This window comes from Pseudomonadota bacterium (assembly GCA_016195085.1).
Lineage (GTDB): Bacteria > Pseudomonadota > Alphaproteobacteria > SHVZ01 > SHVZ01 > JACQAG01.
In genome coordinates, this window is sequence record JACQAG010000010.1 from 1 (window position 1) to 45,926 (window position 45,926).

43 protein-coding genes and 1 pseudogene are annotated in these 45,926 nt (G+C 65.6%); 31 read left to right on the forward strand and 13 right to left on the reverse strand.

What is annotated here, in order from left to right; genetic code table 11:
• Positions 1–146: 146 nt before the first annotated feature.
• The 3 genes from HY058_02935 to HY058_02945 all read right to left on the reverse strand — a co-directional run bounded on the left by HY058_02935 (position 147) and on the right by HY058_02945 (position 2,612).
• Entirely contained in the window at positions 147–617 is a 471-nt protein-coding gene (locus tag HY058_02935) for a response regulator (GenBank protein ID MBI3496242.1), read from the reverse strand.
• A gap of 122 nt (positions 618–739) precedes the next feature.
• Positions 740–1,273 (reverse strand): MarR family transcriptional regulator, encoded by a 534-nt coding sequence (locus tag HY058_02940; protein MBI3496243.1) that lies wholly within the window; start codon positions 1,271–1,273, stop codon positions 740–742.
• Between the two features lie 112 nt (positions 1,274–1,385).
• Complete coding sequence (locus tag HY058_02945; protein ID MBI3496244.1) at positions 1,386–2,612, reverse strand: ABC transporter substrate-binding protein; 1,227 nt, start codon at positions 2,610–2,612, stop codon at positions 1,386–1,388.
• A 237-nt stretch (positions 2,613–2,849) separates the two neighbouring features.
• Between HY058_02945 and HY058_02950 the strand changes: the two genes are divergently transcribed.
• The 4 genes from HY058_02950 (at position 2,850) to HY058_02965 (ending at position 8,228) form a co-directional block, all read left to right on the forward strand.
• Entirely contained in the window at positions 2,850–3,746 is an 897-nt protein-coding gene (locus HY058_02950) for an amidohydrolase (GenBank protein MBI3496245.1), read from the forward strand.
• Positions 3,747–3,787: 41 nt separating this feature from the next.
• A complete protein-coding gene (locus tag HY058_02955) occupies positions 3,788–5,656 on the forward strand; it encodes a feruloyl-CoA synthase (GenBank protein ID MBI3496246.1) in 1,869 nt (622 codons plus the stop codon).
• A gap of 10 nt (positions 5,657–5,666) precedes the next feature.
• The gene (locus HY058_02960) at positions 5,667–7,778 is read left to right on the forward strand and encodes an enoyl-CoA hydratase/isomerase family protein (GenBank protein ID MBI3496247.1); all 2,112 of its coding nucleotides are present in this window, start codon (positions 5,667–5,669) and stop codon (positions 7,776–7,778) included.
• A gap of 207 nt (positions 7,779–7,985) precedes the next feature.
• The gene (locus tag HY058_02965) at positions 7,986–8,228 is read left to right on the forward strand and encodes a hypothetical protein (protein MBI3496248.1); all 243 of its coding nucleotides are present in this window, start codon (positions 7,986–7,988) and stop codon (positions 8,226–8,228) included.
• Between the two features lie 9 nt (positions 8,229–8,237).
• Here HY058_02965 and HY058_02970 read toward each other — a convergent pair whose 3' ends face one another.
• Complete coding sequence (locus HY058_02970) at positions 8,238–9,377, reverse strand: mandelate racemase/muconate lactonizing enzyme family protein (GenBank protein MBI3496249.1); 1,140 nt, start codon at positions 9,375–9,377, stop codon at positions 8,238–8,240.
• Between the two features lie 312 nt (positions 9,378–9,689).
• Here HY058_02970 and HY058_02975 point away from each other — a divergent pair.
• Positions 9,690–10,564 (forward strand): annotated as a pseudogene (locus tag HY058_02975) (amino acid ABC transporter substrate-binding protein).
• A 184-nt stretch (positions 10,565–10,748) separates the two neighbouring features.
• Here the strand turns inward: HY058_02975 and HY058_02980 are convergent.
• Positions 10,749–11,567 (reverse strand): glucose 1-dehydrogenase, encoded by an 819-nt coding sequence (locus HY058_02980; protein ID MBI3496250.1) that lies wholly within the window; start codon positions 11,565–11,567, stop codon positions 10,749–10,751.
• A gap of 151 nt (positions 11,568–11,718) precedes the next feature.
• On the opposite strand from HY058_02980, the gene HY058_02985 reads away from it, so the two are divergent.
• From HY058_02985 to HY058_03020, 8 genes are all read left to right on the forward strand, one after another.
• Positions 11,719–12,726, forward strand: coding sequence for a LacI family DNA-binding transcriptional regulator (locus tag HY058_02985; GenBank protein ID MBI3496251.1), 1,008 nt, complete (start codon positions 11,719–11,721; stop codon positions 12,724–12,726).
• Positions 12,727–12,800: 74 nt separating this feature from the next.
• A complete protein-coding gene (locus tag HY058_02990; protein MBI3496252.1) occupies positions 12,801–14,090 on the forward strand; it encodes an extracellular solute-binding protein in 1,290 nt (429 codons plus the stop codon).
• A gap of 168 nt (positions 14,091–14,258) precedes the next feature.
• A complete protein-coding gene (locus HY058_02995) occupies positions 14,259–15,107 on the forward strand; it encodes a sugar ABC transporter permease (protein ID MBI3496253.1) in 849 nt (282 codons plus the stop codon).
• Positions 15,104–15,910 carry a carbohydrate ABC transporter permease gene (locus HY058_03000; protein MBI3496254.1) on the forward strand — a complete coding sequence of 269 codons (807 nt, stop codon included), beginning with the start codon at positions 15,104–15,106 and terminating at the stop codon, positions 15,908–15,910. Before HY058_02995 ends, HY058_03000 begins: the two co-directional genes overlap by 4 nt.
• A 12-nt stretch (positions 15,911–15,922) precedes the next feature.
• Positions 15,923–16,972 (forward strand): ABC transporter ATP-binding protein, encoded by a 1,050-nt coding sequence (locus HY058_03005; GenBank protein MBI3496255.1) that lies wholly within the window; start codon positions 15,923–15,925, stop codon positions 16,970–16,972.
• Complete coding sequence (locus tag HY058_03010) at positions 16,969–18,279, forward strand: neutral trehalase (GenBank protein ID MBI3496256.1); 1,311 nt, start codon at positions 16,969–16,971, stop codon at positions 18,277–18,279. Before HY058_03005 ends, HY058_03010 begins: the two co-directional genes overlap by 4 nt.
• A gap of 81 nt (positions 18,280–18,360) precedes the next feature.
• On the forward strand, positions 18,361–19,362 hold the full coding sequence (locus tag HY058_03015; GenBank protein ID MBI3496257.1) for an Ldh family oxidoreductase: 1,002 nt from the start codon (positions 18,361–18,363) through the stop codon (positions 19,360–19,362).
• A gap of 47 nt (positions 19,363–19,409) precedes the next feature.
• Positions 19,410–19,826, forward strand: coding sequence for a GFA family protein (locus tag HY058_03020; protein MBI3496258.1), 417 nt, complete (start codon positions 19,410–19,412; stop codon positions 19,824–19,826).
• Positions 19,827–19,831: 5 nt separating this feature from the next.
• Here the strand turns inward: HY058_03020 and HY058_03025 are convergent, their stop codons facing one another.
• Together HY058_03025 and HY058_03030 are read right to left on the reverse strand one after the other, a co-directional pair.
• A complete protein-coding gene (locus HY058_03025) occupies positions 19,832–20,731 on the reverse strand; it encodes a response regulator (GenBank protein MBI3496259.1) in 900 nt (299 codons plus the stop codon).
• The gene (locus HY058_03030) at positions 20,728–21,507 is read right to left on the reverse strand and encodes a response regulator (protein ID MBI3496260.1); all 780 of its coding nucleotides are present in this window, start codon (positions 21,505–21,507) and stop codon (positions 20,728–20,730) included. Before HY058_03030 ends, HY058_03025 begins: the two co-directional genes overlap by 4 nt.
• 268 nt (positions 21,508–21,775) lie before the next feature.
• Here HY058_03030 and HY058_03035 point away from each other — a divergent pair, with 268 nt between their 5' ends.
• The 7 genes from HY058_03035 (at position 21,776) to HY058_03065 (ending at position 29,717) form a co-directional block, all read left to right on the forward strand.
• Positions 21,776–23,956: a ComEC/Rec2 family competence protein gene (locus HY058_03035; GenBank protein ID MBI3496261.1), complete on the forward strand. Its 2,181-nt coding sequence runs from the start codon at positions 21,776–21,778 to the stop codon at positions 23,954–23,956.
• Positions 23,953–25,086, forward strand: coding sequence for a VIT1/CCC1 transporter family protein (locus HY058_03040; protein MBI3496262.1), 1,134 nt, complete (start codon positions 23,953–23,955; stop codon positions 25,084–25,086). Before HY058_03035 ends, HY058_03040 begins: the two co-directional genes overlap by 4 nt.
• 127 nt (positions 25,087–25,213) lie before the next feature.
• Positions 25,214–25,477, forward strand: a complete 264-nt coding sequence (locus tag HY058_03045; protein ID MBI3496263.1) for a hypothetical protein — start codon at positions 25,214–25,216, stop codon at positions 25,475–25,477.
• Between the two features lie 267 nt (positions 25,478–25,744).
• On the forward strand, positions 25,745–26,101 hold the full coding sequence (locus tag HY058_03050; protein MBI3496264.1) for a hypothetical protein: 357 nt from the start codon (positions 25,745–25,747) through the stop codon (positions 26,099–26,101).
• Positions 26,102–26,421: 320 nt separating this feature from the next.
• Positions 26,422–27,276, forward strand: a complete 855-nt coding sequence (locus HY058_03055) for a hypothetical protein (GenBank protein MBI3496265.1) — start codon at positions 26,422–26,424, stop codon at positions 27,274–27,276.
• Positions 27,277–28,317: 1,041 nt separating this feature from the next.
• Positions 28,318–29,043 (forward strand): hypothetical protein, encoded by a 726-nt coding sequence (locus HY058_03060; protein ID MBI3496266.1) that lies wholly within the window; start codon positions 28,318–28,320, stop codon positions 29,041–29,043.
• The gene (locus HY058_03065) at positions 29,040–29,717 is read left to right on the forward strand and encodes a HAMP domain-containing histidine kinase (GenBank protein MBI3496267.1); all 678 of its coding nucleotides are present in this window, start codon (positions 29,040–29,042) and stop codon (positions 29,715–29,717) included. The genes HY058_03060 and HY058_03065 overlap by 4 nt, the downstream gene beginning before the upstream one ends.
• A gap of 84 nt (positions 29,718–29,801) precedes the next feature.
• On the opposite strand, the gene HY058_03070 is transcribed toward HY058_03065, so the two are convergent.
• Positions 29,802–31,094 (reverse strand): amidase, encoded by a 1,293-nt coding sequence (locus HY058_03070; protein MBI3496268.1) that lies wholly within the window; start codon positions 31,092–31,094, stop codon positions 29,802–29,804.
• 223 nt (positions 31,095–31,317) lie between these two features.
• On the opposite strand from HY058_03070, the gene HY058_03075 reads away from it, so the two are divergent.
• Positions 31,318–32,508: a hypothetical protein gene (locus tag HY058_03075; GenBank protein MBI3496269.1), complete on the forward strand. Its 1,191-nt coding sequence runs from the start codon at positions 31,318–31,320 to the stop codon at positions 32,506–32,508.
• A gap of 22 nt (positions 32,509–32,530) precedes the next feature.
• On the opposite strand, the gene HY058_03080 is transcribed toward HY058_03075, so the two are convergent.
• Positions 32,531–33,820: an extracellular solute-binding protein gene (locus tag HY058_03080; GenBank protein MBI3496270.1), complete on the reverse strand. Its 1,290-nt coding sequence runs from the start codon at positions 33,818–33,820 to the stop codon at positions 32,531–32,533.
• Between the two features lie 137 nt (positions 33,821–33,957).
• On the opposite strand from HY058_03080, the gene HY058_03085 reads away from it, so the two are divergent.
• On the forward strand, positions 33,958–34,713 hold the full coding sequence (locus HY058_03085; protein MBI3496271.1) for an MBL fold metallo-hydrolase: 756 nt from the start codon (positions 33,958–33,960) through the stop codon (positions 34,711–34,713).
• 208 nt (positions 34,714–34,921) lie between these two features.
• Here the strand turns inward: HY058_03085 and HY058_03090 are convergent, their stop codons facing one another.
• Positions 34,922–35,464 (reverse strand): macro domain-containing protein, encoded by a 543-nt coding sequence (locus tag HY058_03090; GenBank protein MBI3496272.1) that lies wholly within the window; start codon positions 35,462–35,464, stop codon positions 34,922–34,924.
• A 210-nt stretch (positions 35,465–35,674) separates the two neighbouring features.
• Here HY058_03090 and HY058_03095 point away from each other — a divergent pair, with 210 nt between their 5' ends.
• The gene (locus HY058_03095; GenBank protein MBI3496273.1) at positions 35,675–36,064 is read left to right on the forward strand and encodes a hypothetical protein; all 390 of its coding nucleotides are present in this window, start codon (positions 35,675–35,677) and stop codon (positions 36,062–36,064) included.
• A gap of 98 nt (positions 36,065–36,162) precedes the next feature.
• Here HY058_03095 and HY058_03100 read toward each other — a convergent pair whose 3' ends face one another.
• The 3 genes from HY058_03100 to HY058_03110 all read right to left on the reverse strand — a co-directional run bounded on the left by HY058_03100 (position 36,163) and on the right by HY058_03110 (position 37,868).
• Positions 36,163–36,546 carry a PilZ domain-containing protein gene (locus HY058_03100; protein MBI3496274.1) on the reverse strand — a complete coding sequence of 128 codons (384 nt, stop codon included), beginning with the start codon at positions 36,544–36,546 and terminating at the stop codon, positions 36,163–36,165.
• Entirely contained in the window at positions 36,543–36,914 is a 372-nt protein-coding gene (locus HY058_03105) for a DoxX family protein (GenBank protein MBI3496275.1), read from the reverse strand. The genes HY058_03100 and HY058_03105 overlap by 4 nt, the downstream gene beginning before the upstream one ends.
• A 93-nt stretch (positions 36,915–37,007) precedes the next feature.
• Positions 37,008–37,868: an amidohydrolase gene (locus HY058_03110; protein ID MBI3496276.1), complete on the reverse strand. Its 861-nt coding sequence runs from the start codon at positions 37,866–37,868 to the stop codon at positions 37,008–37,010.
• Here HY058_03110 and HY058_03115 point away from each other — a divergent pair.
• The 8 genes from HY058_03115 to HY058_03150 all read left to right on the forward strand — a co-directional run.
• On the forward strand, positions 37,867–38,409 hold the full coding sequence (locus tag HY058_03115) for a PAS domain-containing protein (GenBank protein MBI3496277.1): 543 nt from the start codon (positions 37,867–37,869) through the stop codon (positions 38,407–38,409). The genes HY058_03110 and HY058_03115 overlap by 2 nt on opposite strands.
• A 125-nt stretch (positions 38,410–38,534) precedes the next feature.
• Positions 38,535–40,745 (forward strand): penicillin acylase family protein, encoded by a 2,211-nt coding sequence (locus HY058_03120; protein MBI3496278.1) that lies wholly within the window; start codon positions 38,535–38,537, stop codon positions 40,743–40,745.
• A gap of 133 nt (positions 40,746–40,878) precedes the next feature.
• Positions 40,879–41,334 (forward strand): cupin domain-containing protein, encoded by a 456-nt coding sequence (locus HY058_03125; protein ID MBI3496279.1) that lies wholly within the window; start codon positions 40,879–40,881, stop codon positions 41,332–41,334.
• 272 nt (positions 41,335–41,606) lie between these two features.
• Complete coding sequence (locus tag HY058_03130) at positions 41,607–42,596, forward strand: ABC transporter ATP-binding protein (protein ID MBI3496280.1); 990 nt, start codon at positions 41,607–41,609, stop codon at positions 42,594–42,596.
• Positions 42,593–43,594, forward strand: coding sequence for an ATP-binding cassette domain-containing protein (locus HY058_03135; protein MBI3496281.1), 1,002 nt, complete (start codon positions 42,593–42,595; stop codon positions 43,592–43,594). Before HY058_03130 ends, HY058_03135 begins: the two co-directional genes overlap by 4 nt.
• Positions 43,595–43,596: 2 nt before the next feature.
• Positions 43,597–44,526, forward strand: coding sequence for an ABC transporter permease (locus tag HY058_03140; GenBank protein ID MBI3496282.1), 930 nt, complete (start codon positions 43,597–43,599; stop codon positions 44,524–44,526).
• Positions 44,526–45,425, forward strand: coding sequence for an ABC transporter permease (locus tag HY058_03145; GenBank protein MBI3496283.1), 900 nt, complete (start codon positions 44,526–44,528; stop codon positions 45,423–45,425). The genes HY058_03140 and HY058_03145 overlap by 1 nt, the downstream gene beginning before the upstream one ends.
• Positions 45,426–45,527: 102 nt before the next feature.
• On the forward strand, positions 45,528–45,926 hold a 399-nt coding region (locus HY058_03150; protein MBI3496284.1), incomplete at its 3' end, for an ABC transporter substrate-binding protein.

Here is a 45,926-nt window from a genome sequence, read left to right on the forward strand (position 1 = left end):
CTATCGCGGCCTTCGTCGCAAGGCTCCAGCCCGACGGGTTGCCCCGCCAAGCCGCTTGCCAGCTACCAGATCGAACCGACTACTGTCCGGGTGGTACCTTCCTCCACTGGTGATCCGCGCCCTCGGGGCGCACTGAGAAATGCGGGCTAGGTATCCTCGTCGTCCTTCGCCGCCTCCCCGCCTTCGGCCTCCGGCTTGCGCCGGTCGGGACCCTCGAAGGGCAGAGTCCGGCGCCGACGATCCGGGCCGAAATACTCCTTGGTCCTGACGAAGTGGCGCGGGCTCTCGATGAGCGCGGTGAGCCGGGAGAATAGCTGCTGGGCGGAGACCGGCTTCACCATGAAATCGTTGATGCCGGCATCCCTGGCGGCGATCACCCGCTCCTTGTCGGTGTGGCCGGTGATCATGATGATCGGCACATAGGGATCGTGGCTCGCCGGCGCCATGCGGATGTGCCGGGCGAGCTGTAGCCCATCCACCGGCTGCATGTTCCAGTCGGTGATCACCAAGTCGATGTCGTTGGCCTCGAGCTTCTCCAGCGCATGGCCGCCCTCGGTCGCTTCGATGACGGTGCCGACGCCGAGCGCCTTGAGGATGGTGCGGATGAGCGAGCGCATGTGCTGGTTGTCGTCGACGACCAGCACCGTCAGCTGCCCGAATCGATAGCCAGCCGCCCCTGTCACGCTGCCTCGGCCCCCCAAGCCGAGAGTCAGTCTAGCGGATTCGGCCCGACCAGTGACTACAGCGGCGTGGCGAGATTCTGCAGCATGCGCAACAGAATGTTCTTGTCGTCGCCGCGGAGCCGCTTGACCATGCGTCGATTCTGGAGAGCGACGCGCCTCGACATGACCGCAAGCAGCTTGCGGCCCTCCGGCGTGAGGAAGATGGCCCGAGAGCGGCGGTCGACCGTCGAGGCAAGACGGAGCACGAGCCGGCGGCGCTCCAGCTCATCGATGATGAGGACCATGCGCGGCGTGTCGGCGCCGAGCGCGCCGGCCAGCGCCGTTTGGCTGAGGCCCGGATTGGCGGCGGCCAACCGCATGACGGCGAACTGGGTCGCGGTCACGCCGAGATCCTGGGCCAGCTCGTTGTAGTCCTGGAACACGGCGATCTGCGCCCGCCTTATCACGTAGCCGATGATCCCTTCGAGGCCGCTCGTGTCGATCGGACGCGCGCCCTTGTCGGCGGGCGCGGTCAGCACCCGTGCGGCGCCGCGCCCGCGCTTGGGCACTTTCGTCGGTGGCGTCGGCGCTTTCGCGGTCTTGCGGGACATCCCGGCTCCGGTCACGCGCGGGCTGCATCGCCCGCGTGTCGTCGGCCAAGATCGTTGTCCGCAAATATGATTGTCAACGACAATCGCCGCGGGATCGGCGCACGACGCAGCCTCAGCGGACGAGCGGGCAACCGCCCTCCTTGAGCGGCCGGAAGGCCTTGTCGGCATCGATGGTGGCGACGGCCTTGAAGTAGTCCCACGTCGCCTTCGACTCCGCCGGGCTCTTTACCTGCATCAGATACATCGGATGCATCTTGCGGCCGTCCTCACGGATGCTGCCCTTGCCGAACAAGGGATCGTCGGTCGCCATCGCCTTCATCCGGGCGACGACCGCCCTGCCGTCCGCGGCGGCGCCCAGAGCGTCGACCGCCTTCAGGTAATGCAGCACGCCAGCGTATACGCCGGCATGCATGTCGTTCGGCATCCACTTCTTGGCGTGGCGCTCCTGGAAGCGCCGCGACCACGCCCGCGTGCCGTCGTTCATATCCCAATAGAACGGAAATACCGTCAACAGACCCTGCACCGGCTCCAGACCCAGGGCCGGCACATTGTGCAGGCCGAAAATCAGCGCCGCCAGCTTCTGCTTCTTGCCCATGCCGAACTCGGCCGCCTGCTTCAAGGAATTGGTTGTGTCGCCGCCGGCATTGGCGAAGCCGACGATATCGGCACCCGAGGCCTGAGCCTGCAGAAGGAACGAGCTGAAATCGCTGACGCCGATCGGATGGCGGACCGCACCCGCCACGCTGCCGCCGCTGCTGACCACCTCGTCGCTTGCCTGCTTCTCGAGATCATGCCCGAAAGCATAATCCGCGGTCAGGAAATACCAGCGCTTGCCGCCCTGGCCAATGATCGCGCGGGCGACCGAATGGCCGTAGGACCACGTGTCGTAGGTCCAATGCACGGTGTTGGGCGAACACTGCGCCCCGGTCAGAAGCGCCGTGCCCGCGCCGGAGCCGATCATGACCTTGTTCTTGTCCTTGACGATGTCGCCGACGGCAAGTGCGACGGCCGAATTCGGCAGATCGACGATCACGTCGACCCCTTCCTCATCGATCCAGCGCCGGGCGATGGCGGCACCCACATCGGTCTTGTTCTGGTGGTCGGCGAACACCACCTCGACCTTGCGGCCCGCCGCCTTGCCGCCGCGGTCCTCGACCGCCATCTGGGCCGCCTGCACCGATCCCGGGCCCTGAAAGTCCGCATAGGGACCGGACATGTCGTTGAGCACACCGATGCGGATCGGCCGCTCTTGCCCCCTCAAGGCGGACGGAAGGGCGAGCGTGCCTGCGGCCGCAAGCACCATCATCGGCAGAAAGACGGCGCGCAAGGACAAGGTCATGATGACGCCTCCTTAATTTGCCCGGTCGTTCGGCGGACCAACGTGAATGACTTCGATTGGCGCGCGTGCGCCGTCGCCGCTGCTGAGGGAGCGCGCAACATACGAGCGGAGGCCGGCGGAACCAGTCCGTGCAAGACCCCTCCCAGAGCTGCCGAATTTGCGTTCGGCTTAGCGATTGCTTGATGAAAATGTGTATCGAAGGAATTATTATTGTCAATAACTATCGAGGATGCCGCAATGGCGAAATACGTGCCTCGGCTCGATCTGGCGGCGCTCGTCGCCATCGACGTCCACACCCACGCCGAGACCTCCAGCCGTCAGCCGCGGGACCCCTGCTCGATCATCTTTGATGAGGCGATGGCGAAGTATTTCCGCGAGACGGCGCGGCCGACCATTCCTGAGGTCGCCCGGTACTATCGCCAGCGCAAGATGGCGGCGGTGATCTTCCCGGTCGATACGGAAGCCGAGATGGGCCATTGGCGCATCGCCAATGAGGAAGTGGCGGAGCTGGCTTCCGAGCACAGCGACGCCTTGATCCCGTTCGCCAGCATCGACCCTGCCAAGGGCAAGATGGGTGTCCGCGAAGCCCGGCGCCTCATCGAGGAGTATGGCGTTCGGGGATTCAAGTTCCATCCCTCGGCCCAGGGCTTCTACCCCAACGATCGCAAGGCCTATGGACTCTACGAGGTGATCGCCGGAGCGGGCCTGCCGGCGCTGTTCCACACCGGGCAGACCGGTGTCGGCGCCAACATGCCGGGCGGCGGCGGGATCCGGCTCAAATATTCCAACCCGATCTACCTCGATGATGTCGCCGTCGATTTTCCGAGCCTGACCATCATTCTGGCCCACCCTTCCTTTCCTTGGCAGGATGAGGCGTTGGCGGTCGCCACCCACAAACCGCAGGTCCACATCGACCTTTCCGGCTGGTCGCCCAAATACTTCCCGGCCAACCTCGTGCAGTACGCCAACACGCTCTTGAAGCACAAAGTGCTGTTCGGCTCGGACTTTCCCGTGTTCACGCCGGACCGCTGGCTCGCGGATTTCGCCACGGTCAATATCAAGCCCGAGGTCAGGCCGTTGATCCTCAAGGAGAATGCGATAAAGCTGCTGAAGCTCGGCGACACCGAAGTCTGAGAAACAAGGCAGGCAGAGAAGCCGGCCGGGAGGAAGCATCGATGACGACCATGGCCGAAAGCCGGCGGCGGCAGAGCCGGCTCCGCTTCGCCGAGCCCGCCGTCCACCGGGAGAGCCGAGGCGACGGCAGCGTGATCCTTCGCTCGCCCTACATGCTCAATCCGCCGCCCAGATGCCTCGGCACTCTCCTCGAAGGCTGGGCGAGCCGCATCCCCGAGCGGGTATTCCTCGCGGAGCGCGACGAGAACCGGCGGTGGCGCGAGCTCACCTACGCCGAAGCCTGGGCGGCGGCGCAGGCCATCGGCCAGGCGCTCCTCGATCGCGGCCTCGACGGCGCACGCCCGGTGATGATCCTCTCCGAAAACAGCATCGAGCACGCGTTGCTGGCTCTGGGTGCCATGCATGTCGGCATCCCCGTGGCGCCGGTCTCGACCGCCTATTCGCGACTCTCCCAGGATTTCGGCAAGCTTCGCACCATCCATGAGATCGTCGCCCCCGGGCTCATCTACGCCGAAGACGGCGAGCGCCATGGAAATGCGCTGAAGGCGCTTGCCATGCACGGCGCCGAGCTCGTGCTCGGGTGCAATGCCGTGCCGGGACTGCCGGCAACGGAGTTCGGTTCGCTGCTCGCGACCAAGCCGGGTCCGGCGGCGGATGCGGCGCATCGGGCGCTCGGCCCCGACACGATCGCGAAGATCCTCTTCACCTCCGGTTCGACCGGCGATCCGAAAGGCGTCATCAACACGCAGCGCATGCTGTGCGCCAACCAGGAGAGCTATGTCCAACTGTGGCCGTTCCTCGAAGAGCGGCCGCCGGTGCTGTTGGACTGGATGCCGTGGAACCACACCTTCGGCGGCAACTCCGATTTCAACATGGTGCTCCGGAACGGCGGCACGCTCTACATCGACGACGGCAAGCCGACGCCGACGCTGATCGAGCGTTCCCTTGCCAATCTCAGGGAGGTGTCGCCGACGATCTATCTGAATGTGCCCCGCGGCTTCGCCATGGTGATCGACCATCTCGAGCGCGAGCCCGAGCTGGCGGAACGGCTCTTTCAGGAGCTCGACCTCATCTTCTATGCCGGCGCCGCGCTCCCCCAGAGCCTCTGGCAGCGGTTGGAGGCGCTTTCCCTCAAGACAGTCGGGCATCTGGTACCCATGGTCTCGGCCTGGGGCACGACGGAGACCGCGCCGATGGCGACCTGCGTCCACTATCCGATGCGCCGCGCCGGCAATATCGGGCTGCCGGCGCCAGGCACCGAAGTCAAGCTGGCACCGGAGGGCGACAAGCTCGAGATCAGGGTGCGCGGTCCCAACATCACACCGGGCTATTGGAAGCGGCCCGACTTGACCAGGGCGGCCTTCGACGAAGAGGGCTTCTATCGCCCGGGCGATGCCGTCCGCTTCGCCGATCCGGACGATCCCGTCAAGGGGCTCGTCTTCGACGGACGCATCGGGGAGAACTTCAAGCTCTCGTCGGGGACCTGGGTGACGGTGGGGGCCCTGCGCGTGGCCGCCATCGCGGCGGCAACACCGCTCATCGAGGACGCGGTGGTGACCGGACATGACCGGGACGAGATCGGCCTCTTGGTGTTTCCCAGCCTCGCCGGCTGCCGCAGCCTCTCGCCAGAGCTCGGGCCCGAAGCGCCGATCGCGGTGCTCGTCCGCGCGCCCGCCATCCGCGAGGCGCTCGCCGCCGCGCTCCAGCGCCACAACGCCAATGCCGGCGGCAGCTCCCAGCGCATCACCCGGGTGCTGCTGCTCGATACCCCCGCTTCCATCGACAACAGCGAGATCACCGACAAAGGCTACATCAACCAGCGGGCTGTGCTCATGAACCGCGCGCCTCTTGTCGAGCGCCTTTACATGGAACCACCCGGGCCAGATGTGATCCTGCCCGAAGCAAACTAGAGGAACCGCAATGTCTTCCGTAGTCGGCTACGAACGGCGCGACAGCGTCGGCGTCATCACCATCGATAACCCGCCGGTGAATGCGGTGAGCCGCCCGGTGCGTCAGGGGCTCCTCGACGCGCTGGCGCAGGCGGCCGCCGATGCCGAGGCCAAATCGATCGTCCTCATCGGCGCCGGCCGGACCTTCATCGCCGGTGCCGACATTCGCGAGTTCGGCAAGCCGATCGAGCCGCCGGGGCTCGACACCGTGATCGCCGCCGTCGAGACGAGCGCCAAGCCGGTGATCGCCGCGATCCACGGCACGGCCTTGGGCGGCGGGCTCGAGATCTGCCTTGGCTGCCACTACCGGGTCGCCGTCGCCTCGGCGCAGGTGGGGCTGCCCGAGGTCAAGCTCGGAATCCTCCCCGGGGCCGGCGGCACTCAGCGCCTGCCCCGCCTCATCGGCGCCAAGGAGGCCCTGGAGATGATCACCACGGGCAAGTTCGTGCGCGCGGCAGAGGCGAAGGCGCTCGGCATCATCGATGCCATCGTCGCGGGCGATCTGCTCGAGGGCGCGGTCGGCTTCGCCCGCAGCACCAACCCGTCCGATGCGCTCGCGCGCCGCCTCCGCGACCGCGACGACAAGCTCGTCGATGCGCGCGGCAACAAGGCGCTGTTCGGCGATTATCGCTCCCAGGTAAAGAAGCGCGCCCGCGGCCAGGAATCGCCGCTCCGCTGCGTCGACGCGGTGGAGGCCGCGGTCACGCTCCCGTTCGATGAGGGCTTGAAGCGCGAGCGCGAGATCTTCCTGGAGCTGGTGAGCTCGCCTCAGTCGCGGGCCCTCGTGCATGCCTTCTTCGCCGAGCGCGAGGCGATGAGCATCCCGGACGTGCCGGCCGACACCGCGACCAGGCCGCTCAAGACCGCGGCCGTCATCGGCGCTGGCACCATGGGCGGCGGCATCGCCATGTGTTTTGCCAATGCCGGCATTCCCGTGACCTTGGTCGAGACCTCGGCCGAGGCGCTGGAGCGCGGCCTCGGGGTGATCCGCGGCAACTACGCCGCCACCGTGGCCAAGGGCCGCCTCGAGCAGGCGGCCATGGATAAGCGCATGGGTCTCATCCAGGGCAAGCTCGACCTGGCGGCGATCAGGGATGCGGACATCGTCGTCGAAGCCGTGTTCGAGAACATGGCCTTGAAGCAGGAGGTCTTCCGCAAGCTCGACGGGATCTGCCGGCCAGGCGCGATCATCGCGACCAACACCTCCACTCTCGACGTCGATGCCATCGCCCGGGTGACGAAACGGCCAGCGGACGTCATCGGCATGCACTTCTTCAGCCCGGCCAACGTCATGCGCCTCTTGGAGGTGGTGCGGGGAGCGAAGACGGAGAAGGACGTGCTGGCAACCGCCATGCGGCTCGGCAAGACCCTGGGCAAGGTACCGGTCGCCGTCGGCGTCTGCGACGGGTTCGTCGGCAACCGCATGCTGTTTGCCTATTTCCGCGAGGCCGAGTTCCTGCTCGAGGAAGGCGCCTTGCCGGCCCAGGTGGACAAGGCACTCACCGACTGGGGTGCCGCCATGGGCCCCTTCACCATGGGCGACATGGCCGGCAACGACGTCATGTGGCGGGTCCGCCAGGAGCGGCGGCTGCGCCTGGCGAACGACCGGCGCCTCTCGAGTCTCGTCGACAGGATCGCCGAAGCCGGCCGCTACGGACAGAAGACCAATGCCGGCTGGTATCGCTACGACCCCGGCAGCCGCACGCCGATCTCGGACCCGGAAGTTGAAAAGATCATCCTCGCGGAGTCTGAGCGTCTCGGCATCCGGCGCAAGACGTTTAGCGACGATGACATCCTGAAGCGCTGCCTCTATTCGATGATCAACGAGGGGGCGAAGATTCTCGAGGAGGGCATCGCCCAGCGCCCCGGCGACATCGATGTCATCTATCTCACCGGCTACGGCTTCCCATCCTGGCGCGGCGGCCCGATGTTCCATGCCGACACGATCGGGCTCGATGAGATTCTCACGTTGGTAAAGCGCATGCACGAGAGCCATGGCGCGTGGTGGCAACCGGCGCCGCTCCTGGAGAAGCTCGTCCGCGAGGGCAAGCGCTTCGCCGATCTCGTGCCGGGAAAGGGTTGAGGGAGCGACGACCTAACGAGCGCACTCCCCACGCCTCTCCCGCGAACGAGTCGCCATCCTTTGGCGCCGACCAAAGCACAGTCGCGCTGCAGTTTGCAGCACCGACGACAACGACACGGATCCTGGCCACCGGCGATCAGATTGCGTTGCCGCGCTCCCGATTCTAAGCTTTGCTATAGACGGAGGACCAACAGAAGGACGGCAACGATGCCACATGCTCGCAGCTTGACTTTGATCATCGCCGTCGCTCTCGCGCTCGGCAGCGTATCGGTCGCGGGCGGAGCGCTCGCGCAGACCAAACCCGGCACCACGAAGAGCACGACCAAGGAGGCGGCCGCTCCGGGCAAGGAGTGCAAGAATCTGAAGCCGAATACCCAAGAACACAAGGACTGCATCGCCAAGCTGGCGAAGGACAAGAAGCCGACGACACCAGCAGCCAAAAAGCCTTAACTCCGGAGCTCAGACATAGCCGGTCGAGCCGTCCGGCCTGGTGGGCACCTTGCGCTGCCAATGGACGTAGCCGTCGCGGGCGAGCACCGCTTCGTCCATTTCCACGCCCCAGCCCGGGCGATCCGGGCGCAATTCGAGATAGCCGTCTTTAGGTAGGTACGGGTCCTTCACATAAGGAGCGCCGTCGGGCAGGCGGTATTCGAGGATGCGGAAGTTCGGCTGCGCGGCGGAAAAATGCAGATTGACCGCGGTCGCCAGCGGCCCCATCGGATTGTGCGGCGCCACCGTCACGTAGTGAGCTTCCGCGAGAGCGGCGATCTTGCGCATCTCGAGCACGCCGCCGACGGCGCAGATGTCGGGCTGGATGATGTCGGCGCCCGCGACCGACAACAGATTCAGGAACTCGAAGCGGCCGTAGAGGCATTCGCCGGTGGCGAGGGTGCAGCGGAGCTGCCGCTTCAATTCGCCCCAGGCTTTGATGTTTTCCGGGCGGATCGGCTCCTCGAAGAACAAGGGATCGTAGGGGGCCAGCGCATTGCCCAGCTGGACCGCCTGGATCGGCTCGAAGATCTGCGCATGGGCATCGAAGGCGAATTCGTAATCGGCGCGCGTCGTCTCCCGGAGCGCACGGAAATACTCGGCGCTGGTGCGCACCACTTCGCCCCAGCGATTGGCATGGATGTCGATCCGATAGGGGCTGAGCTTGAAGGCGGTCAGGCCCCACTTGGCGTTGAGCGTATCCGCCTGGTCGCGGGCTTGCGGCGGATCGGGCGCGGTATAGACTCCGGCATAGACCCGCACGCGCTCGCGCGCATTGCCGCCCAGGAGCATGTAGACCGGCACGCCCAGGGCCTTCGCCGAGATATCCCACAGGCAATGGTCGATGGCGGAGATCGCGGCCAGACCCAAGGCTCCCGGCGGAAACCGCGATTGCTGCAGGAGGTACAGCATTAGGTATTCGATGCGGCGGGGATCCTGGCCGCGGATCAGCTCGAAGAGATAGTCGAGGAGCGGCGGCAGCGCCTTGTCGGGGCCGTGGTTGTAGCACTCGCCCCAGCCGGTCACGCCATCGTCGGTGTCGATGGCCACCACCACACGCGGGCGATCCTTGTCGTGCGTCATGAATGCCCGCAGCCGCTCGATCCGCATGGAGCCCTCATCGATCCCGATTTTGCCGCATAGAGTATGGGCAATCCTGCCCAAATGTGACATGTCAAAACCGTTCCGGGGGACCGAGGACGTCTTGAGCGGCGCCGAGATCGACGCCGTCGGATTTTCGGCGTATTTTGTGCTGGCTTTGAGGGAATCCTTGGGTTTCTCGACAGTCCGCGGCCGCATCAACTTCTCGCGTCTCTTGCCCTCGTCGGGACGGCGCCGAAGGAGGTCCGAGCGTTGCGATCCTCAGACCCAACGGGCTGAGAGCCTTTCTGCTGATGAACACAACGAAGGGGGAGGCGTTCGATGATGCCAGGTCGGTTGGCCGTTGCCGTTCTCACCGCCGCGGGGCTGATCGCCCTCGGCACACCCGCCGCGGAAGCAGGCGCCATGTTCGACGCCATCAAGGCCCGCGGCTACGTCGTCTGCGGCGTCAACCAAGGCCTGCCGGGATTCGGCAATCCCGATAGCCAGGGGAAATGGACCGGGCTCGACATCGACTTCTGCACATGGCCGGCGTCAACTTCTATGACGGCCAGGGCTTCATGGTGCCGAAGAAGCTGGGCGTGACCTCGGCCAAGCAGCTGAACGGCGCCACCGTCTGCGTGGCGCCCGGAACCACCACCGAGCTCAACCTCGCCGATTATTTCCGCGCCAACAACATGAAGTTCCAGCCGGTCGTCATCGAGAAGATCGACGAGGTGACCAACGCCTTCTTCAACGGGCGCTGCGATGTGTATACGACCGATGCCTCCGGTCTCGCTTCCACCCGCGCCGCCATGGCCCCGAAGCCGGACGACTATGTGATCCTGCCGGAGCGCATCTCCAAGGAACCCCTGGGACCGGTCGTACGCAAGGGTGATGACCAGTGGTACGCGGTCGTGCGCTGGACGCTTGATGCCATGATCGAAGCGGAGGAGCTCGGCATCACCTCGAAGAACCTGGACGAGAAACTGAAGAGCACCGATCCGGCGATCCAGCGCGTGCTCGGGGTCACCCCCGGCTACGGCAAGGCGCTCGGGGTGGACGAGAAGTGGGTCTACAACATCGTCAAGGCCGTGGGGAACTACGGCGAGAGCTTCGAGCGCAATGTCGGCAAGGGCACGGTGCTCAATCTCGAGCGCGGCCTCAACGATCTGTGGACCCGCGGCGGCATCATGTACGCGCTGCCGCTCCGCTGAGCGGCACGGGTCGATCCAGCGGAGGATGCTCCTGCGCTTCCTCGGCGGCGATGCGCGTCGCCGGACCGGGTGGGATGACCCTCGGCTCCTAGTGTCAAGCGCTCCGAACTTCGTCCGATCCCGGCGAGCTTCGGCGCCGGCACCCTAGCCCCAATACTGTTCACTTAACTGAACAGTATTGGGGCTAGCTCGACCAGTTCTGCTTGAAGTCGCCGTAAAGCGTCAGGCCGCCGCAGGCATGGAGCGTCTGCCCGGTCACGTAGGAGGCATCGTCGGAGGCGAGGAAGGCGAACACCGGCGCCATCTCCTCAGGCGTGGCGGCGCGGCCCATGGGAATATGCGCCTCGACGGCAGCGCGCGACGTCGGATCATGGCGCCAGGAATCGTTCATCTCGGTCAAGACTGCGCCGGGGCCGACCGCATTGACGCGGATGCCGCGATCGGCGAATTCCAGCGCCAAGGTGCGGGTGAGATTGCCGAGCCCGCCCTTGCTCACGGAATAGGCGAGATAGCCCGGCTTCGGCACGCGCTCATGCACGCTCGATGTGTTGATGATGGCGCCGCCGCCGGGCCTCGTTAGAAAATGCTTGATGGCGGCCTCGGCGCAATAGGCCGCTCCCTTGAGATTGACGGCGAGAACCCGATCGAATTCCGCGTGGTCGAACCCGTCACCCGGCGTCGTTGCTTGAATGCCGGCATTGTTGACCAGAATGTCGAGGCGTCCCCAATCGGCGATGAGGGTTTGCACCATGCCCTGCACCGCATCGGCCGAGGCGACGTCGGCGTCAACGAGGCGATGCTTGCGGTCGGCATAGCCGGCGGCCCGGCTTGATGCCTCGACCTCATCGAGCGCCGCCTTCGCATGGCCGGCATCGCCGACATAGTTGATGGCGACGCTGGCGCCCTCGGCGGCAAAGCGCACCGCCACGGCACGGCCGATCCCGCGTGAGCCGCCGGTGATGAGGGCGAACCGCCCCTCCAGCCGGGCCGCGATCTTCTGCATGGGCGCTCCTCTCTTCGACCGGTGAGGCGATCTTCCGCAAAGGATTGATCTGGGTTGCCGAACAAGGCAATATCATGGGGTCCAAAACGATTTGGAAGAGTATTTTGGTAAGGTTCCGAACTCGGATGGCTGCACCTCCCAGGAGCGAGGGTTGAGCGCGCTGCGGGCGCTGGCGAGCTCGCTCGGACTGTCGCCGACGACGGTGTCTCGGGCCCTCGACGGTTATGGCGACGTGGCCGCCAAGACCCGCCAGCGGGTCCACCTTGCGGCGGACGCCGCCGGCTATCGGCCCAATGCCGCCGCCAGGCGCCTGCGCCGCGGCGCCCCGGAGATGGTGAGCCTGGTGCTGCCGACCGAGCCCGGGCACTTCAACGAGCCGCTTTACATCGAACTGCTCGCCGCCATGGGCGGGCATTTGGCAGGGCAAGGCTTCGATCTCACGCTCATCGCCGCGCCGCCCGGGCCGGATGAGATCAAGACCTATCGCCGGCTCGTCGAGGGCCGCCGCGCCGACGGCATCGTCGTGGTCCGCACCCGACGGCAGGATCCGCGCATCGACTATCTCGGGCGCATAGGCTTTCCCTTCGTCGTCATGGGCCGCACGGAGATGCCGCTGCCCTACGCCTTCGTCGACGGCGACGGCGAGCTGGCATTTCTGGAGGCAACGCAGCGGCTCCTCCGGCTCGGCCATCGGCGGATCGCGCATATCGCGGCACCTGCGGCCTTCACCTTCGCCCATCTCCGCCGCCGCGGCTATGAGCGCGCGATGCGCCAGGCGGGCCTTGCGCCGGTGATCGCCGAGGCGACGGCCGATGAGCGGGGCGGGCTTGCCGGCGCCAGAGATATTCTCGGCGCGAGGGAGCCGCCGACAGCCCTCCTCTGCGCGACCGACCTCATGGCCTTCGGCGCCCTCAAGGCGGCGCGCGAGCGGGGCTTGGCGGTGCCGGCGGATCTCTCGGTCATCGGCCACGACAACATTCCGATGTCCGCCTACTCCGATCCGCCGCTCACCACCATGGAGCTGCCGATCGAGGCAACCGGGCGCCGGCTCGCCGAGATGATCCTGGCGCGGATCGGCGGCGCCGGACCGGAGGGAATGCAGGAAATCCTCGCGGTGAGGCCGACCGAGCGCGGCTCGACGGCGCGTCCGCGAGACTGAGTACGGGCCCGCTTCCGGATCCGGTGCCGGGATCGAGCTCCACGAAAAAGCCAACCGGACTGGAGGAGGACGTCATGTCCAAGACGGCAATTGCGGCATTCGCGGCTGTGCTCTCCGCTTTGAGTCTCCTCGCCCTGCCGATGCGCACGGCGCGGGCCGACGTGTTGTTTCTGTCGACGCAGCTGAGGCCAATCGAAGATGCCCAGAAGGTGCGTGAAGTCCTCTTGAAGGGCGGGCCGAAGACCACCTTCGTCACCGACGAGCCGGCGCAGCTCCCCATTCGCTTGAAGGCGGAGCAGGACGCGGGCAAGCGGACAGTGAGCCTCATCGGCGCCGTCCATGGCGAGCTGCAACCCTTGGTGCCGATGGCGACGCTCGACCCGGTCGACGACGTCGCCGCCAAGCTCGGCTCGCGCGGGATCCCGGCCGGCCTCATGCAGCTGGGCAGGCTCGGGACGGACAAGCAGGTTTACATCCCCTGGATGCAGGCCACCTATGTGCTGGCGGTGAACAAGCGGGCGCTGCCCTACTTGCCCGCAGGTGCGGATGTGAACGCGCTCACCTTCGAGCAGCTCACCCAATGGGCGAAGGCGATTGCGGACAAGACCGGACAGCGCCGGCTTGGCTTCCCCGCCGGCCCCAAGGGGCTCTTCGCCCGTTTCCTTCAGGGCAATCTCTATCCCTCCTACACCGGCTCGATGGTGACGGAATATCGCTCGCCCGAGGCCGAGAAGGCGTGGACCGACCTCAAGGCGCTCTGGGCCTATGTCAATCCGAACTCGACCAACTACGACTTCATGCAAGAGCCGCTGATGGCGGGCGAGGTGTGGATCGGCTGGGAGCACGTCTCGCGGGTGAAGGACGCCTTGCAGGCGGCACCCGGAGACTACCAGGCGGTGCCGTCGCCCTCCGGACCGAAGGGCCGCGGCTATATGTCGGTCCTCGTCGGCCTCGCCATCGCCAAGGGTGCCCCGGACCGCGCCGATGCGGTCGCCTTGATCGAGCATCTCTTGAAGCCTGAAATCCAGGTCGCAACCGCGGCCGAGGTCGGCTTCTTCCCGGTCGTCGACACCCCCTTGCCTGCCAACCTGCCGGCCGGCACGAAGCTGCTCGCCGAAGGTGTGGCCAAGACCCAGAACGCCAAGGACGCGCTGGTGGCGCTGCTGCCCGTCGGCCTCGGCGACAAGGGCGGGGAGTTCAACAAGGTGTACTTCGACACCTTCCAGCGCATCGTGCTCCGGGGCGAGCCCATCCGCGCCACCCTCGACGCCCAGGCCGAGGTGCTGCGCGGCCTCATGACCGCGACCGCGGCTCCCTGCTGGGCGCCGGACAAGCCAAGCCAAGGCGCCTGCCCGGTCAAGTAGGTCCGGTCCCGTGCAGGTTGAGACAAGCCCCCACCCTGCCCTCCCCCACATTCGTGGGGGAGGGTTTGATGACGTGCCGCGCCCAATCGTCCCGCCCCCTCCCCCACGCGTGAGCGTGGGGGAGGGTTGGGGTGGGGGCAATCGGGCAGGCGAAGCGGACATCGCCCGATGACCCAATCGCGCGCGCTGCCCTATCTCTTGATCGCGCCTTCCATGATCTTCCTCGGCATCTTCTTCGTCGTGCCCTTGGTGCAGACGATCCTCTTGTCCTTCGATGCCGGCGGCGGCCTGTCGCTTGCCAATTACGCGCGCATGGTGAGCGATCTCAACTTCGCCGTCGCCATCCGCAACACCTTCCTCCTGGTCTTGACCGTGATACCGCTGCAGGTCGCCCTGGCGCTGGCCATGGGCATGATGCTGCAGAAGATGCATCGCGGCCGCGACGTCGTGCTGTGGATCTGGACCATTCCGCTCGGCGTCTCGGATCTCGCAGCCGGTCTTGCCTGGCTCGCCATCCTGCAAAACACCGGATATCTCAACACCGCGCTCTACGCCCTCGGGCTCGTCGACGGGCCGACGCCATGGCTCAACAGCGAGACGCCGGCGACCTTGTTCATCGGCGTGGTGCTGACCGAGATGTGGCGGGCCACCGCGATCGTGCTCATCATCCTCGTCGCCGGATTGCAGCTCATACCGAAGGAGTACGGCGAGGCCGCGGACATCTTCGGCGCCAGGCCCTGGACCAAGTTCACCCGCATCACGTTGCCGCTCCTCAAGCCGAGCCTGCAGTCGGCACTGATCTTGCGCACCGTGCTGGCCTTCGAGGTCTTCGCCGTCGTCTACGCGCTGGGCGGGCGCAACTTCCCGGTCATCGTCGGCGAAGCCTTCGTCTGGCAGCACGACAACCAGAATTACGGCGTCGCCGCCGCCTATGCGGTGCTCGTCATGGTGATTTCGCTCGGCGCCACGCTGGTCTATCTGAAGGCGATCCGCGTCGATCCGGAGCAGCAGGCATGACCGGCGCCAGGCGCTCCCTCTATGTCGCCGGCCTCCTCACGCTGTGCATCTGGGTGCTGGTGCCGATCTACCTCATCGCGCTCGGCGCCTTCGGCGGGCGCCTGGCCGTGTTCAAGTGGCCGAAGAGCTGGATGCCGCTCGACGCATCCTTGGGATCCATGGAGCTCTTTCTGAGGATCGAGGGGGTGTGGCATGCCGCTCTCAATTCGGTGATCGCCGCCGTGCTCACCATGGTGTTCTCGATCGCGCTGGGCGCGCCGGCCGGCTATGCCCTGGCCCGCTTCTCCTTCCGCGGCGCCAACGCCTATCGCTTGATGATCCTCCTCACCCGCGCCTTCCCGCTTGCCATCCTCGCTTTGCCGCTGACCGTCATCTTCATCCGCGTCGGTCTCTACGACACGCCCTTGGGCGTCTCGCTGGTGCATACCGCCTTGGCGCTACCCTTCGCCGCCCTGGTGACCGCCAGCCTGTTCATGGGCATTCCCCGGGAGTTCGAGGAGGCGGCGTGGGTCTTTGGCTGCTCGCGCCTGCAGGCCTTCCGCAAGGTGATCCTGCCGCTGGCGCTCCCCGGGATCGCGGCCGCCGCGATCTTCGCGTTCATCATCTCCTGGAACGAGGTGTTCGCCGCCTCCGTGCTGACAGTCAGGGAGCGGACCCTGACCGCCTATCTCTTGAGCGTGCTCGCCGAGTCGCCGATGCATTACCGCTTTGCCGGCGGCTTCATGCTGATCGTGCCTTCCGTCGTCTTCATCTTCGCGGTCCGCCGCTACCTGTTCGCCATGTGGGGCGTCTCGAGCCGCTGAACGGAGAAAATCATGGCCGGCATCCGCATCGACGGCATCGTCAAGCGCTTCGGCAGCGTGACCGCGCTGGAGGAGGTCGACCTCGAGATCGCCGATGGCGAGTTCGTGGCGCTGCTCGGCCCGTCCGGCTGCGGCAAGACCACGCTGCTTCGCATCGTTGCCGGCCTCGAATCCCAGACCGCGGGTCGGGTGCTCATCGGCGATCGCGATGTCAGCCACTTGCGGCCCGCCGAGCGCGGACTAGCGATGGTGTTCCAGAACTACGCCGTCTTTCCGCACATGACCGTCTACGACAACGTCGCATTCGGCCTGGTCATGCAGAGCAAGACGCGCGAGGTCGTCGACAGCCAGGTAAAGAAGGCCGCGGCGCTTCTGCATATCGAACCCTATCTCGAGCGCTACCCGGCGAAGCTCTCCGGCGGCCAGCGCCAGCGCGTCGCCGTCGCCCGCGCTCTCGCCGTGGAGCCGGCGGTGCTGTTGATGGACGAGCCGTTGTCCAACCTCGACGCGCTCCTGCGCCTGGAGATGCGGGCGGAGCTCAAGTCGGTGCTGCGGCAGGCGGGAACCACGACCGTCTATGTCACCCACGACCAGACGGAAGCCATGGGCCTCGCCGACCGGATCGCCGTCATGCACGGCGGCAAGATCGTGCAGGTGGATACGCCGACCGCGGTCTATAGCCGGCCGGCGACGAAATTCGTCGGCGGCTTCGTCGGCTCGCCGCCGATGAACTTCGTCAGCGCCCGCGCCGAAGCGGGCCGGGTCTCCTTGGGCGGGTTCACGCTGGCCGCGCCGACGTCCGGCCCGGTGGTCCTGGGCTTTCGCGCCGAAGACGCGCGTCTCACCGGCTCCGATCGCGGACTGCCCTTCACTCTCAAGGTCGCCGAACCCATGGGTTCGCACCTGCTGCTGACCGGCAGCGTCGACGGTGCCTTGGTGCGCGTGGTGGCGCCGCCCACGGCCACGGTCAGGACCGGAGACGTGATCGGGCTGGCGCTCGATCCCGAGCGGGTGGTGTGGATGCATCCGGACAGCGGGCTGGCGTTGGGATCGGCCGCATGAAGCAGGCGGAACGCAAGGCCTCCGATTTGGATGCGAGCGCGCACGCGATCCTCAGCGCCAATGACCGCGGCGGCTACTCCGTGCCGAACGGCAAGGTCTATCCCTTCCAGTGGAACTGGGACGCGGCGTTCATCGCGTTCGGCTACGCGTCGTTCGACCGGGCGCGGGCCTGGCAGGAACTGGACATGCTCTTCCTCGGCCAGTGGGACGACGGGATGGTGCCGAGCATCGTCTTCCACAAGCCGGCGGAGAACTACTACCCCGGGCCCGCCGTGTGGGGTACCCGCCACATGCCGCCCACGACCGGGATCACCCAGCCGCCGGTCGCGGCGACCGCGGCGCGGGTGCTGCTGCAATCCGGCGGCGAACAGGCCCAGTCGCAGGAGCGGGCGCGCGGCCTCTTCCCCAAGCTGCTCGCCAGTCATCGCTGGTGGCACGAGACGCGCGACCCGGACGCATCCGGCCTCGTCACCATCGTCCATCCCTGGGAGACCGGCCGCGACAACTCCCCGGAATGGGACGAGCCGCTGGCCCGCATCGAGCCGAGGGTCGAGGTCAGCCGGCTCCGCAAGGACAAGACCCACGTCAATGCCTCCGAGCGGCCGACGGACGATTTCTACAATCGCGTCATGACGCTGGTGGAAGACGCAAAGGCGCTCGGGTGGCGCGGCGAGGACGTCGCTCGAAGGTCGTCGTTCCGGGTGTGCGACATCGGCATACAGTCGATCCTGCTGCGCGCCGATCGCGACCTCCTTGCCATGGCGCGACACTTCGGCCTCGCCCGTGAAGCCGACGCGATCGCCCAGTGGATCGAGCGGAGCCTGAGAGCGTTTCCGCGCCTGCTCCATCAGGACGGCATCTATCGTTCGCTCGACCATCGCACCGGCGAGCTGGCTCCGATCGCGACCTCCGCCGGTTTCCTGCCGCTCTATGCGCGGGCGGCGAGCGCCGCCGAGGCGGGGGTGCTCTCTGACCATCTGCATGGCTGGGCGGGTTCCGTCCGCTATCTCGTCCCCAGCACCGCCCCCAGCGCGGAGGCCTTCGACCCCGTGCGCTATTGGCGTGGTCCGACATGGCTGCCGATCAACCGGATCCTCGCCGACGGCTTCGCCGCCTATGGCGATATCGCGACCGCGACACGCATCCGCCGAGACTCTCGCCACCTGGTCGAGAGCGTGGGGCTTTGGGAATACTATCATCCCATGACCGGTGCCGGGCTCGGCGGCGGCGAATTCTCCTGGACCGCGGCGATGTGGCTCGCCTGGATCGGAAACGATTCTCAGCCGGACATCCTCACCGAAGTCTGAGGTGCAAGCCGGCTCCTGAATGCCGAGCCGGCCTCTGCGAAGCTTGCTATCCTCGCCCTCAGCCGGGATAGGAAGCACGCGATGAGCATTCGGTTGAGCCTCGCCGAGATCAACCGCCTGAGCCTGGAGGCACTCCTGGGCTCCGGCGCCGACCGGCGCAACGCCGAGCCGGTGGCGCGCTCGATCGAGGATGCCGAGGCCGAAGGCATCCCCAATGTGGGATTGAGCTATCTCACGCATTATTGCGAGGATCTGCGACGCGGCCGGATCAATGGCAAAGCCATACAGAATGTGGAGCAGATCACCAGCGCGGCGATCCGGGTCGACGGCGACTACGGTTTCGCGCATGCGGCGTTCATCGCCGCCGAGTCCGCCTTCCTCGCCTCAGTCGAAAACGCCGGGTTCGCCTGCCTGGCAATCCGGCATTCCTACATGGCCGGTGTCGTCGGCTGGTTCGTCGACCGCTTGGCGCGCCGGGGTTTGGTTGCGCTCGCCTTCGGCAACTCGCCGTCGATGGTGGCGCCCTTCGGCGGCAAGCGGCGCTTCTTCGGCACCAACCCCATGGCCTTCGCCGCCCCGCGCGCATCGGCGCCGCCGCTCGTCGTCGATCTCTCCACGAGCGTGACCGCAAGGGTGAACGTGGTCCAGGCCGCCGCCGCCGGCGGCCCGATACCGGAGGGATGGGCGCTGGACGAGGACGGCAGACCCACGACCGACCCTGCTCGCGCGCTCGCCGGCACAGTGGCCCCGCTCGGCGGCTACAAGGGGACCTGCCTTGCGATCATGGTCGATGTGCTGGCGGCGGGGCTCACTGGCTCCAACTGGGCGCACGAAGCCGAAGTGATCCGCGCCGATCCCGGCGGGCCGCCCGGCGTGGGCCAGATGCTGCTCGCCTTCTCGCCCGATCGGCTGGGGGCACCGGCGCTGGCGGGCCGGCTCGAGAAAATGCTGGCTGCCATGTGCGCGGATGAAGGTGTGCGGATACCCGGCGACCGGCGCCATGCACACCGTCTGCAAGCGGAACGCGACGGCATCGTCGTCGCCAGCTCCTTGCACCAGAAGCTTGTAAACTACGCCGGCTGAGCGGCGGTCGGCCTCGGATTGCAGAGTACAAGCGGAGTGGACCCTGAATGACCAAGCATGCGAGCGCCTATGAAGGAGGCTGCCTCTGCGGCGCCATCCGCTTTCGCTGCCGGGTGGGCGAGCCGCCGAGCACTTACTATTGCCATTGCCGCATGTGCCAGAAGGCGAGCGGTGCGCCGGTGGTCGCTTGGGCCAGCTTCCCGGCGGAGCGGGTGGAATTCGTCAAGGGATCGCCCGCCTGGCATCGGTCCTCGGCGATGGTCATGCGTGGGTTTTGCGCCCATTGCGGTACGCCCTTGGTTTGGCAGGCCGAGACCGGTAAGAACCAGCTGGCCTTGACCCTCGCCACCTTCGACGAGCCCGATCAGCTACCGCCGAAGATCCATGTCTGGACCGAGAGCAAGATGCAGTGGTTTGCCATTAATGACGGCTTGCCGCTGCACCCGCAGCGGGCGAGCAACTAGCAGCCTCAGACCGATTCCTTGCCTTCGGCTTCGGCCTCGGCGCTGTACGCGTATTCGACGATGCCGCGCGGCGGCTTCTGGATCGTCTGCCAATCCTGGAAATCCATCTCGGCCTGCCGGCAGGCGGCCTCGAAGGTCGGCTGGCCGTAGAATTCGTGCCAGTTGTCGACGAGATCGTCGACCTCCTCCAGCTCGAGCACGCCCGTCTCGTGCAAGGTCGCCTTTAGATAATCGAGGAAACGGATCTTGAGAGCCATGCTGGAATTGGCGACGAAGTTGACGGCACCAGCGATATAACCCAGCAGATACAGCTTCTGCTGCACGGTACGGCCGAAGCCCCTTGGCGCGCCGGAGCGGGCGCGCTGCACGAAGATCGTAAGCTTGCCCAGATGCTCGTCGGTGACGGTCCTCAGCTTGCGCCAAGTCCCGCCGAAGCTGGGCGCGGGCGGCGGCGCGCTCGGCGGTTCCGCCGCCGGCGCCATCGAGCGGAGCGTACTCAGAATGCTCTCTCGCTGCTCGCCGTGCAGGCTGCGCGAGGCCGCATGCAGCCAATAGCCGACCCGCTCCAGCATGGTGGAGAGGCTGGCACCCTTGATCAGGAAATCGTCGCCGCCGGCCTCCATGCATTCCAGCAAGACCGGCAGCCGCGCACCCTCGGTGTAGAAGATGACGGTGATCGAACGACCGAACCGGTCGCGCAGCTTTTGGCAGACTTCCGGGCCGCTCATGCCGGGCAGCCTTACATCGAGAATGACCGCCCGCGGCACATGCATCTTCAGGAGATTGAGCGCCTCTTCGCCGGTCTCCGCGCCGAGCACGCGGTACTCGGCGAGCTTGAGGGCCTCGACGTAGAGACGGCGCTGCGAGAATTCGTCCTCGACCACCAGGATCAGGTCCTGGCTCACTGCGGGGACCCACCCTTGCCCCTCGCGCCGACCGCAGGTGCCTGGATATCCCGACATTCCTCGCTGAGCTGAGCCAGCGCATGATCGAGGATGCCGCGCGTGCCGGCCACGAGATCCCGCGCCTTGGCATCGGCGCGGTCGTGGCACGCATCAAGGATCGTTCGGCCGCGCTCCGCCAGCTCGCCGAGGCCGAAGGTCTTGGCAGCACCGGCAAGCCGATGGGCATGAAAGGCCACGTCGTCCATGGCAGCCGACGCGGCCGCGCGTTCGAGTTCGGCCAGATAGCGCGGCGCATCTTCGAGGAAATGCGCCGCAATCTCCTGGAACACCGTGGCTCCGAGCCGCGCCGCGAGCTCGCGCCCATGGCTTCGCGGCTGATCGTCTTGCCGCGACGAGCCGACCCGCGCCAAGCCGGCCTTCGTCCATTTGGCGATGACCGCTTGCAGCTTCGCCTCGGCAATGGGCTTGGCGATGACCTCGTTGACCCCGGCGGCAAGGCAGCGCTCGACCGTATCCTCGAACGGATCGCCGGTCAGCACCACGATCGGGATGGCTGCGCGCCGCCCCGACAGCGCCCGGATGGCGCTGGCCGCCTCGGCCCCGCCGAGGCCCGGCATGTGCAGGTCCATCATGACGAGGTCGTAGCGCATGAGGCGGACCGCTTCGACGGCTTCCCGGCCGTTCTCCGCGAGGTCCACCTGACAGCCCAACCCATCGAGCATGGCGGTCAAGAGAAGCCGGCTGCTCCGATCGTCTTCCGCCACCAGAATTCGCACTGCGCCCCAGCTCCCCAAACCACCCGAACCAGGCGTCGTGCCCAGCATGCAATTGACGGCAAGCTAGCTCGAAGCGAGGGCGGCGGGCAAATCCCGAGCCCCTAGACGACGCGTGCGGCTCGGCCTGCGGTGCCGGCTAACGCAGACCTGGAGAGCGCCCCTCGCACGCGGCCTGCACCGCTCCTCCTCCGCTTGTGCGCCTCTCACCCTTTGCTATGCTGGCGCGAGTCGTCGGCTCGCATTCGCGCTCATTCAAGCGGTGGCGGCAATGGTCGAGGTTGCGGTTTCGGGCGCGGGGCTCGAGCCAGAGCGATTCTGGGGCGCGAGCGCCGTTGCGGGGTTGCTCCGGCACTTGGCCGCGGAAGGCGAGCGCCGGGCGTTGTGGGCGCCGGTCTTCTTTGGCGCCGGCATCGGCCTCTATTTCGCGCTTCCGGTGGAACCGCCGCTCTGGCTGGGCCTCGCCGCCGCTGCCGGCGCGATCGCTCTCGCCGTCGCTCTCAGGCGTCGGCCGGGCTGGCGCGAGGCGGCGCTGGCGCTTGCCCTCTCCGCCGGCGGCTTCGCTCTCGCCAGCGTCAATTCCTGGGAGCGCTCCACGCCGATGCTGCAGCGTCGGATGGGGCCGGTCCCGGTTACCGGGCGCGTCATCGACATCGACACGCGCGAGAAAGGCTGGAGCGTCATCATCGCGCCCGACCCGTTGCCGGGCTTGACCGCGGGCGAGCAGCCGCCGCGCATCCGCGTGCATATCCCGGCGCGCAGCGACGAGCTCAATCCCGGTGATCGCATCCGCTTGAAGGCGATGCTCTTTCCGGTGCCGGCACAGACGCTGCCGGAGGGCCGCGATCTGCAGCGCGAGGCCTATTTCGCTCGGATCGGCGCCGTCGGCTACTCCTTCGGCGGCGCCCGCCACGACCTCGAGGAGGCGAGCGGCGAGGTAAGTCTGGCGGAGCCGGCCGGAGGGTTTCAGCAGTGGCTGATCCAGCTTCGCACCGAGATGACGCGCCGCATCGCGACCGTGCTCCCCGGATCGGCCGGCGGTGTCGCCTCGGCCTTGATCACCGGCAAGCGCGGCGCCATCGCCGAGGAGGTGAAGCAGGCGTTCCGCGACTCCGGACTGTCGCATCTCCTGGCGATCGCCGGCCTGCATCTGGGCCTGGTCGGCGGCTTCGTCTTCTTCGCTGTCCGGGCGCTGCTCGCCTTGGTGCCTTATGTGGCGCTACGCTATTCGATCAAGAAGATCGCCGCTGCCGTCGTGCTCGCGGTGCTCGTCTGCTATCTCATGATTTCCGGCAGCTCGATCCCCACGCAGCGCGCCTTCGTCATGAACGGTCTGCTGTTCGCCGCCATCCTGGTCGATCGGCTGCGCATCTCGATGCGGGTGTGCGCGATCGCCGCCTTCTTCGTGCTCGCCATCAGCCCCTCGAGCCTGGTCGGGGTCAGCTATCAAATGTCGTTCGGCGCCGTGGTGGCGCTGATCGCGGTCTATGAGAGCTTCGGCCAACGCCTCGGCCGGATGCTGCATGGCGGCTCGGTCGGCGGCAAGGTTCTGGGCTATGTGGCCGGCGTGGTGGTGACCACGATCGTGGCAACGGTCGGCACCGATCCTTACTCGATCTATCACTTCCACCGCCTGGCGCTCTATTCGCCGCTGGCGAATGCGGTGGCGGTGCCGTTGAGCGCGGTGTGGACGCTGCCTTGGGGCGTCGTCGCCTGCATGCTGATGCCGCTCGGCCTCGAGCAGTGGGCGCTGGTACCCATGGGCTGGGGCATCGATGTGACGATCTTCGTCGCACAATGGGTCTCGGCGCTGCCGGGCAATGTCTGGCTGATGCCGCGATTGCCCGCCGGGGGCCTGCTGCTCATTTCCATGGGCGGGCTCTGGCTCTGCCTGTGGAACCAGGCCTGGCGCTGGTGGGGCGTGGCGCCGATCGTGCTCGGGCTCTTCAGCATGACGCTCACGCGCCCGCCCGACATCGTCATCGCCGACGGGGCGCGGATGATCGCGGTCCGCGCCGCGGACGGTCGCTATCTGGTGAACGCCGCCCCGGGCGAGCGCCTCTACCAGGCGGCGCTCGCCGAGGAGACCGGAGAAGCGCTGGCACCCTGGCCGAAACCCGGGGAGGCTCAGGACAGCCGCCTCGATTGCGCCGGGGCACGCTGCATTTATAGCGCGCATGGACAGCGCGTCGCCGTCGTCATCGGCAGCGACGGCCTGCCACGGGATTGCCGTGGCTTCGATGCGATCGTCAGCAGCGTACCCGCCGGTTTCCGCTGCCGTTCGGCCGTGCCGATCGTCGACCGCTTCGACTCCTGGCGCTTGGGCGGCGTCGGCCTCTGGCTCGACCGACGGGGAATTGTCGTGGAGAGCGCTAATGAGAGTCGCGGTACCCGACCTTGGGTCCCGCAGCGCCGTCGCCGCCCTGAGATCGCGACCGAGCAAGCGCCATGACGACCGATGCCGACAACCCGGCGGAACGCTACCGCAACAATCTCCAAGGCGAGGTCGACAGCGCCAGCCTCTACCGGGCGCTCGCAGAAGCAGAGATCGACCCGCGGCTGGCGGAGGTCTATCGGCGCTTGGCGCAGATCGAGGAGGCCCATGCCGCGTTTTGGCAGAACCGTCTCGAAGCCATGGGGCGACGCGCACCCGGACTGAAGCCCGGCTTCCGCACCCGCGCGCTTGCCTGGCTGGCGCTTCGCTTCGGACCGGAATTCGTGCTGCCGGCGATAACCACGCTGGAACACCTGGACAGCGGCCAATACGACAAGCAGCCGGAAGCCGTCGCCGGCGGCCTGCCGCAGGCGGAGCGCTCGCATGCGCGCATCCTCGAAGCGCTATCTCAGAGCGCTCCCGGAAGCCTGACCGGCGGCGTGCTGGCGCGGCTCGAAGGCCGCCACCGAGGCATCGGCGGCAACGCGCTCAGAGCCGCCGTGCTCGGCGCCAATGACGGCCTGGTGTCGAATTTGAGCCTGGTCATGGGCGTGGCCGGGGCCGCGCTCGACCCCCATTCGATCCTGATCACCGGTCTTGCCGGCCTGCTCGCCGGTGCGGCTTCGATGGCGCTCGGCGAGTGGCTCTCGGTCAACAGCGCGCGCGAATCCTATCGCCAGCAGATCGACCGGGAAGCAAGCGAGCTGGCCGAGGTGCCCGAGGAAGAGAAGGAGGAGCTGATCCTCATCTATCAGGCGAAGGGGTTGAGCGAGGCGCAAGCCCGGGCGCTGGCCGACCGCTTGATGGCGAACGAGGACACGGCACTCGACACCTTGGTGCGCGAGGAGCTGGGCATCGACCCCAATGATCTCGGCGGCTCGGCCTGGGCGGCCGCGTCCACCTCATTCAGTCTCTTTGCGCTGGGTGCGATCTTTCCGGTGGCGCCGTTCTTCATCCTGAGCGGATCGGCGGGCGTGGCCGCGAGCGTGGCCGCGAGCGGCGTTGCGCTCTTTGCGCTGGGCGCCGGCACCAGCCTTTTCACCGGTCGCGGCGTGGCATTTTCAGGATTGCGGCAGCTTGCCGTGGGCCTGGCCGCCGCTGCCATCACCTTTGCCGTCGGCAGGTTGATCGGCGCTGTCATAACCTGATCCGATTTCATTAATCTAACTAAATTTTCCGTTATGTTGCATTGCATTAACAATTTGCTGCGAATATCTATTGATTTTCATAAAAACACGAAATAAATTCTCAACATCCCAATATTTGGAGTTGGCCATGAGCATTTCCGGCATTTCCGGCGGCAGCGGCTTCTCCGCCTATATTCCTCCGCAAGCGCCGCAACAGGACCCGACGCAATCGGCAAACAACGTCAACGGACCGAACGCCGCCAATGGTCCCGGCAACAGCGGCGGTCCCAACGGCACGCCGCAGGCGAGCGCTCTCAATCAGCCCACGCCCAATGGCAATGGAAGCGGGCCCGGCCAGCAGCCGCCATCCGGCGGCTCGAGCCTAGGCCAGAACCTCAATATCAGCGCCTAATCGCCACCAGCCGATCCGCTAGCGCCGGCCGCTGCCTACCGGCTGGTCGCGAAGACGTACCCGATCGCGGTGTCGCCGAGTCGTAGGGCGACCGGTCGCCCTCGTTCCCTCGTACCGTCCGGGAGAGCCCTGGGGCAGCGTGATGCCAATGGGTTGAGCGGTTCCCGCTGCGAACCCGGAAATTCAAGACAGTTAGGCAAATTCAATATAAATTAATGAGTTGTCGCTTCGCGTGCGTTCAACTTCGACGCGTGCGGGAGGGGGGTCATGTTCAAGGGTTTGAAGGGGTTCTTCACCGAGTCCGAAGGTAAGAAGGAACCCGCCGCGCGCCGGCCGATCGTCTCCCGAGGCGAAGCACTCGGCATCATCGATGGCAAACGCTACCCGATGAAGAGCTGGAGCACGCTCGGCATCCTGCTCGACCCTTATCACGGGGACCTCGTGCCGAAGCAGCGCAGCCGGCTCACCGTCAGCGTTAAGGACAATCAGTTCAATATCGAGTTCGATGCCGACATCATCGTCACGCGGGTCGACAAGAACGGGCTCGCTGCGCAATTTTTCTATTTGAATCCGACCTACAAGAAACAGATCGAAGACTATCTGAAGTACTACGGCCAGGCCTGAGGGCCCGCCCCGCCTGCCTCGCTACGGCCTGGATCGGTGGCGAATTCGCATCATGCGCATGGCCATCGCAGTCGGCGGCCAGCGGTGGCTTCAAAGCGAGCGCCGGCCTAGGTCTCGGTCGTGCGCACGAAGCACATGATGCCTTGCTGCGGGGTGTAGCAGACGACGCCGCGGCCCAAAGGATTATCCTTGCGCTGCAAGACCTTCTTGGGCGGCACGACGATCGAGAGGTCGTCGATGAGGACCGGCGCTAATATACTTGACGCACCCGCCCGACCGTCCGATGAGCGCGATTGTCTCCTTGAAGGGGAATAGGGCGCATGTCGTGGATCACCGACCTCGCAAACACATCTGGGATACCGGCAGGTGCAGCGACACTCGCTGCGGCGATGTTCGGCGCGTGCGTTGCGGCAGAAAAAGCTGCCCGGCCTGAGGCATTGAGGGACATTGGCCGTATCCTCAAAGACCCATCGTGGGAACGTTCAGTCAGGCCGTCCGCAATCATCCTACGTGTGTTCAATTGGACGTTTGGCGAACGTCACCTAAGTTGGAAATGCGTGTTCCGCTCTATGGCTGCTACTTTAGTTCTGATAGGTGGCCTCGGTCTTTCGTTGCATCTTAGGTCACCTACCCTGTGGGTAGGCATGAGTATTAATCATTTTGACGGATGGTGGGGCATCGTGCTGTTATTCTGTTTAGGAATAATACCAGACTATGCATCTTTGGCTAAAGCAAGATTTATATTAGCGGTAGTTGACCGATCTCAGTACAGAGGAGCCATAGTGGCTGGAGTTTGCGCTGACATAGTACTTTCAATTTTCGTTTCAGCCTTTGGGTTGTTTATAACCAACGCCATACTTTACAGATACGTGAGTGTCGCCCGGGTTATCGACGTATTGGGAGGATCTATAGTCCGGCTAGGAGATATATTCTCTGTGTTTCCTCTGAGGTTTAATATTTTTGAGTTATTTCTCCTTTCAACTTTTTTTACATCCATCTGGACGATCCTAATGCTCATTGCGACAATCGTCCTCAAACTGCTTTCGCCGGTTCACCGATTCACCGCATGGTTCTTCGATGTTGAAAAGCATCCTGTGCGGGCCGTCGGGCTCGTCGCTGGCGCATTGATTGTGCTTGGATCCCTAGTCTGGACCGCGGCGAGAATGCTGATTTGACACGTGGCCGCCGACGCGATCGGCATTCACCGCACGAAGTTTGAGGCGTACAGGGGCCGAGATCAGACGCCGCCAGGCGGGGCGAAGAGACATTTAACGCGCGCCCCGTTCCACGGTGGACCGTTTGGACGACACCACCAGTAACTCTGGTCGACCGACCAGTGAAAATCCGGGTCCTCTTCGTGGAACACCTGGCCAGTGCTCACCACTAACCAGCCATTGCCGCTCGACTTGACCGCACCTACCGGAGCCCGTTCGCAGTCATGGGGACCACAGCAATAGGCGGTCTTCGGATCTGTCATGATCCACGCCGCCTCGCCATGCGCGCCTACGGCGCTGGCTCGGAGAACCGCACACAGCACCATAGCGCAGAACCAGCCGCCCCTAATCCGGCCGGGACGTATCGCGATGGCCGCGAGCACGGAAACAAATGATTGCTGTTCGGTTGCCAGCCTGGAGGTTCGGATTGCGCTGGCCCGTGTCCAGTTCGCGAGCTTAGCCCGACGCGAAGCAGGAAGAGCCATGTTCACCTCCATGCAAGATCCATCGTTTCGGATCGCCTATGGCGCCAGCCTTTATTTCCTCCCTCGGTGGTCGCCTATTCTTTCAGACTGTCAATATAATGTAACATGAACTGAGCAAGAACACAATATATGGTAGGTCTGGCAAAAAATCACTGCGTATCGCGCCAAGGCAGACCCGAAAGTCGGTAGTCCGACAAGGCGTTAGCAAGATCGTGCGGCGGCGCCCGATGACGGTCGAGCGTCGCCGTGAAGTTAAAAGTCGGCTCGATGAATGAACACGAGCAGCAAGAGTTTCGTATTTTCGCTAAATATCAAGCACCAATCACCGTCACCGCGAATTGATGCAGTCTCTGCCGCGGAACACTATTATCCAGCCGCCCGAAGCTATTATTGATTGTTCTCAGCCACAGTCGACCGCGCCGCAGCTCCTGGCGCTGCTTCTTAATAATTCCGTCAGTCTTGTTGCCAAAGACTAAGCGGCCGGCTCATTCCGAGCCTCCGGCAGTCAGAGGCATCCGTGACGAGTCTCGATCTCTCCGTTCCGTCCTCGTCGGGCGTCGCAAAGGACCCGCGGATCATCGAGGAGCAGGTTCGCCTGCTCTATCAGGGCACCCTCCTGGCGCCGATCAACCTCCTCAACGCGGTGATCGTCTCGGCGGCGGTGTGGCCGTCCTTCCCGCCCGGTTTTCTCGTCGCCTGGATCGGCTTGACCGCGCTCGTCGTCGGGTTGCGCCTGCTTTTGCGCCACCGCTATCTGCGGGACACGGAGCGCACAGGCACGGCTCGACTCTCGGCCAGGCGGTTCGCGATCGGCGCGCTGGCCTCGGGCCTGCTTTGGGGTTCGCTCGGCTTCGCCCTGCCGATTGTCGGACGCCCCCTCGACTTTCTGTTCGTGACCTTCGTCGCCGCAGCGATGTCCGCGGCCGCGATGACGTCGATGGCAGCGTATTTCCCGGCGCTCCTCTGCTATCTCCTCCCCTTCATCCTACCGCCGGCGCTCGCTTTCATCGTCACGCCTGGGCCGAACTATCACTTGCTGGGTCCACTCGTCCTGCTCTACGCCGCCGTGCTAATCGCGACCGGCTGGAACATGAGTCGGTCGATCTTGCGCACGCTGCAATTGAAAATCGTCAATGCAGCGCTGAACGAGTCGCTCACCCTAGCCCATCGCGAGCTCCGCACTGTCCAGCAAGGAAGATGGGGCACCTTCGCCCATCTCAGCCACGAGCTCAGAACCCCGTGACCGCCATTCTCGGCTTCTCCGAGGCGATCCGCGACCAGGTGTTCGGGCCTCTCGGCGATCCGAGATACCGCGACTACGCGGATCACGTGCACAGCAGCGGCCGGCACCTCCTCGACCTCGCGAGCGAGCTCCTCGATCTGTCGCAAGGGGAGTCCGGCATGCTGCCGCTGTTCGAGAGCGAGGTCGATATCGCGGCGCTGATCGAACGCTGCGCGGCGATCATGGCGCCGCGGACCGAGGCGCAGCAGCTCAGCCTCATCCTGAGGGTCGACCCCGGTCTCCCCTTGCTTGCCGCCGATGAGACTCGGCTCCGCCAGATCCTGCTCAATCTCCTGACCAACGCGGTCAAGTTCACGTTGCCGCCCGGCGAGATCACGATCGCGGCTGAGGCGGCGATGGATGGCGGCATCGTCGTCAGCGTGACCGATACCGGCATCGGCATGAAGCCCGAGGACATTCCCCGCGCCCTGGAGCCGTTCGTGCGTCTGGCCACACCCCTGGTGCGCCGAACCGAGGGCGTGGGCCTAGGCCTGCCGCTCTGCAAACGCTTGGCGGAGCTGCACGGTGCGGCCTTCGAGGTTCAAAGCCAGCTCGGCAAGGGAACGGTCTGCACCGTTCGATTTCCCGCCTCTCGAAGCCAACCGCGGGCGGCGGCGCAATCGATCGCCTCGTGAGTCCCGGAGATGAGCGGCTCGTGCGATGAGTGGCCCACTTATCCCCGAAATACGCTGACAAATTTCAGCGGCGGGACACGTCCGTCAAACCCGCGCCGGCGAGGCCGCGCTTCGCCCGGCCGAAGCGGAGGCCTTCCTCACCGGCCGCCGCTCGTAGAACCATTGCGCGCTCTGGGCCAAGGCGCGGTCGGCGCCGATCCGGCCGACGAGCTGCAGACCAAGCGGCAGCCCCGCGCTCGTCCAGCATAGAGGCACGGTGATCGCCGGTACGTGGAGCGCGGTCCAGAACCGGTTCATCACCGCATCGCCGGTATTGGCGAAGGCCGGCGCCACACCGGTCGCCGCCGGCATGATGAGGGCATCGGCATGGCGGACGAGCGCGTCGAATTCCAGCTGATAACGCTGGCGGCGCCGACGGGCCTCGGCGTACTCGGCAATATCCTTCTCGAGATAGGGCCGCAACAGCTGGCGCAGTTCCGGCACCAGCTGCATCCGGTCCGGCGCCAAGAGAATGCGCGCCGCCTCCCAATAGCACAGCTCTTGCTGCAGCCCCCGGAAGTCGCCAAGCGGGAACGGCAGATCGATGGTCTCCGCGACCACGCCCTCGCCTCGAAGCCAGCCGGCGAGTTCCTGCAGGCGTTCGCGATAGCCGTCCCGTTGCGGCAGCTCCGGCGGCAGACGCAGCACCAGCACGCGCCGGGGCGCCAAGGGCGCCACCACCTCGCCCTGAGGCAACGTCAGCGCGCTTGCCGGATACCACACATCGCGCGGCGATCGCGCGAACAGGCCGAGATGATCGAGGGTGGTGGAGATCGCTTCGACGCCCTCCATGTGCAAGAGACCGAAGCTCGGCTTGAAACCGGTGATACCGCAATAGGCGGCGGGACGGATGGTCGAGCCGGCCGTCTGGGTGCCGAGCGCGAAGGAAACGAATCCAGCCGCCACCGCCGCCGCCGATCCGCTGGAGGAGCCCCCCGGGGTGCGGGTCGCGTCATGGGGATTGGTCGTCGGGCCCGGCACCGGATAGGCGAACTGCGTGCATACGGTCTTGCCCAAGATCGTGGCGCCGAGCCTTCGCATCTCCCCCACGCACCAGGCATCGGTACGGGGACCGACAGGCGCGGTTTCGCTGGCGCCATAGCGGGTCGGGAAATCGGCGGTGGCGATGATATCCTTCAGGCCGACGAGCGCACCGCCGAGGGGACCCGCCTGCGGCAGGGCGATCTGCCGGCGCGCGGCATCGACATCGAGCGCCACGAAGGCACGCACGCGGGCCTCATCGGCCTCGAGCCTTGCCAGCTGCCGCTCGGCTAGAAGCGCGCGCGCCTGCGGCGTGGCGGCGGCGCAGAAATCTGAAACCTCAGCATCGACCTGCATGGTGGCGCTCTCTCTCGCCCGGACGAACCCGATCCCGCCCAAGCCGCCCGTTCTCAGTTCAACAGCGCGTTCACCTAGACCACAACTCTAGCAGCAATCCAAGCAAGGCCAGTCCCATCCAAAATGCGAAGCCGGCGATCTTCCTAACTAATCATGTAACTGGCTGCAATAATTGTGCTACTTTATACCTTGTACTTTCATGGCGTGGGGGGAACTGGTGCGGATGGCCATTCGACAGAAGGTCGGGGCGCGAATACTGATTGTCGCGGGACTGTTGCTCTGGCTGATGACGCCCGCCGACGCCCTAGCGGCACCGGTCAACGACGTTTTTGCCAGCGCAACGACGATCACCGGCGTCTCCGGCACCGTCACCGGTACCACTGTCCTCGCTACCAGGGAGGTGGGCGAGCCTACCCATGGCGGCGTCGGCAGCGGCAACTCGGTGTGGTGGAAATGGACGCCGACAAGCACCGGGCTCGCCACCTTCAGCACGGCCAATAGCGCCAGTAACAACGTCCTAGCCATCTATACCGGTTCGGCGGTCAATGCGCTCACCGCCGTCACGCTCGGTTCCGGCGGCAGCCAGACCACCAACACCATTGCCTTCTTCGCCAGCGCCGGTTCCACCTACTACATCGCCGTGGACGGCATCTTCGGCGTGACCGGAGCCGTCACGCTCACCTGGAGCCAAGTCACGCCGCCCAACTCCGGCTGGTGGTGGAATCCGGCCGAGCCCGGCCGGGGCTACGCCATCGAGGTCACCGGCATCTCGCCGCTGCTGACCTCGCCCAGGATTTTCTTCAGCGTCTTCGGCTACGATGCGACCGGGCCGGCGCTCTGGTACATTTCCACCGGTTTGATGAGCAGCCCGACGAGCTATACCGGCACGCTCGATCAATATTCGGGCGGTCAAAGCTTGACCGGCACCTTCAAACCACCGACCAGGCTCGGCTCCGCCGGCACCCTCGCTCTCAGCTTCACCAATCAGTCGACGGGGACGCTGACCTGGCCGGGCGGCACCGTGCCCATCCAGCGCTATGAGTTCACACCCGGCGGTCTCAGCCTGCCGCAAGTGACCGGCGCGGTGCAGACGGGTTGGTGGTGGAATCCGGCCGAGCCCGGCCGCGGCTATTTCGTCGAGACGCAGAACAGCAGCATCCTGATCGGGACGTTCATGTACGACACCAACGGCCGCGCCACCTGGTTCATCACCCAGAATACGGTCACCAGCGCCGTCAGCTATGCCGGACGCCTCTTCGAATACGCGGGCGGACAATCGATGTTCGGCACCTTCGTGGCGCCGAGCACGGTCATCGACCGCGGTTCCCTCAGCGTTTCGTTCTCGAGCACCACCACGGGCACCGTCACCCTGCCGAGCGGAACCCAGGTCCCGATCAGCCGCTTCAACTTCTGAGCGTCGTCGTTGCCGTCGCCGCTCATCCCTTGGCGTAATAGGCGTCGATGATCCGCTGTTCGGCAGAAGCCGCCTCGCGCACCGATGTCAGGGGATCCTGGCCTTGCAGCAGCACACGATCCAGCATCTGCACGAAGACCTCGCGCTGGGCATCCTCGTCGACGAAGTCGGTCGCCACGGCATAGGCGAGGCCCTTGGCGATAGCGGCATGCGCCGGGTTGGCAAGACTGGCCGGCGCCAGCGCCACCGAAGGCTTCGCCGGGAGCTCGCCGGTCTTCTCCAGCCAAAGCGTCATCGCCTCGTCCGCGGTGATGAAGGCGAGGAACTTGAGCGCCGCCTCGCGCCGCACCCCGCCGGCGCTGGCGGTCAGCGCATTCACCCAATAGGAGGAGTAGTTCGCTTGGATGCCGTTATGCGTCGGCAGCTCGGCGGCCGCCCAGTCGAGATTGCGCGTCTGCTGCAGGCTGCCGATCAGGAACGAGCCGTCGACATGCAAGCCCGCCCGGCCGGCGCGAAAAGCAGCCGCGGTCTCCGACATGAATCCCGCCTGGGCGACGCGATGGGTGCGCTCCAGGTCTGAATACCATTTGAGCGCCGCCGCGCCGTGCTCGTCCCCATAGGTAACCTTGCGATAATCGGGCGAGAAGGGCGTGCCGCCGAACTGGCGGACCAGAACCTCGCGCCACCAATGGGAATCCTGGGAGGGCAAACCGATGGTGGTGCCGGCGATGGTGAGATTGCCGCCGCCATCGCGCTTGGTCATTCGCGCCGCTTGCTCGACGAAGCTGTCGAGGGTCAGTGGCGGAGCGGCCAAGCCGGCCTCCTGCATCAGCCGGCGATTGGTGAAGAGCGCCAGGCTGCGCACGGCGGTCGGAACCGCATAATAGGCGCCTTCGAGGCGCATCTGCTGCACCATCGGAAAGAAGCTCCGATCGAGCCGGTCCGGCGGGAAGAGATCGCGCGGCAGTTCCTGCAGGAGGCCCGCTTTGCGATATTCGCGCAGCCATCCATAGTAGAGCTGCATGAGGTCGGGCCCGACGCCGGCCGGCACCGCGGCGGCGACTTTGGTGCGGTATTGCGCATAGGGAAAGGTCGTCTGCTTGACGATGATTCCGGGATTCTCCGCCTGAAAGCGTCGGATCAGCTCATCCATCGCCTCGACGCGTTCCTTGAAGAAGTATTGCCAATAGTCGATCTGGACGCTCTCGGCCCTGGCCGGCCTGAGGCCGAGCGCAACCGCGCCGGACGCGGCGACGGCGAGGAAGGCCCTGCGCCCATATTTCTTGCTCACGCCCTTGCTCCTCTGTTGCATCTGCGCTTTCATCGTTTCGAGCTCGTGAAGGTCATGGTCATGGCATGCGCCGGTTGCAGCTGAACGGTGGCGCGGACATCCTCGCGCTAACCGATTGTGCGCCAGCGCCGGCGCTCTCATCATATTCTTTTCCAGAGGTGCGGCTCGAGGAAGATCCGGCGACAGCCGCACGCTGGCTGCCCGATGCCTGCTTCTGCACGCGCTTCGGCGTGTTCGTGGTGCGGCATGGCGGCCGGACGATCTTGATCGATTGCGGACTCGGACCCGGGCCCATCGCGTATTTTCCCGGGCTCGTCGGCGGCCTACCCCTGCAGCTGGGCACCATCGGCCTTACCACCGAGGCAGTGGATTTGGTGGTGTTCACCCACCTGCACCTCGACCATGTCGGCTGGGCGGTCGACGGCGATGGTCGCCCCCGTTTCGCCAATGCCCGCTATATCGTCGGCGCCGAGGAATGGGCGCATTGGGACGGGCTTGGCGAGAGGGCGGGCTTGCCGCATCACGTTGCGGGGGTGAGAAACTCGGTCGCGCCGCTGGCCCGCGCCGGACGCCTCGATTGCGTGGAAGCCGGCGCACGGATCGCGGCGGGCGTCACGCTCATCGACAGTGCCGGCCACTCGCCGGGACATCGCTCGGTGCTGGTCGAAGCCGGCGATCGGCGCGTGCTGATCACCGGCGATCTCTGGCACAACCCCGCGCAAATCGCCAGGCCCGGCTGGTGTCATCGCGCCGATATGAACAAGGCCGCCGCCATTGCCGCGCGCCGGCGCATCCGCGACGCGGCGCTCGACAATGGCTGGCTCATCGCGTCCGGACATTTCCTCGAGGAGGACGTCTTCGGCCGGATCGAACGGGTCGCCGGCGAGGCCCGCTTCGTGCCGCTTCCCGGTTGAGAGCGCCAGGTACCGCTCCGAAATCACACTGCCCATTTTCCGTACGCGTCGGCGGACGAGCTTGTGTATGACGCGCCAATCTCTCGACGAGCGCCGAACGCTGCGCGTCGAGCTTCACACCCTCGCATCGCCGCCGACAGCGGCCGAAGCCAAAGCGAGGGCTGAGCCCTCGCCTCAGGGAGGTGGGATCGGATCGCCGTTTCAGCGATCAGAAGCGGAGTGCCACCCGTCCGAATCCGGCACCGTTGAAGGCATGACGGCCGCCGCGGTCGATGGCATCGATCGAGCGGTCGACGCCGGATTGCGGAATGGGTTCGTAGAGGCGCGCCTCGACCGGCGCGTTGCCCAATGCGGCGACGATGCGCGGACGTACGCGATGCCAGTCAAGCCCGCCAAGGCCGCAGCCCAAGGGCGGCACGGCGATGCTGACGATGCGCTCGTCGAGAGTGAATTCGCGAAGCGCCAACAGCCCGGCCTCGATGTCGTCCAGGCGCGATTTCTCGCTCCAATGGCGCTTGGTCGGGAAGGCAACGAGGCGTTGCTTGGTATCGGCGGCATGGGTGATCAAGAGGGCGCCCGGCCGGATCTGTCGCCGCTTGCAGGCCTCGACATAGGCCGCATGGTGGGCCGGCCAGCGCCGGCGAAACTGCAGGGCGAGACCGCGGTCCATGACGCCCACGCAATTGACCGGATCGATGAGCGCCTCGGCATCGTCGTCGAGCAGATTGCCGATGCAGCTTCTGACTGACATCAAACCGCGGCCAAGGCGATTGCGATCCCCATCAGTCCCATATAGGCCTTCGCCGGCATGCATGCAATTTAAATTGCATTTTAGCTAAAACTGTGCTGGTATGGGCATGTCGATCGGCAGCTGCCTTGCAGGCACACTCTAACGTTTTGCTAGAGCTAACAAATTCGGGAAAATGCGGATCGACCGAGGATACAGGAAGGAGATGCATCCATGGCCTATCCGACCCTCGCCGGCCCCGCCTCCAATCCGCCCGGAGCGCCCCGAAGGCCGCCTTCCGGGCAGAGCTGGGTCGAGATCACCATGAAGCCCGACCATGTCATGCTCGGCGACTTCCTGCCGCCGGCGGTCCTGCCCACCACCCGCACCTTCGAGCCCGAGCCGAATCGGGTCCACGCCCGCGCCGCGCCCAGCGCCTGGCCGGAGCGCGACCGCAACCGCCAGCCCTGCGCCGCCAAGCCTCGCAACTGGCGGCCGCCGCGGCTGCCGGAACCGATCTATGCCACCTTGCGCCGCATGGCGGTCGAGATCGTCTGCATCGGCTTCGTCGGCGTCGTGCTCTTGGCGGTCGGCTACAAGCTGGTGCACGCCGCGCTGCATTGATCCGGCCGGTGCCGGCCGCCCGCCCCCCGAAACGTTCCTTCAGCGCACGCCTAGCCGCCAGCAGGCAAGGAGCCTTGGCGCTCGCGCGCTCGTCGGCCTCAGCGATTCACCTTCACCCACAACGCATGGTGGCTGAAATACGCCTCGATCTGGCGCATGACCTCAGGAGCGACGGAAACGATCTTCGCCGCCAGCCCGGCTGCGTCCTTTCGGACCACGATCGCCCGGGCATCGACGATGAAATCGAAAACGTCCTGCCGGACGGAGATCGCGACCTCGAAGGTTCCATTTTCCGCCAGCTCGCCCTCGTAGGGCGAGGCGAGGAACCCGATCGCGCTCCAATTGCGGAGCGGATACTGCCTGCCTTCGATGACGACGAAGCAATGCGCCGGCGTGTCCACCCGTAGCGCCTGACGCCGATCGGCACCCTCCGCTTTCCTGAGAAGCAGTCGTTTGAGGCGGTCCAGCAAGGTGTCGCTCACTCGCTTCGGCGGCGCTCCAGGACTCGATCGAGGCTCCAGGCACCTCCGCCGACGACCGCGATGTAAAGGAACACGAAGCTATAGGCCGCAGCCGCGATGCCGCCGTTCAGGAGCGGAAAGAAGCTGCGCGGCGCATGCGAGATGAAATACGCGAAGGCCATCTCTCCCGAGCAGAGGAAAGCGACGGGACGGGTGAGCAGCCCAAGCACCAAGAGCGTGCCGCCGACGAGCTCGATCACGCCTGCAAACCAGATGAGGGAGAATGTCGACAGAGTGTCGAAGTTGGCGACGTGCGGAAAGCCGAGGAACTTCGCGGTTCCCGCCTCCAGATAGAGCAATGCCACCGCGATGCGCATGACGCTCAGCATGCGGTCCGGCAGACTCGGCCCCAGCAAATTCTTCAACATGGTCGCTCTCCCTCCACCCCCGCTCGAGCGTATCATACCTTAGTGCTCGCTCTGCTAGCCCCGTCCACTCGATTCGGCATCTCCCAGCAGACGGCCAAGCGTTCCACCCAGGATTTTTTCCATGTCTTGACTCGAAACGAAAGGGCAACAGGAGCGCAGGATTTCGAGCGACTGACGGTAGGTCATGAAGCGGTTCACCACGGGATAGTCCGATCCCCACAGCAATCGCTCGGCGCCATAGCGGTCATACACCGCATGGAAGACGTCGAGCATCTTCGCATAAGGGAACTCCCAGGGGCGCCGGCTGCCATAGCCGAAGCCGGAAACTTTGACGTAGAGGTTCGGCAGGCGGGCGCCTTCGAGGAGGAGCGCCAGCCCGCTCTCCTCTGTGGGAATGTCACCGCGCACGCGCCCCAGATGGTGCAGAAGGATCGTGAGATCGGGAACGCGCTCGGCGAGCCCGGCAATCGTCGGTAGCTGCGAGGGGCCGCAGGCGAGACGGAAAATCAGCCCATGCCTTGCGGCAAGACGCGCGAAGCCGAGACCGTCGGGAGAGAGCAGCCAACCGGCGTCGGCATCTTCGTTCATGTAGTGCGTGATGCCGCGCGGGTTGAATGTCTCGATGACAAGCTGCAGCCGCTCGGCTGCGCCCGGCGTGTGATGCACCGCCATCCAGCGCGAGTCCACGTCGGCGAACGGTATGAGCCTTCCCCCTGAGCTCGCGGCACGCGCGAAGGCATAGCGATTGTTCTCGGGATTGCCGGCGATCGAGGCGCAGATGATGACTGCTCGGGTAACCCCGGCGCCATCCATCTCCCAGAGGAGATTTTCGGCACGGCCGCGGCTGTCGGGATCGGGAACTTCGGGCTGGTAGGGCCAGCGTTCCCAAGCATGGCAATGGGCATCCAGGATCATGCGCGGCATTCTATCGGGCTTGTTCGGCTCGCGCACTTCGCCCACCCACCGCGCGGTGCTGTTCTGGCGACGCCAAGAGGCCGCCTTGCCGCCGGTATCCGCCATCGACCCGTTCGCGCTGAAGCCGGTGCTCGGCAATCTCATCGTCCTCGCCGTGCTGGGCGACGGCGCCGACTTCCGTTTCCGTCTCTACGGCACGGACGTCGCGAAGGAGGCGCGCTTCGACTGGACCGGCAATACGGTCAACGAGATGCGACGGACCCTCAGAGGTCCCGGACCTGCTTTCTACCTTGCAACCTACCGGGCATTGCTCAGCCGCCGCAAGCCGATCTACACCGTCAACCCGGCGATGGTCGTCTTCGAACGCCGCGCCTGGGGCCGCCTGGCGCTGCCGTTCGGCGACCCCGGAGCGGATTGCGTCGAGCGTATCCTCGTCGGCAACTATGTCGTCAGCCAGGATTTCGTCACCGACGAGGAGGAACGCCGCTTGGCGAGCCTGCGCGAGGAGATGCGGGCCCAGCGCTGGCGAGACCGCGGCTGAACCTACCGGCTTGGCGTGCCGAAATCGTCGACGGCGCGGCAATCCCGTGACCGAGGCCGGGAACCGCGATAAGCTTTCACCGGCACCGCAATTCGACGGCGCCGCCCTTCTCCAATGGATCTGCCATGACATTCGATGATTCCGCTCCCCGCGACGGGCACCTAACCGGTGCCGTCCGCGGCAAGGTTGAGATCCTCCGCAACCGCGCCGGCGTTCCGCACATCTATGCCGGCGCGACCACCGACCTCTATTTCGGGCTTGGGCTCGCCATGGCCGAGGATCGCCTTTGGCAGATGGACCGGCTGCGCCGGCGGGCCCTCGGGCGCCAGGCGGAGATCCTCGGGCCCGCCTATGTCACGAGCGACCTCGCCCACCTCACCGTCGGCATCGACCTGATCGCCAGAAGCGAGCCGGCGAAGACGGACGGAAAGACCTACCAGACGATCCAGGCGTTCGTTGCCGGCATCAATCGGCAGATCGAGGTCTTCGGCCAGAAGCTGCCGCCGGAGTTCAAGCTCTTGAACTATGCGCCGGAGCCGTTCACGGTCGGCGACGTGGTGGCGATCGCCCGCGGCTTCTGGTGGTCATTGAACGGACGCATCGACCGGCTGCTCGCGGCCGAGGCGGCCCGCCTGCTGCCGGACGCCATGCGCGCGATGTACCTGACGCCGGAAGCGGCGGAGCATGTGGTCCTCTCCGACGGCACCTCGCTCGCCGCCGGCAGCGACGATCAGACCGGCAGCAACAACTGGGCGGCATCGGGCAAGACCACGCCCACCGGCAAGGCGGTGCTGGCGGGCGATCCGCATCAACCCTTCTGGGTGCCGTCGAGCTGGTACGAATACGGCCTGCATGGGCCGGAGGACGATGCCGCCGGGTGCGGCCATCCCGGTTTCCCCGGCCTGTGGTGGGGCTCCAACGGGACCATCGCCTGGGCGCTCACCAACAACATGGCCTCCACCCGCGACCTCTACCGCGAGGCGGTCGATCCCAAGGATCCCAGCCGCTACCGCGACGGCGACGTCTGGCGCAAATTCGAGGAGCGCGAGGTCACCATCCCGGTCCGTGGCGAAGCGGCGCGGAAGGCCATGCTGCGCTCGACCGTGCGCGGCCCGATCGTCAATACGCTGGTGCCGTCGATCGAGGCTGCCGGCGATCCGCCGATGTCGCTCCGCTGGATCGGCCTGGAGCATCTCGACGACCTCCGCGCCAGCATCGCCATCGGCCGCGCCAAGGACTGGAAGGGCTTCCGCAATGCGCTCCGCGACTGGTCGGTCGCCGTCTTCAACTTCGTCTACGCCGATAGCGCCGGCAATGTCGGCTACCAGATGGCCGGGCGCGTCCCCGTCCGCGGCCGCGTCACCCATGGCGTGCGCGATGCGTCCAACCCCGAGGACCGCTGGGTCGGCACCATCCCGTTCGATGGACTGCCCTCGAGCTACAATCCGAAGCGGGGCTATGTGGCGAGCGCCAACCAGCGCATCGTGCCGCCGGGCTATCGCCATGTGATCTACGGCGCCTATTCCCAGGCGCACCGCGCCATCCGCATCAATCAGGCCTTCGCCGAGGCGAAGCCGGATCGGGCAGCGACGGTGCGTCTGCAGAACGACGTCAAGAATGTGCGCGCCGAACGCACGGTGCCGCACATTCTGAAGGCGCTGGCCCATGCCAAGGACGCCGATGCCAAGGCGCTGGCGGCCTCGCTCAAGGATTGGGACTTCCGCTACACGCTCGACAGCACCGCGCCGACGCTGTTCGAGACCTTCATGTATCACTGGCAGCGCCGCGTGCTGGTCGTGCACATGCCTGAGCGCCTGCTCGACTTGACCATGCAGCAGACCAATCTCGCCGTCGGCCTCTTGGAGAACCAGGACCTCGCCTATTTCAAGACCAGCCAGGCGGAAGAGGCGGAGAAGGCGGCGACCGAGGCCATGGCGGCGCTCAAGGCGCGGCTCGGCGCCGACGCCACGATGTGGACTTGGGGACGCATCCACATCGCCCATTGGAAGCATCCCTTGTCGAGCCCGACGAATGCCGCCGCGTTCGACATCGGGCCGAAGCCGGCCGATGGCGGCTCGCACACGGTGCGCAACATGGGCGGCGAGCTGCCGCCGCATGCGGCCTCATCCGGGGCCGAATACCGCATCGTCGTCGACTTCGCCGAACCCCGGTCGTTCCGCGCCGTGCAGAACATCGGCAATTCCGGCGTGCCGGGCACGCCCCACTACCGCGACCAGTTCGAGCCGTTCCTCGAGGGTACCTATCACGTGGTGCATCTCGACCGCGCCCGGGTGGAAGCCGATCTGGAGAGCCGGATGGAGATCAGGCCCGCCTGAGGCGTCGGTGCATCGCGGCTAAATGCTGCTGAATGCTCCTGTAGACGTTGATCTTCGGCCATCGGGGGCATGCAGGCTTTGTCATCTGGGGAATGTCGGCAAACAACAGCCTGGATTGGCGCGGAGGCGACAAATGCAACCGCTGGAACAGCCCGTGGTGAAGATCGGGCAGCTCGAAATCCGATATCTGATCGACGGGACCGTGAGCGGCGCTGGGATCGGCATGTTCGAGCTTACGGTGCCCGCCGGAGCGCGGGTTCCGCCGGCGCACAGCCATACGGACAACGAAGAGGTCGTCTATGTGCTCGAAGGCACGCTGCGTTATTCGGTCGATGACGAGATGCGCGACCTGAAACCGGGCGAGCGTATGCATACCCCCTGCGGCTCCGTCCATGCGTTCAGCAACCCGCATGACCGCCCGGCCCGGGCGCTGGTGATTCTGACCCCGGACATCGGCGCGCAATATTTCCGCGATGTCGCGGAAATCGCCAACGCCCCGGGCGGCCCCAACCCGGCGAGAATGGTGGAGGTGATGACCCGCTACGGGCTGGTCCTGGCGCGGCCAAAGGGGCCGGCCAGCGCCCCGTGAGCGGGTCGCGTCGAGCGTATCCTCGTCGGCAACTATGTCGTCAGCCAGGATTTCGTTACCGGCGAAGAGGAACGCCGCCAGGCAAGCCTGCGCGAGGAGATGCGGGCCCAGCGCCGGCAGGACCGCGGCTGAACCCGCCCGTGGTCATGGACTGCCATCCGAAGCTTTGGACTCTTGGGGTTGTCCGCGCCGCCATGGGGTGAGCTGCTGTTTGCGAAGGCCCCGGGAAGGTGCTTAACTTCGCGCGCCCGCAGGCCCAGCGCAGAGGAAACGTGCCGACACTTCTGGAGGTCCGAGACCTCGAGACGAAGTTCTATACGATCGATGGCGTTGTCAACGCGCTGAATGGAATTTCCTATTCCGTCGCCCGTGGCGAGTGCCTCGCGATCGTCGGCGAGAGCGGCAACGGCAAGACCGTGGGGGCACTCTCGATCCTGCGGCTGATCCAGTCGCCGCCCGGGCGGATCACCGGCGGCAGCATCACTTTCAAGGGACAGGACCTCCTCAGCCTCGATGCGGAAGCGCTGCGAAAAATCCGCGGCGGCTCCATCGCGGTCGTTTTTCAGGATCCGATGACCTCGCTCAATCCGGTCATGCGGATCGGCGCGCAGATCACTGAAAATCTGAAGGCCCATGAGCGCCTCACCCTGGCCCAGGCTCGCGTCAGGGCCGCCGAACTTCTGGCTCTGGTGGGCATCCCCGGGCCGGCGGCGCGGCTCGATGATTATCCGCACCAGTTCTCCGGCGGCATGCGCCAGCGCGTGATGATCGCCATGGCGCTGTCATGCTCACCGGAGCTGATCGTTGCGGACGAGCCGACGACGGCGCTTGATGTCACCGTCCAAGCGCAGATTGTCGAACTGGTGAAGCGCCTGCAGTCCGAGCTTGGCACCGCCATCATCTGGATATCGCACGACCTCGGCGTCGTGGCCCGCCTCGCGAACACGGTCGCCGTCATGTATGCGGGCTATATCGTCGAAAAGGCGCCGGTTGACGAGCTCTACGCCCACCCCGCCCATCCCTATACGATCGGGCTGCTGAACTCGCTGCCGCGCCTTGACGGTACGGGGAAGAGGAAACTGCAGGCCATTGGGGGGCTTCCGCCTGTCATGACCGGCGAAATTGCGGGCTGCCCTTTCGCGCCGCGCTGTGCGTTCGTGCAGGACCGCTGCCGGGCGCAGAACCCCAGTCTTGCCGACGTTGCGTCCGATCATGTGGTCGCGTGCTGGAATCATCAGATGACAGGGCGGGAGCGGCAATGAGCGCGCCGGTCCTGGTCAGCGTCGACCGGTTGAAGATGCATTTCCCGCTGCGGGCCGGCCTATTCGGCAAATCCGCCGGCGCGGTCAAGGCGGTCGACGGCCTGACATTCGATATATTCAAGGGCGAGACGCTTGGCATGGTGGGCGAAAGCGGCTGCGGCAAGACGACGGCCGGCCGCGCCATTCTGCATCTTCACCGACCGACGGCAGGCGCAGTGAAGTTCCGGGGCATGAATCTCGCGCAGCAGACCCCCGAGGAGTTGCGTCTTGCGCGCCGGCATATGCAGATGATTTTTCAGGATCCCTATGCGTCGCTCAATCCACAGATGCGGATCGGCGAGATCATCGCGAGGCCCTTGCGTGTCCATGGCGTGGCCAAAGACGCGGACGAAGAACGGCGCCTTGTCAGCGAGCTCATGGACCGGGTCGGCCTCAATCCGTCCTTCCGCAGCCGCTATCCGCATGAGTTCTCGGGCGGACAGCGCCAGCGTATCGGCATTGCCAGGGCGCTCGCGACGTCGCCCGATTTCATCGTCTGCGACGAGCCCATTTCAGCGCTCGATGTCTCGATCCAGGCGCAGATCATCAATCTCCTCGAGCAGCTGCGTGAAGACCTCGGCCTGACCTATCTGTTCATAGCGCATGACCTCGGCATGGTCCGCCATATATCGACGCGTGTCGCCGTCATGTATCTAGGCAAGATGATGGAGCTGACGTCGAGCGCGGAACTCTACGCAAATCCCCTGCATCCCTATACCCAGGCGCTTCTGTCGGCCATTCCGATTCCTGATCCCCCGCTCGAGCGCAGGCGACGGCGCATCCTGCTCGAGGGCGAGGTGCCGAGCCCCGCCAGTCCGCCGCCGGGCTGCGTGTTCAGCACGCGCTGCGCCCACGCGATCGACCGATGCCGCAGCGTCGAACCGGAATTCAGCGAGGTCAGCGCCGGCCATTGGGCCGCGTGCCATCTCGTCGGCGCGCGCCCCGCAACGCAGGTCTGACGATCATGCGCTACGTCATCCGCCGCCTGCTGCAGTCCGTCATCGTCGTCCTCGGCGTCAGCGTCGTTGCGTTTGGAATGCTTTTCCTGACCGGCGATCCGACCGAGGTGATACTCGGCCCCAGTGCCGACCGCATGAGCGTGGCGCAGATCGAGGAATACCGCGTCAAAATGGGCTTCGACCGGCCGTGGTATATCCAGTATCTCAGCTTCGTCGGCAACGCGCTCAATGGCGAGTTCGGCTATTCTTTCATCCGCCACCAACCGGCTTATGAGGTGATCACCGAGCGGCTGCCGGCGACGCTGGAGCTCGCGGCCTTCGCCTTCGCGCTGTCGCTGATCGTCTCGATCCCACTCGGCGTCCTCTCGGCCACGCGGCCGAATACGCCGCTCGACCATGCGGTGAAAGTGCTGGCCCTGGCGGGCCAGTCGATCCCGAGCTTCTGGCTCGGCATTCTGTTCATCCTGCTGTTCGGCGTGGAGCTGAAGTGGCTGCCAATCTCCGGTAGCGGCGACTGGCGGCATTTTATCATGCCGGGCATTACGCTGGCGGCATTTCCCATCGCGCGCAACATGCGCCTCACGCGATCGTCCATGCTCGACTTCCTGCAGCGCGATTTTGTCCGCACCGCTCGCGCCAAGGGCATTTCGGAAAACCGCGTCATCTACGCCCATGTCCTGCGCAATTCGCTTCTGCCCATCGTCACCGCCGTCGGACTGGAGCTCGGGTTCCTGCTCGGCGGCTCGGTGATCACGGAGACGATTTTCGGCTGGCCCGGCGTCGGGCGCGAGATCGTGTCCGCCATCGGCGCGAAGGATTTCTTCGTCGTCCAGGCCGGCGTCATCATGCTGGCGCTGATCTTCGCCGGCCTCAATCTCCTGATCGACCTCGCCTATGTCTGGATCGATCCGCGCATCAGGTTCGGCGCGTAATGAGCGGACCGCCGGCCATTCTGAATCCGGACCCAGGCCCGGTTAAAAGTCAGTTCCTGCCGCGGCTCTTGCGCAGCAAGGTGGCGCTCGCGGGCCTGGCGGTCCTGCTGCTGGTGGCGCTGGCCGCCGCCGCCGCACCCTGGATCGCGCCGAACGACCCCTTCGCCATCCGACTGATCCAGCGCCTCAAACCTCCGGGCTATGTCAACAGCGCCGGGGCCACCTACTGGCTGGGGACGGACTCACTCGGCCGCGATGTCCTCGCCCGCATCATCTATGGCGCGCGCGTGTCGCTGATCGTCGGCGTTTCGGCGGTCGCGGTCGCGGGCACGATCGGGCTGCTGCTGGGGCTGGTGTCGGGCTATTTCGGCGGGCTTGTCGACGACATCATCATGCGCGTCGCCGATATCCAGCTCTCTTTCCCCACGATCCTGCTGGCTCTGACGATCATGGCCGTGCTCGGCAGCGGGCTCGACAAACTGATCCTCGTTCTGGGTTTGACCGGCTGGGTGCAGTATGGACGCATCGTGCGCAGCCAGGTGCTGTCGATCAAGGAGGACGAATTCGTGCTGGCCGCCCGGGCGACGGGAGAAAAGCCCTGGCAGATACTGTTCCAGCACATCCTGCCCAACGTCTGGAGCCCGGTGATCGTCGTCGCCAGCTTCACCATGGCGAGCAACATCGTCGCCGAAGCCTCGCTGAGCTTTCTCGGCGTCGGCGTGCCACCCTCGGTTCCGAGTTGGGGCACCATGCTGGCGGACGGGCGCCAATATGTCGGGGTCGCCGAATGGCTGACGATCCCGGCGGGCCTGGCCATCTCCCTCACCGTCCTCTCCATCAATATTCTCGGCGACTGGCTACGGGACTATCTCGACCCTCGGCTGAGGAACGTCTTATAGTCGGGCGCCAGAAGCGGCATCAACCAGGCGCTTTCACCCGCGCCGGCACGGAGGCGAGCTGATATGAAAACAAAATTGCTGGTTGGAGCCGCGCTTTTCTCCATGGGCCTCGGCGCGTCGGCTCTCTTTGCTCCGCCCGCCGCCGCCGCGAACAAGCCGGTCGTGGTTCTCGTCAACAGCGAGCCCGTCAATCTCGACCCGCAATACAGCTCCGCAGACTCCAACATCATGTTGTCGATTCATGAGGGCCTGTTCCGCCTCGACAATGAAGGGCGCATCGTGCCGGCCGTCGCGGAGTCCATCAAGGCTATCGACAGCCTGACCTGGGAAATCAAAATCCGCCCGGGCCTGACCTTCCATAATGGCGAGCCGATCAATGCGGACGCCGTCGTCTTCACCTTCGACCGGGCGAAGAAATTGTTCGCCGCCGGCAAGGGCGATCTCAATTTCGCGCTCGGCGCGCTGCGCTACGAGCGCATGGAGAAGGTCGACGATCTGACG

Coding starts and splice junctions, on each gene's coding strand:
- HY058_03095 (MBI3496273.1), top strand. CDS start 35,675: ATGGCCTATCCGACCCTCGCCGGCCCCGCCTCCAATCCGCCCGGAGCG.
- HY058_03050 (MBI3496264.1), top strand. CDS start 25,745: ATGTTCAAGGGTTTGAAGGGGTTCTTCACCGAGTCCGAAGGTAAGAAG.
- HY058_03145 (MBI3496283.1), top strand. CDS start 44,526: ATGAGCGGACCGCCGGCCATTCTGAATCCGGACCCAGGCCCGGTTAAA.
- HY058_03125 (MBI3496279.1), top strand. CDS start 40,879: ATGCAACCGCTGGAACAGCCCGTGGTGAAGATCGGGCAGCTCGAAATC.
- HY058_03055 (MBI3496265.1), top strand. CDS start 26,422: ATGTCGTGGATCACCGACCTCGCAAACACATCTGGGATACCGGCAGGT.
- HY058_03075 (MBI3496269.1), top strand. CDS start 31,318: ATGGCCATTCGACAGAAGGTCGGGGCGCGAATACTGATTGTCGCGGGA.
- HY058_02935 (MBI3496242.1), bottom strand. CDS start 617: ATGCGCTCGCTCATCCGCACCATCCTCAAGGCGCTCGGCGTCGGCACC.
- HY058_02960 (MBI3496247.1), top strand. CDS start 5,667: ATGTCTTCCGTAGTCGGCTACGAACGGCGCGACAGCGTCGGCGTCATC.
- HY058_03070 (MBI3496268.1), bottom strand. CDS start 31,094: ATGCAGGTCGATGCTGAGGTTTCAGATTTCTGCGCCGCCGCCACGCCG.
- HY058_02940 (MBI3496243.1), bottom strand. CDS start 1,273: ATGTCCCGCAAGACCGCGAAAGCGCCGACGCCACCGACGAAAGTGCCC.
- HY058_02965 (MBI3496248.1), top strand. CDS start 7,986: ATGCCACATGCTCGCAGCTTGACTTTGATCATCGCCGTCGCTCTCGCG.
- HY058_02950 (MBI3496245.1), top strand. CDS start 2,850: ATGGCGAAATACGTGCCTCGGCTCGATCTGGCGGCGCTCGTCGCCATC.
- HY058_02955 (MBI3496246.1), top strand. CDS start 3,788: ATGACGACCATGGCCGAAAGCCGGCGGCGGCAGAGCCGGCTCCGCTTC.
- HY058_03090 (MBI3496272.1), bottom strand. CDS start 35,464: ATGTCAGTCAGAAGCTGCATCGGCAATCTGCTCGACGACGATGCCGAG.
- HY058_03135 (MBI3496281.1), top strand. CDS start 42,593: ATGAGCGCGCCGGTCCTGGTCAGCGTCGACCGGTTGAAGATGCATTTC.
- HY058_02980 (MBI3496250.1), bottom strand. CDS start 11,567: ATGCAGAAGATCGCGGCCCGGCTGGAGGGGCGGTTCGCCCTCATCACC.
- HY058_03040 (MBI3496262.1), top strand. CDS start 23,953: ATGACGACCGATGCCGACAACCCGGCGGAACGCTACCGCAACAATCTC.
- HY058_03115 (MBI3496277.1), top strand. CDS start 37,867: ATGCGCGGCATTCTATCGGGCTTGTTCGGCTCGCGCACTTCGCCCACC.
- HY058_03110 (MBI3496276.1), bottom strand. CDS start 37,868: ATGATCCTGGATGCCCATTGCCATGCTTGGGAACGCTGGCCCTACCAG.
- HY058_02990 (MBI3496252.1), top strand. CDS start 12,801: ATGTCCAAGACGGCAATTGCGGCATTCGCGGCTGTGCTCTCCGCTTTG.
- HY058_03120 (MBI3496278.1), top strand. CDS start 38,535: ATGACATTCGATGATTCCGCTCCCCGCGACGGGCACCTAACCGGTGCC.
- HY058_03010 (MBI3496256.1), top strand. CDS start 16,969: ATGAAGCAGGCGGAACGCAAGGCCTCCGATTTGGATGCGAGCGCGCAC.
- HY058_03105 (MBI3496275.1), bottom strand. CDS start 36,914: ATGCTGAGCGTCATGCGCATCGCGGTGGCATTGCTCTATCTGGAGGCG.
- HY058_02995 (MBI3496253.1), top strand. CDS start 14,259: ATGACCCAATCGCGCGCGCTGCCCTATCTCTTGATCGCGCCTTCCATG.
- HY058_03080 (MBI3496270.1), bottom strand. CDS start 33,820: ATGCAACAGAGGAGCAAGGGCGTGAGCAAGAAATATGGGCGCAGGGCC.
- HY058_03045 (MBI3496263.1), top strand. CDS start 25,214: ATGAGCATTTCCGGCATTTCCGGCGGCAGCGGCTTCTCCGCCTATATT.
- HY058_03035 (MBI3496261.1), top strand. CDS start 21,776: ATGGTCGAGGTTGCGGTTTCGGGCGCGGGGCTCGAGCCAGAGCGATTC.
- HY058_02945 (MBI3496244.1), bottom strand. CDS start 2,612: ATGACCTTGTCCTTGCGCGCCGTCTTTCTGCCGATGATGGTGCTTGCG.
- HY058_03020 (MBI3496258.1), top strand. CDS start 19,410: ATGACCAAGCATGCGAGCGCCTATGAAGGAGGCTGCCTCTGCGGCGCC.
- HY058_02970 (MBI3496249.1), bottom strand. CDS start 9,377: ATGCGGATCGAGCGGCTGCGGGCATTCATGACGCACGACAAGGATCGC.
- HY058_03015 (MBI3496257.1), top strand. CDS start 18,361: ATGAGCATTCGGTTGAGCCTCGCCGAGATCAACCGCCTGAGCCTGGAG.
- HY058_03000 (MBI3496254.1), top strand. CDS start 15,104: ATGACCGGCGCCAGGCGCTCCCTCTATGTCGCCGGCCTCCTCACGCTG.
- HY058_03005 (MBI3496255.1), top strand. CDS start 15,923: ATGGCCGGCATCCGCATCGACGGCATCGTCAAGCGCTTCGGCAGCGTG.